Raw genomic sequence first — 57388 nt, 5'->3', positions numbered from 1 at the left:
CCCCACCCGACAACACGCGCATGGCGCACCTGTGCGGCCCCATGGACAGCCACATCCGCAGCATCGAGGCGGCGCTGCGCGTCAAAGTGGCGCACCGCTTCGAGCAGTTCCGCATCGAAGGGCCCAAGGCCAAGGCCAACCAGGCACTTGAGACGCTGCAGGCGCTCTATGAAATGGCGAAAAAACCGATACCGGCCGAGCAGGTGCAGCTCATGCTCAGCGGCGACACCGCGCTGGCCGAGCCCGGCGAAGGTGCCCTGGCCATGCAGACGCGGCGCGGCGAAGTGCGTGGGCGCACGCCGAATCAGGCGCGTTATCTGGAAAACATGGCCTCGCACGACATCACCTTCGGCATCGGCCCGGCGGGCACCGGCAAGACCTACCTGGCGGTGGCCTGCGCGGTGGATGCGCTGGAGCGCAGCGCGGTACAGCGCATCGTGCTCACCCGTCCGGCGGTGGAGGCGGGCGAAAAGCTGGGTTTCCTGCCCGGCGATCTGGGTCAGAAGGTGGACCCTTACCTGCGCCCGCTGTACGACGCGCTCCACGACCTGATGGGTGCCGACAAGGTGCAGAAGGCCTTTGAGCGCCAGCAGATCGAGATCGCGCCCCTGGCCTTCATGCGCGGGCGCACGCTCAACCACGCCTTTGTGATCCTGGACGAAGCCCAGAACACCACCGTGGAACAGATGAAGATGTTCCTCACGCGGATCGGCTTCGGCAGCAAGGCCGTGGTCACCGGCGACGTCAGCCAGATCGACCTGCCGCGCACGCAGCTCAGCGGCCTGATCGACGCCGAGCGCGTGTTGAAACGCGTGCAGGGCATCGCCATCACCCGCCTCTCCAGCGCCGACGTGGTGCGCCACCCGCTGGTGGCGCGCATTGTCGATGCCTACGAAGCGCGCACGCCTGCACCGGAAGACGCGCCCCCACCCAAGCGCGCCCGACGCAGCGCCAGCTGAACCAGCACGATGAAAACCACCCGACCCGCACTCACCCTTTTGGTCCTGACGATGGCGCTGGCCACCAACGCCTTTGCGCAGGGAAGCCCACCGCCACCGCCCGCGCAGCAGCCCCTGATGTTCAGCAGCCAGGCCGTGCAGTACCGTTGCGATGGCGGTACTGAAATCGAGCTGGTCTACCTGAACCTGGCCAACGGCAACGCGTTCGCCGCCCTGCACTTCGAGGGCCGCACATTGATGCTGCAAGGCCGCCGCGCCACCACCGGCGTGCGCTTCATCGCGCTCGACGAGCAGTACAGCCTGCGCTGGTACACGCAGGGCATGAAGGGCGAGCTGAGCTTCCTGGCGGCCGACCACACCGCACAGGAAAAGACCTTGCTGTCCAACTGTTTCGCCCAGCCGGCCAAAAAACGCTGATGGCGCTGCCTTCGCTCTCGCTGTCCCTGCAGTTCGGCGAACTCGCCGATGCGCCCACGCACCGCGCCGCGCTGCCGCGCCACCAGGTGGCGCGCTGCATCCGCCACGCTCTGGAGTCGGACGCCGAGATCACCGTGCGCATCGTCGACGCCGAAGAAGGCCAGGCGCTCAACCGCGACTACCGTGGCCGCGACTACGCCACCAACGTGCTCACCTTCGACTACACCACCGAACCCCTGGTCACAGCCGACCTCGTGTTGTGCGCGCCCGTGGTGGCGCGCGAAGCGGCGGAGCTGAAAAAGCCGTTGGCGCAGCACTACGCGCACCTGCTGGTGCACGGCACGCTGCACGCGCAAGGCTGGGACCACGAGACCAGCGACGCGGACGCCGAGGAAATGGAGGCCAGGGAAACCGAGATTCTTGCGGGCCTGGGCCAGCCCGATCCCTACGCCTGATTGGTGATCCGCAACGGAATCGTCACCGGCCCATCGTTGACCAGGTGCACCTTCATGTCGGCGCCGAAGCGGCCGGTGTGAACCACAGGGTGCTTCGCGCGCGCCAGCGTCACGAAGGCTTCGTACAAAGCCTCACCGAGTGCAGGTGGCGCAGCACCGGTGAAGCCGGGGCGGTTCCCGCTCTTTGTGTCGGCCGCCAGTGTGAACTGGCTGACGATCAACAAACCGCCAGCCACGTCCTGAACACTGCGGTTCATCTTGCCCGCTTCATCACTGAAGATCCTCAGCTTCAACACCTTGGCCAGCAGCTTCTCGCCCACGGCTTGCGTATCGTCCGGCTCGGCGCAGAGCAGCACCAGCAGGCCCGGGCCGATGGCGCCCACCGTCTGGCCATCGATGTCCACGCGCGCTTCACTCACCCGTTGCAGCAGCGAAATCAAATCAGGTCCTTTTCATCGTCGAAGTGCGCTTCCACATCGCTGGGCAGCAGCTGGATGGTTGCGCGCAGGCCGGGCACCGCGCTCATCAGCGCCTGCTCCACGCTCGTGCGCACCGCCGCGGCACGGCCGAGCGACCAGTGGGCGGGCATGTGCATGTGCAGGTCCACGAAACGGCGTTGCCCGGCCTTGCGCGTGCTCAGGTGATCGAAGCGGATGATGGCCGCTTCTCCCTTGGCGGAGGCGAACCCGTCCAGCGTCTGCTGAATGGCCGCCATCACCTCGGGCTCCACCGCCTCGTCCATCAGGCCCTGTGAAGAGCGCCACATGAGGTGAAAGCCTTCCTTGAGGATGTTGGCCGCCACGGCCATGGCCACCAACGGGTCGAGCCAGAGCCAGCCGCTGAAGTGCACCAGCGCGATGCCCAGCACCACGCCGGCCGACGTCCACACGTCGGTGACCAGATGCCTGGCATCGGCCTCCAGCGCAATGGACCGGTGTTCTTTGGCTGCGCGAAACATGACCCAGGCCAGCAGCCCGTTGAGCGCCGAGCTCACCACCGATAGCGCGAGGCCCCAGCCCACCTGCTCGATCGGCCGGGGATCGAACAGGCGGTGTCCCGCAGCCCAGATGATGCCGAGCGCGGCAGCAATGATGAGGATGCCCTCGAAGCCGGAAGAAAAGTACTCGGCCTTGTGGTGGCCATAGGGGTGTTCCTCGTCGGCGGGGCGTGCCGCGATCGTCACCATCACCAGCCCGAACACCGCACTGGCCAGGTTCACCAGCGATTCCATGGCGTCGGAGAGCAGGCCCACGGAATCGGTGATCACCCAGGCCAGCGTCTTGAGTGTGATGGTGACCACCGCCACCAGAATCGACGCCATGAGCAGTCGCTGGGGGGTGAAAAAGCGGGCTTGGGCGGGCGTCATGTCCGGATTGTCACGCAGCCACCTTGCCCAGGACTGAAGGGAATGCCAGATAAGGGCGCAAGCGGTGACAGAATGACCCGACCACACGCACCCATGACCTCCATTCCACCCCCATCCATCACCGCGCCCCCGCCCTCCAGCTTCTGGCTGGGAGAAACCGATGTCTGGCTGCTGGCCGAAGGCAAGCACCTGCGCCCCTGGCAGAAACTGGGCGCTCATGCGACCTCGCTGGACGGGCAGGAAGGCACGGCTTTTGCGGTGTGGGCGCCCCATGCCCGCCAGGTGGGGCTGGTGGGCGACTTCAACCAGTGGCGCGCGCAGCCCATGCGCCTGCGCCCACAGTGCGGTGTGTGGGAACTGTTCGTGCCCGGCGCGGCCGTGGGTGACTGGTACAAGTTCGAGGTGCAGGGCGCTGACGGACGCCACGTCTTCAAGACCGACCCCTACGCCCGCGAAACCGAGCTGCCACCCGGCAACGCGGCGCGTGTGTGCGAACCCTTGCGCCCCCCGGCAGAGCGTGGTGGCGCGGCCCACGAGCGGCCGGACCTGCCCATGGCGGTGTACGAGGTGCATGCGGGATCGTGGCGCCGCCCCGACGGACCGCACACGGTACCGACCTGGGACGATCTCACGACCCACCTGGTGCCCTACGCGGTGGACATGGGCTTCACCCACCTGGAACTCATGCCGGTGAGCGAGCACCCGTTCTACGCTTCGTGGGGCTACCAGCCCACCGGACTGTACGCGCCCACTGCCCGGCACGGCTCGCCGGCGTCGTTTCGCCGTTTCGTGGAGGCGGCACACGCGGCCGGGCTCAAGATCATTCTGGACTGGGTGCCCGCGCACTTCCCCACCGACGAACACGCCCTGGCCCGCTTCGACGGCACCGCGCTCTACGAACACGCCGACCCGCGCGAGGGTTTCCACCGCGACTGGAACACCCTCATCTACAACTTCGGGCGCTTCGAGGTGCGCAACTTCCTGGTGGGCAACGCGCTGTTCTGGGTCGAGCAGTACGGCATCGATGGCCTGCGGGTGGACGCGGTGGCCTCCATGCTCTACCGCGACTACAGCCGCCCCGCCGGTGAGTGGGTGCCGAATGAGCATGGCGGGCGCGAGAACTACGAGGCCATTGCTTTCCTGCGCGAAGTGCACGAGGTGCTGCACCGGGAAGCGCCGCGCGCGCTCACCTGCGCCGAAGAATCCACCGCCTTCCCACGCGTCACCGGCCCGGTGGCCGAGGGGGGGCTGGGCTTCGACCACAAATGGAACATGGGCTGGATGCACGACACGCTGTCGTACTTCGCGCTCGACCCGATCCACCGTCGCTGGCACCACCACAAGCTGACCTTCGCCATGATGTACGCGCACACCGAGGACTACGTGCTGCCGCTCTCGCACGACGAGGTGGTGCACGGCAAAGGCTCGCTGCTGAACAAGATGGCCGGCGACCGCTGGCAGCAACTCGCCAACCTGCGCGCGCTTTACGCCTGGATGTACGCCCACCCCGGCAAGAAGCTGCTCTTCATGGGGGCGGAACTGGCGCAGACCACCGAGTGGAACCACGACGCCGAACTGCCCTGGCACTTGCTGGCGGACTCGGCGCATGCCGGCGTGCAGCATCTGGTGCGCGACCTCAACCATGTCTACCGCAGCGCCCCGGCCCTGCACGCGCGCGACACCGATCCCTACAGCTTCCAATGGCTCGTGGTGGACGACGCCGACCACTCGGTGCTGGCCTTCGTGCGTTACGGCCACGCGCTCGAAGACACGGTGGTGGTCATCGCCAACCTCACGCCCATGGTCCGCCACGGGTACCGCGTGGGCCTGCCGCATGGCGGGCACTGGCAAGAGCGGCTCAACACCGACTCGTCGCATTACGGTGGCAGCAACGTGGGCAACCATGGCCGCGTACTGGCCGAAGACCACGCGCTTCATGGGCAGCGCTGGTCGGCCCACTTCACGCTGCCGCCACTCGGGGTGCTCTGGCTGCAGCCGGAGGTGGACGGATGACGGCAGGCGCTAGACCCGCACTCGGCGCGCAGCTCTGCCAACGTGAAGGCATCGACGGCGTGCACTTTTCGGTCTGGGCACCCGATGCCCACGGTGTGGACGTGTGCCTTTTCGACCCTGGCGCGCCGCTGGAACACCAGCGTGTGGCGATGCAGCCCACGGGCGACGGCATCTGGGCCACCTTCGTGCCCGGCCTCGCTGCCGGCCAGCTCTACGGCCTGCGCGCCAGCGGTCCGTGGCGCCCCGAAGCCGGCCACCGCTTCAACCCGGCGCGCCTGCTGCTCGACCCCTGGGCACTGGCGCTGGTGGGCAACACCGAACGCCTGGCCCTGCAGACCGGCCATGCCTGCGCCGACCCGCTGCACCCCACGCAGGCCTGGGACGAGCACCAGCCCGACCCGGCCGACAACGCCGCCCACATGCCGCGCTGCGCGGTGGTGGACGCGCAGGCCGAACTGAGTGCCGGGGCGCAAGTCGCACCGAGCCCGGCCATCGCCGGCGAGCGCGTGGTGATCTACGAGGCGCATGTGAAAGCCCTCACCCGCCTTCACCCCGAGGTGCCCGAACACCATCGCGGCACCTACGCCGGGCTGGCCCATCCGGCCGTGCTGCAGCACCTGCAGCGCATCGGCATCACCACGGTGTGTCTGCTCCCGGTGCACCAGCACATCAGCGAGCGCCACCTGATCGAACGGGCCTTGAGCAACCACTGGGGCTACAACACGCTCAACGCGTTTGCTCCCGAACCGGCCTACGCCGCCGCCACCGGCGGCCAGAACCCCGCGTTGGCCCAAGACGCCGCCGCCGTGCGCGCCGAATTCCGCCAGATGGTCGACACCCTGCACCGCGCCGGCATCGAGGTGGTGCTCGACGTGGTGTTCAACCACACGGCCGAAAGCGACCTGAACGGACCCACCCTGAGCTGGCGCGGCCTGGGGCAAGCCCGCTGGTACGCCATGGGTGAGCAAGGTGTGCCGCACAACTTCAGCGGCACCGGCAACAGCTTGGGATTCAGCGAACCGCGCGTGCTGCAGTGGGTGATGGACAGCCTGCGCTGGTGGGTGCAGGCCTTTGGCGTGGATGGATTCCGTTTTGACCTGGCCGTCTCGCTGGGGCGCGAGGCCGCGCTGGGCCACGCGTTCAACGCGCGCAGTGCCTTGCTCGGCGCTATGGCGCAAGACCCGGTGCTTCGAGGCACACGCCTGATTGCCGAGCCCTGGGACGTGGGCCCAAACGGGTACCACCTGGGCGGCTTTGAAGCCGGCTGGCTGGAATGGAACGACCGCTTCCGCGACGGCGTGCGCGCTTTCTGGCTTGGCCACCACGGCACGCGCGGTGAGCTCGCCACACGCACCTGTGCCAGCGGCGACCTGTTCCACCGCCACGGCCGCCTGCCCACCGCCAGCGTGAACATGCTCACCGCGCACGATGGCTTCAACCTCGCCGATGTCACGGCCTACCACCACAAGCACAACGCCGCCAACGGGGAAGACAACCGGGACGGCCACGGCCACAACCTGAGCGCCAACGGTGGCGTGGAAGGCGCCACCGACGACCCCGCCGTGCTGCACCGCCGCGCCCTGTGGCGCCGCGCGCTGCTGGCCACGCTGTTCTGCGCGCAGGGCACGCCCCAACTGCTCGCGGGCGACGAGCTCGGTCACAGCCAGCAGGGCAACAACAACGTCTATTGCCAGGACAACGCCATCACCTGGCTGGACTGGGCGCACGCCGACACGGCGCTGGCCGGCTACGTGGCCGGCCTGGCGGCGTTACGGCGCCAGCACCCTGGCCTGCGCCACGCGCGCTGGTTCAGCGGCGAGGGCCCGCAGGCCGACATCACCTGGCTCGACACCGACGGCCACGCCATGCGGCCCGAGGCCTGGCAGGCGCACGACCGCCACACCCTCACCGCCTTGATCACGGTGGGCGACCCAGGCGCCGCGTCCAAGGAGCGATTGCTGGTGATCTGGCACGCCGATGCCGGTGCGATCACCCTGCCGCTGCCCGGCGGCGACTGGGCCGTGGTGCTGGACAGCGCGCGCGCGGCGGTGAACCTCGGCAGCGAGGTCACCGTGGCGGGCACGCTCACTCTGGAGGAGACCGGCGTCTGGGTGCTGGTCCAAGGCTTGCATGCGCCCGATGGCCACCCGCCGGGCCGCCCATGAACACCACCATTCACCCCTTTCTTTCGCGCCGCACCAGCGGCGTGTTGCTGCACATCACCAGCCTGCCCGGCCCCAATGGTTCGGGCGATTTCGGCGTGGGCGCGCGCCATTTCGTGGACTGGCTGGTGTCCGCCGGCCAGTCGATGTGGCAGATCCTGCCGCTGTCGCCCGCCGGGCCGGGCAACTCGCCGTACCAGAGCGTCTCGGCCTTCGCCGGCAGCCCGCTGATGATCGACCTGGAAGACCTGGTGCAGATGGGCTGGCTGCCCTGGATGCCGACGCAGGGTTTCGACCACCACCGGTGCGATTTCGAGCGTGTTGCGCCCTGGCGCATGGCGAATCTGCGCAAGGCCTGGGACGGCTTCAACCTGCGCGCCAGCCCCGAGAGCCGCGAAGCGCTGGCCGATTTCTGCGCCGAACACGCCCACTGGCTCGACGACTACGCGCTCTTCATGGTGCTCAGCGAGAGGCACATCGGCAGCTGGCCGCAATGGCCCGCACCGCTGGCGCAGCGCGACCCGCAGGCGCTGGCCGAGGTGCGACTGCAATCTCCCAAAGCCCTGGGTTTCTGGCAGTTCGTGCAGTGGCGTTTCTGGGTGCAGTGGCAGGCGCTGCGCGACTACGCCCGCAGCCGGGGCGTGCAGATGGTGGGCGACGCGCCGATCTTTGTGGCGCACCACAGCGCGGATGTGTGGGCACATGCCAACCAGTTCCTGCTGGGTGACGACTTCGAGCCCCAGGTGGTGGCCGGTGTGCCGCCCGACTACTTCAGTGCCACCGGGCAGCGCTGGGGCAACCCGCTCTACAACTGGCCCGTGATGGCGCAGAACGGCTACCGCTGGTGGAAAGACCGCGTGGCCCACCTCTTCCAGCAGGTCGACGTGGTGCGGCTGGATCACTTCCGCGGCTTCGAGGCGCATTGGGAGATTCCGGCCAGCGAACCCACCGCCGTGGCCGGCCAGTGGCAAAGCGGACCGGGCGTGGCCCTGTTCACCGAGCTGCAGCAAGAGCTCGGCCCGCTGGCCATCATTGCCGAAGACCTGGGCCTGATCACGCCCGAGGTCACGGCACTGCGCCTGGCCTGCGGGTTCCCGGGCATGCGCATTCTTCAGTTTGCCTTTGGTGGCGGCCCGGGCAACCCCTATTTGCCACACAACCAGGAGCGCCACTGCGTGGCCTACACCGGCACGCACGACAACGACACCACGCTGGGCTGGTGGCGCGCCGCGTCCGCCCACGACAAGGCCGCCGCGCGCGCCTACCTCGGCCCGGCGGTGGACACCGAACCGCACTGGACGCTGATCAACGCGCTGTCACAAACGGTGGCCAACATCATGGTGCTGCCGTTCCAGGACGTGGTGGGTCTGGACGGCAAGCACCGCATGAACACGCCGGGGCAGGCCACCGGCTGCTGGGAATGGCGCTTCGACTGGCGCCAGATCGATCACCGCCCGGCCGAACGCCTGCTGGCCATGACCCGCGCACACGGCCGAATACCCTGAACTGCAACGGCCTGGCCAAATCCCGTTTCAATGTTCCAGTGCGCAGCAAGACGCACGTGCCCCAAAAACCACCGGAGACAAGCATGGAAAAGACTTCGCCCCAGCAACTGGCCAGACGCACCATTGCCCTGGTGCTGGCGGGCGGGCGCGGCTCGCGCCTGCATGCCCTGACCGACCGGCGCGCCAAGCCCGCCGTGTACTTCGGTGGCAAATTCCGCATCATCGACTTCGCGCTCTCCAACTGCCTGAACTCCGGCGTGCGCCGCATCGGCGTGCTCACGCAGTACAAATCGCACAGCCTGCTGCGCCACCTGCAGCGCGGCTGGAGCTTTTTGCGCAATGAGTTCAACGAGTTCATCGACCTGCTGCCGGCGCAACAGCGCATGGACGACGAGAGCTGGTACCTGGGCACCGCCGACGCGGTGTACCAGAACCTGGACATCCTGCGCGCCCACAAGCCCGACTACATCCTGGTGCTCGCCGGCGACCACATCTACAAGATGGACTACGCCGACCTGATCGCCGACCACGTGGCGATGGGCCGCAAGTGCACGGTGGCCTGCATCGAGGTGCCGCTGGCCGAGGCCACCGCCTTCGGCGTGATGGACATCGACGCCGACCGCAACATCGTGCGCTTCCTCGAGAAACCGGCCCAGCCGCCCCACATGCCGGGCAACCCCGACATGGCGCTCGCCAGCATGGGGGTGTACGTGTTCAACACCGAGCACCTGTTTGAAGCGCTGAAGCAGGACGCCACGACCGCAGGCTCCAGCCGCGATTTCGGCAAGGACATCATCCCGGCCATGGTGGCCGCAGGCGAAGCGGTGGCCCACCCGTTCGGCCTGTCGTGCGTGAAGAGCTCGCCCGAAGCGCCCGCCTACTGGCGCGACGTCGGCACCGTGGACGCCTACTGGGCCGCCAACCTCGACCTCACCAACACCGTTCCCGAGCTCGACATGTACGACCGCGAATGGCCGATCTGGACTTACCAGGAACAACTTCCCCCTGCCAAGTTCGTGTTCGACGATGACGACCGCCGGGGGTCGGCGGTGGACTCGCTGGTCTCGGGGGGCTGCATCATCTCGGGCGCGCTGGTGCGCCGCTCTGTGCTGTTTTCCAAGGTGCGTGTCCACTCCTTCGCCACGGTGGAAGAATCGGTGATCCTGCCCGAGGTCGACATCGGGCGGGGTTGTGAATTGCACAAGGTGGTGATCGACAACGGCTGCGTGATCCCGCCGGGCATGAAGATCGGCGTGGACGCGGCAGAAGACGCGAAGCGCTTCTTCCGCACGCCCAACGGCGTGGTGCTGGTCACCCGCGCCATGCTCGAAAAACTGGAATGAGCCTCAAAATCCTTTACGTCTGCTCCGAAGTTTTTCCGCTGCTCAAAACCGGCGGGCTGGCCGACGTCAGTGCCGGTCTGCCGCCGGCGCTCAATGCACTCGGCGCCGATGTGCGCCTTCTGTTGCCCGCCTTTCCCAGCGTGGTGGAGGGCGTGACGCCCGAGGGCCCCACCCTGCTGGTGCCGGCCGGGGGCAGCCCGGGCCTGCCTGCTGGCGTGGGCCCGCAGGCCACTTCGGCCCACGGCCCCACCCCCTGGTTGCGCGCCGGGCGCATCACCGAAGGTGGCATGCCAGTGTGGCTGCTGCACGCGCCTGGTCTGTACGAACGCAGAGGCAACCCTTACCTGGACGCTTCTGGCAACCCCTGGCCCGACAGCGCCGAGCAGTTTGCCTGGCTGGGCTGGGCCGCCGCCCTGCTCGGCACGGGGCTGAATGCCGCGTGGCGACCCGATGTGGTGCACGGGCACGACTGGCACACCGGCCTGGCCTTTGCGTACCTGCGCGAACTCGCCCGCACGGCCGAGCACCGGCCGGCGAGCGTGTTCACGGTGCACAACCTGGCCTACCAGGGCGTGTTCAACGTGGGGCTGCGAGCGCGCCTGGGCCTGCCCGACGGTCTCTTTCACCTGCAAGGGCTGGAGTTCCACGGGAACATCAGCTTCATGAAGGCGGGGCTGAAGTACAGCGACGCCATCACCACCGTGAGCCCGACCTACGCGCGCGAAATCACAGGAGCCGAACAAGGCTGCGGGCTCGACGGCGTGCTGCGCCAGCGCCAGGCGCAGCTGCACGGCATTCTGAACGGCGTGGACGACGCGGTGTGGAACCCGCAGACCGACCCGTTGGTGCAACCGGGCTTTGATGCCGATCACCTGCAGGGCAAGGCACAGGCCAAGGCCCGGCTGCAGCAGCGCATGGGGCTGGAAGCCCGGCCCGACGCGCTGCTGTTCTCGGTGGTGAGCCGCCTCACCGAGCAGAAAGGCCTGCACCTGCTGCCGGCGGTGGTGGACGAACTGGTGCAACGCGGCGGCCAGCTCGCGGTGCTGGGATCGGGCGACGCGGCCATCGAACACGCACTGCGCGCCTGCGCCGAGCGCCACCCCGGCCAGGTGGCGCTGACCGTGGGCTACGACGAAGCGCTGGCGCACAGCGTCATTGCCGGCGCCGATGTGATCCTGCTGCCCTCGCGCTTCGAGCCCTGCGGCCTGACCCAGCTCTACGGCCTGCGCTACGGCACGCTGCCGCTGGTGCGCGCGGTGGGCGGCCTGGCCGACACGGTGGTCGATTGCAGCCTGGAGAACCTGGACGACGGCAGCGCCAGCGGTTTCGTGTTTCACGACCTCGACGTGCAGGGCCTGCTCTCGGCCCTGAAGCGCGCCTTTGCGCTGCAGCGCCGCCCGGCCGAGTGGCGCGCCGTGCAGCGCCACGCCATGGCGCTGCGCTTTGGCTGGGAGCGCGCGGCTGCAGACTACCTGCGCGTCTACGCTTCCGTGTTGCCCTCAGCGGCTGGACACTGAGCCTGCACGTTTATTGCTTCTGCCCCCAGCACCACCACGCACACCCCACCGCCATGCCCGACACCACGCCCGCCATCGCGCCCGTCGCGTTCGAATACGACCATCTGGACAACGGCGTGGACGCCTTGCGAAAGTCGATCGCCAACTGCTTGATCTACTCGGTGGGCCGTGATCCGCGTTCGGCCACACGGCGCGACTGGCTCTTCGCCCTGTTCCACGCCGTGCGCGATCGCATGATGCACCGCTGGCGCGAGACGCTGGCCACCGCGCAGGACAGCGACGCCAAGCGCGTGTACTACCTCTCGATGGAGTTCCTCACCGGGCGCGCGCTCACCAACGCACTGCTCTCGGTGGGCATCCTGGACGAGGCGCGCACCGCCTGCACCCAGCTCGGCGTGGATTTCGACGCGCTGATCGACCTGGAAACCGATGCCGGCCTGGGCAATGGTGGCCTCGGGCGCCTCGCCGCGTGCTTCCTCGATTCCATGGCCACCGTGGGCTTGCCCGGCATGGGCTATGGCATCCGCTACGACTACGGCATGTTCGCGCAGCGCATCGTCGACGGCCGTCAGGTGGAAGAGCCCGACTACTGGCTGGTGAACGGCAACCCGTGGGAGCTCATGCGGCCCGAGTTCAGCTACACGGTGCAGTTCGGCGGGCGGCTGGTCCAGGCCGACGAGCAGGTGCGCTGGGTGGAAACCGACGACGTGATTGCCACCGCTTACGACACCGGCGTGCCCGGCCACGAACTCAGCAGCGTGGCCACCATGCGGCTGTGGACCGCGCGTGCTACCAGCGGCATCAACCTCGACGCGTTCAACAAGGGCGACTACATGCGTGCGGTGGAGGCCAAGAACGCATCGGAAAACGTCTCGCGGGTGCTCTACCCCGACGACAGCACCGACCATGGCAAGGAGTTGCGCCTTCGCCAGGAGTACTTCTTCGTCAGCGCCTCGCTGCAGGACATCGTGCGCCGCTTCAAGAAGCACCAGGGCGACTTCGCGATCTTTGCCGACCGCGTGGCAATTCACCTCAACGACACCCACCCCGCGCTCGCGGTGCCCGAGCTCATGCGCCTGCTGGTGGACGAACAAGGGCTGGAGTGGGACAACGCCTGGGGCATCTGCAAACGGGTGTTCAGCTACACCAACCACACTTTGATGCAGGAAGCGCTGGAAACCTGGCCGGTGGAGCTGATGGGCCGCCTGCTGCCCCGGCACCTGCGCATCATCTACGACCTGAACGCGATCTTCCTGGCCGAGGTGCACGAGCGCTTCCCCGGTGAAAACGACCTGCTGCGCCGCGTGTCGCTGATCGATGAACGCGGCCAGCGCCGCGTGCGCATGGCCTACCTCTCGGTGCTGGCCAGCCACAAGGTGAATGGCGTCTCGGCCCTGCACAGCCAGCTCATGGTGCAGACCATCTTTGCCGACTTCGCCCGGCTCTACCCCGAGCGCTTTTGCAACAAGACCAACGGCATCACGCCACGGCGCTGGCTCTCGCAGGCCAACCGGCCGCTGGCCAGCCTGATCGACGCGCGCATCGGCACCACCTGGCGGCGCAACCTTGACGAGCTGGAGCAGCTGCGCCCGCTGGCCGCTGACCCCGAATTCGTGAGCGCCTTCCAGGACGCCAAGGCGCAGAACAAACGCCGCCTGGCCGAGCGCATTGCCGCCGAAACCGGTGTGATCGTCAACCCGAACAGCCTGTTCGACGTGCAGATCAAGCGCATGCACGAGTACAAGCGCCAGCTGCTCAACGTGCTGCACGTGGTCACGCGCTACCAGCAGATCCTGGCGCACCCGCACGCCGACTGGGTGCCGCGCACAGTAGTTTTTGCGGGCAAGGCGGCCTCGGCCTATTTCATGGCCAAGCTGGTGATCAAGCTCATCAACGACGTGGCTCGCGTCGTCAACCACGACAAGCGCGTGGGCGACAAGCTCAAGGTGGTGTTCATCCCCAACTACCGGGTGTCGCTGGCCGAAATCATCATCCCTGCGGCCGATCTCTCGGAGCAGATTTCGACCGCCGGCACCGAAGCTTCGGGCACCGGCAACATGAAGTTCTCGCTCAATGGCGCGCTGACCATCGGCACCTGGGACGGCGCCAACATCGAGATCGCCGAGCATGTGGGTCTGGAGCACATCTTCATCTTCGGCCACCGCACCGAGCAGGTGGCCGCCCTGCGCGCCAGCGGCTACAACCCACGCCGCTACTACGACCACAACTACGACCTCAAGACCGCCATCGACCGCATCGCCGAGGGCGCCTTCAGCCCGGAAGAACCGGGGCGTTTCCACGACATCACGCGCACCCTGCTCGAATCCGATTACTACCTCTTGCTGGCCGACTACACCGACTACCTGGCCACGCAACACAAGGTGGACGCGCTCTACCGCAAGCCGGACGAATGGACCCGCCACGCTGTTCTGAACGTGGCCGGCATGGGCGCTTTTTCGTCAGACCGCACCATCCGCGAATACGCCAGCGAGATCTGGAACGTCAAGCCGCTGTTCCCCTGAGAACACGGCACGGCCAGAGCGCGTGCCAGAATCCGCCGCATGCGACGGCCCTGGCGACTCTCGGTGTGGTGGTTGGTCGGCGGGGTGGTGGTGGCCCTGGCCGGCGCGGCCGCGATCGCGCGCCAGTCGCTGGAACAGCAGCGCGCCTTGTTCGAGACCGACGCGCGCATCGTGCACCGTTTGCTGAGCCAGCAGGTGGTGCAGCACGACGCGATTCTGGCCACGCTGGCGCTGCTGCAACCCGACAGCGCAGGCCCGTCCGGCACGCCACCCGAGCAGCGCCTGCCGGCGCTCTACCCACAGATTCTGGCCGTGCAGCGGCGCGACGCCGACCAGGCCTGGCCTGATGCGGCGCTGACCGATGCGGAGGCGGCGTCCCGCACCGCCCGCCGCGCGGCGCTGGCTGTGCCCGACCTGCAAAGCGGGCGCTACCGCATGGTGCTCGCGGCCACGCCCACGAGCTACGCGCTCACCATCGACCTGCGCACCATGGTGCCGTGGCCGGAATGGCCGATGCAGCGCGAGAGCAGCCCGGTGCGCGTGTCGCTGGTGCACGCGGGCAGCGAGCACGTGATTCAGGCCGGCGATCTGTCGCCGGGCACACGACCCGGCTGGCGCTTCGAGTTCCACAAGGTCGTGGCCGCCGAAAGCCAGCCGTTCGACGTGGTGGCCGTGCGCCACCTGGGGTGGGGCCATCTGCCCTGGAGCCGCATGCTCGCCTGGGTGCTGGCGGTGGCGCTGGTGCTGGCCGCGCTGCGCCACCTGCAGCGCCAGCGCAGCGAGCGTCGGCGTGCCGAGGAACTGCTTCGGCTGGGCCAGGTGGGCAGGTTGAACACGCTGGGTGAGCTGGCGGCCGGCATGGCGCACGAGCTCAACCAGCCGCTCACGGCCGTGCTGGCCAACACCCAGGCCGCGCAGCGCCTGCTGGCCGACGATCCGCCCGACATGGACACCGCGCGCAGTGCGATGACCCAGGCCGTCGAACAGGCGCGCCGCGCGGCCGACGTGGTGGGCCGACTGCGCCGCGCGGTGGAGCGACCGGACGCCACCCAGCAGTCGCAGGCGATGGACCTGGTGGAAGCGGTGCGCCGCGCGCTGTACCTGCTGGAGCCCGAAAGTCAGCGGCGTGGGGTCAGCCCACAGCTCGAAGGCCCGCCGCGCCTGCTGGTGCAGGCGGACCCGGTGGCGCTCGACCAGATCGTGCACAACCTGATCCTCAACGCGCTGCAGGCGATGGAGCCGGTCGATGCGTCGAAACGCCACCTCTTGCTGACAATGACCGTGCAGGGCGGCCAGGCCCAGCTGGCGGTGGCCGACAGCGGCCCCGGCATCGCACTGGACGTGCTGCCGCGGCTTTTTGAGCCCTTCTTCTCCACGCGCGAAGGTGGGCTCGGGCTGGGCCTGAGCCTGTGCGAGTCGCTCGCCCAGGGCATGGGTGGCTCGATCACGGCGGCCAATGGGACCACGGGTGGTGCGGTCTTCCAGCTGAGGCTGCCGCTGAAGGAAGACCGAGCATGAGCACCGACACCCTGTCGCCCACCGTGCACCTGATCGACGACGACCAGGCCGTGCGCGAAAGCCTGGCCCTGCTGATCGGCACGGTGGGCCTGCGGGTGCAGGCGTGGAGCGATCCGCAAGCCTTCCTGAACACCTTCGACCGCGAGGGCATCGGTGCCATCGTGCTCGACGTGCGCATGCCTGGCATCAGCGGCCTGAGTGTGCTCGACACCCTGGTGGCGCAAGGCGTGGATCAGCCGGTAATCATGCTCACAGGGCACGGCACGGTGGACATGTGCCGCCGCGCCTTCAAGGCCGGTGCGGCGGAGTTTCTGGAAAAGCCGGTGAACGACGAGGCCTTGCTGGAAGCCCTGCAGAACGCCGTGCGACAACACGTGCGTTCGCGCCAGCGAAACGAGGGCGACCGCGCCGCCCGCGAGCGCTATGCACAACTCTCCGAGCGTGAACGCGAGGTGCTGGGCCTGATCGTCGAGGGGTTGACCAACAAGGAGATCGGCCGCTCGCTGGGCCTCTCGCCGCGCACGGTGGAAACGCACCGGGCCAACCTCTTTGCCAAACTGCAGGTGGCGTCGCTGGCGCACCTGATCCGGCACTATGCGGCGCTGGTGGATGCCGGTGATGCGGGCACTGCGTAGTTCTACGGAGGCTTGCGCGTAGCCGCCCGAATGGCGATTCACGGCGCGAGTTTTTACAGTTCTCCCACGGTTGATCGAACCGTTCAACACCACCAGAGAACACCATGAAATTCGCAGCAAAGACTTCCCTCCTCGCCCTGTCCCTCATCGCCACCGCAGCCAGCGCGCAGGCCGTGCGCACGGAGAAGAACATGTCGCTGGACCTGGCGAACCAGATCGCCGCGGCCACCGTCGCGTCGTGCAGCGCGAGCGGCTACAACGTAACGGCCGCCGTGGTGGACCGCGCCGGCAGCTTGCGCGCTCTGCAGCGCGCCGACAACGCCGGCCCGCACACGGTGGGCGCCGCTCAAGGCAAGGCCTACACCTCGGCCTCGGCGCGCAACACCACCGCCGCGATGCTGGAGAACGTACAGAAGAACCCCGGCGCCGCGACGCTCGTGGACATTCCGGGTTTCCTGGTGCTGGGCGGCGGCGTGCCGGTGAAGGTGGGCAACGAGGTCATCGGTGCCGTGGGCGTGGGCGGCGCACCCGGTGGTCATCTGGACGAGCAGTGCGCGAACGCGGGCATTGCCAAGGTCGCAGAGCTGCTGAAATGAAAGCCCTGCTCTTGACGCTGTCGCTGGTTTTCACCGCTGCAAGCGCTCAGGCGCAGGTTGGGCCCAGCGCGGCCGAAGCGGCAGCCTACACGGGGCTGCACGCAGCGGCCCACAAAGGCGATACAGCGAAGCTGGCGCGCCTGGTGGCCGCAGGTACCCCGCTGAACGCCACCGACGCCCATGGCCGCACGCCACTGCACGTGGCGACCTTCGCGCGACAACGCGAGGCCATCCGCGTGCTGGCCAAGGCCGGCGCCGACCTGAACCGGCTGGAGAACGACCGCTACGACGGCGTGACCATCGCTTCGGTAGTGGACGACGAGGAAACCCTGCGCGTGCTGCTGCAACTGGGCGCCAGCGCGAAGCAGACCACCAGCCGCTACGACGGCACGGCCCTGATTGCGGCGGCGCACCTGGGACACGATGGCGTGGTGCGCCAGCTCATCGCTGCGGGCGCGCCGCTGGACCACGTGAACAACCTGCACTGGACAGCGGTGATCGAGTCCATCGTGCTGGGTGATGGCGGGCCGCGCCATCAGGCGACGTTAAGAGCCTTGATCGATGCAGGGGCCAGCTTGCATTTGACGGACCGTCAGGGACAGACGCCTTTGCAACTCGCTCGTTCGCGCGGGTATGCGGTGATGGTCGGGATGCTGGAGAAAGCTGGGGGGCGGTGAGCTTGTTCGCTGGCTGAGGCGGTGCGCCGACGATCTCGTCAGATCGAAGCACCAGGGCGCTCTGCGCAGCGAAATAAAGGCGGAGGCGGCCTCCCGCCGCCGGGGGACATTCGCGGAGCAGAGCGCCCTGGTGCTTCGATCCCGCGCGGTCGAAGAGCGAAAAAATCAACCCAAAGAAACCCGGGCAAACTTCCGCTTACCCACCTGCACCACATAACTCCCAGCTGGCAGTTTCAACCCCTTGTCGCTGACCACCGCGCCATCCACACGCACACCACCTCCGTCGACAAGCCGGTTGGCTTCGCTCGACGAAGGTGCCAGGCCGGCCGACTTGAGCAGCGACCCAATCCCCAACGGCGCGCCCGACAAAGACACCTCGGGAATCTCGTCCGGCACACCGCCCTTGCTGCGGTTGATGAAATCCTGCTCCGCCGCGTCCGCCGCCGCCGCGCTGTGGAAACGCGCCGTGATCTCCTTGGCCAGCGCCACCTTCGCGTCCTTGGGGTTAGCCCCCTCTGCAATGGCCTGCTTCAAAGACTCGATGTGCGCGAGCGACTTGAACGACAACAGCGTGTACCAGCGCCACATCAGCGTGTCCGAGATGCTCAGCACCTTGGCGAACATCGAGTTCGCTTCCTCGGCAATGCCGATGTAGTTGTTCTTGCTCTTGGACATCTTGTCCACGCCGTCCAGCCCCTCCAGCAGCGGCATGGTCAGGATGCATTGCGGTTCCTGGCCGTACTCGGACTGCAGGTGCCGGCCCATGAGCAGGTTGAACTTCTGGTCCGTTCCGCCCAGCTCCAGGTCGCTTTTGAGCGCCACCGAATCGTAGCCCTGCATCAACGGGTACAGAAACTCGTGCACGCTGATCGGCGTGCCCGCCTTGAAACGGTCGTGGAAATCGTTGCGCTCCATCATGCGGGCCACGGTGTATTTGGCCGCGAGCTGGATCATGCCCATCGATCCCAGCGGCAGGCTCCATTCGCTGTTGTAGCGAATCTCCGTGCGCGCCGGGTCGAGCACCAGGCTGGCCTGCTTGTAGTAAGTCTCGGCATTGGCCTTGATCTGCTCGCTCGTCAGCGGCGGGCGGGTGTTGTTGCGACCCGAGGGGTCACCGATCAGGCTGGTGAAGTCGCCGATCAGAAAAATCACCTGGTGTCCCAGGTCCTGCAGCTGGCGCATCTTGTTGAGCACCACCGTGTGGCCGATGTGGATGTCGGGGGCGGTCGGGTCCAGCCCCAGTTTGATGCGCAGCGGCCGTCCCGTGCTTTCAGACTGTGACAATTTTTTGACCCAGTCCGCTTGAGGAATCAATTCTTCGCACCCCCGCAGCGTCACGCTCAACGCCTCCCGAACACCGTCTGTCAGTGCAAGGCCTTGAGGCACTTCGTTCGGAATACTTTTGGGTTCGTTCTGCATGGGGTTCATACGCGTTATCTCGAATGCGGAGGAGGCTGCGGTGGCTATACTGCCCGGCCAGGGTGACAGATTTTAGTTGGCGCGCTTTTTGCACGATAACAAGGGCGTCTCGTCACCCACCGAGCGATCGAGTGAACTTGTTCCGAATCGACCGCTCTTTTTTGTGTGCCATTGCCCCACAGACCGTGGGCAAGCCCCTGCCGGGAACCCCGATTTTGATCCGTCCGCTACTTCACACGCTGGCACAGCTTCTTGATGCCACCAGCCAGAGCCTCTCCAGGCATCCCCGCCGCATCATGGGCGGCTTGGGTGTTCTGCTGCTGGGCACGGGCGTTACCGCCTTTGGCATCGCGCCGCTGGCCCCCGACGCCTCCGACCTGCCTGTTCGCCAAGTCATTGAGGCTCTCGACACCAACGCCCTCATTCAAAGCCACGCCGCAAGCCTTGAGGCAGCGCCCGCTTTGGTGCTGTTCCGCAGCGAGTCCACCCGCCGCGACGACACCGCCCAGAGCCTTCTGCAGCGCTTGGGCGTAAACGACACCCAGGCCCAGGCTTTTCTGCGCAACGATCCGGTTGCACGCCAGCTCATCAACGGGCGTGCAGGTCGCCTGGTCAGCGTGGAAACCTCTGATCGGCAGGCGCTGTTGCGCCTGACCGCGCGTTGGCTGGCCTCAGACGAAGGTTCCTTCGCGCGCCTCGTCGTCGAGCAAACGCCCTCCGGCTTCACCTCGCGCCTGGAACAGGCACCGCTCACCGCCTCGCCCAGGCTGGCCAGCGGCGTCATCCGCAGTTCGCTGTTCGCCGCCACCGACGAGGCCGGCATTCCCGACCCGGTGGCCATCCAGCTGGCCGAAATGTTCGCCAGCAACATCGATTTCCGCCGCGATCTGCGCCAGGGTGACCGCTTCAGTGTGGTGTACGAGAGCCTCGAAGCCGACGGCGAGAGTCTGCGCACCGGCCGCGTGCTGAGCGCCGAATTTGTCAACAACAGCCGCGAGCACGAAGCCGTGTGGTTCGAGGACGCAGGCCACAAGGGTGGCTATTACGATTTCAACGGCCAGAGCGCTCGCCGTTACTATTTGTCTTCCCCACTCGAATTCTCACGCGTGAGCAGCGGCTACGGCATGCGCTTCCACCCGATCTCTGGTGCACGCAAGGCCCACATGGGTGTGGACTACGCCGCCCCCACCGGCACCCCCGTGCGAACCATTGGCGATGGCGTGGTGGAGTTTGCAGGCGTGCAGCGCGGGTATGGCAATGTGATCTACGTGCGCCACCGCAACAACCAGATGACGGTGTACGCGCACCTCAGCCGCATCGCCGTGCGCGACGGTCAGCGCGTGAGCCAGGGCGACTTCATCGGCAACGTCGGCTCCACCGGCGCGTCCACCGGACCTCACCTGCATCTGGAATTCCGCGACAACGGTGTGCATGTGGACCCGCTGGAGATTGCGCGTCAAAGCGAATCAATCCCCGTGCCCGCCGAATTGCGCCAGCGATTCGAGGCTGTTGCCCAGATGCAGCGCGTGCAACTCGACGCGGCGGCCAGCGTGCAGCAGGCAAGTGCTGAATAGGTAACACCCCCTGCGCCGCTGACGCGGCTTCCCCCCTCTCTGGCGCGCCTTTGGCGCTTGGAAGGGGGACGACAGCTGGGGCCGGCGGAGCCGGACCCTCGCTGTCCCTCGATCAGCCCGCACCTCTCCGGAGCGGGTGTCCCCGTCCAGAGATGCCGTGGAACCGGCTCCGCCGGGCCACAGGCATCGTCCCCCTTCCAAGCGCCAAAGTCGCGCCAGAGAGGGGGGAAGCCGCGTCAGCGGCGCAGGGGGGAGTACCGATCTAAACGCTGAAGCTGGATCCGCAACCGCAGGTGGTGGACGCGTTCGGGTTCTTGATCACGAACTGTGCGCCTTCCAGATCTTCCTTGTAGTCGATCTCGGCACCCACGAGGTACTGGTAGCTCATGGCGTCGATGAGCAAGGACACGCCGTTCTTGCTCATGGTGGTGTCGTCTTCGTTGACGACTTCATCAAAGGTGAAGCCGTACTGAAAGCCGGAGCAACCTCCACCCTGGACGAACACGCGCAGTTTCAGTTCAGGATTGCCTTCTTCGGCCACCAGTTCGGCGACTTTCGCCGCCGCGCTGTCGGTGAAGATCAGCGGCGCTGGCATTTCAGTCTGGATGTTTTCGGCCACGGCACTCATGGATCACCTCTCGGGATGGGGTGTGGCCGCAAGATGGGCCACGGAATCAAGGTGGGTGCAATTCACCCACGGGCAAGGAGCCATGCTAAAGCAAATCGACCCGCAGCGGGTTCAACCGTTGTTTGCCGCCAGTTTCAGTGTGGGTTTGTCCTCGACGCCCCCGGCCATGGGTTTGAGCTGACCGCTGATGGTGGCGCCCTGGTGCATTTCCAGTGCCTTGTAAGACACATCGCCTTCGATCCGCGCTTTGGGCTGCAGTTCGAGCAGGTCGAAAGCCAGCACCGGGCCCTTGACGTGCCCGTTGATGATGACGTGATCGGCGTGGATCTGTCCGATCACCGTGGCCACCTCGCTCACCACCAGAATGCTCGGTTTCTCGTCGCTGGCGCGAATGTCGCCCACCACCTCGCCATCGATGCGCAAGCCGTCGTGAAACAGCACATGCCCTTCGATGCGCGTGCCTTGAGCGATGAGGCTTTTGATGGGCGGCTGCCTTTTTTTGTTGAACATGAATGACTCCTGACGAGGGTTACAGGTTGAAGCTTTGCATGGACCTCACCGAACTGCCTTGCAGGATCTTGGCGGTCACATTTTTTACCACGGCCTGGGCCGGCACGTCCACCAACCCCTCCATGCGCAGATAGCCCTTGATCAGCACAGGTTGCGGCGCGGGCGCCTGCGTGGCGGTCCAGGGTTTGCCCGCGAGCGTGCCGACAAAGGTGATCTCCAGCGCACCCTTGAAGTCGGGCGCATTCTTACTCGCCTGCATCATGAGCACCTGCCAGCGCAACTGCGTGTCAGACACGCGTTCGGCCTGCAACCCGCGGATGCTCAAGGCATCGGTACCAGAACCCGGAATCAGCCGCTCGAAGAAACCCAGGTCGCTGCGAAGTGCCTGGTTGTCGGTCTGCAGCTGGCGAATCTGCATCATGAGCTGCTCTTGCGCACTGCGCTCCGCAATCAACAGGCTTTCGGATGTGTTGGACACGGACTGCGCCTCGTTCAGGTTGGCGCGCAGCACCTGAACCTCGCGGCGCAGCTGCTGCAACTCCTGCGCGGCATGGCGGTCGAGCCCCGCGATGTCCTTGCCGAACTCGAAGGCCCACACCGCCAGTGCACCCGAAAACCCCAGCACGATCGCACCCAGCAACCAGCGCAGGGGCAAGGGCAGCCTGCTGCGCACGGACACCATCGGTGCGCTCACCGTGAGTCTTCTACGCAACAGGCGAAAACGCATTCAAACCTTTCAAGTGCAAGCAAAAGAAACCCGGACCCAGAAAGCAAAAACCGCCCCAAGTTTGACTTGAAGGCGGTTTCTGCTGGGTTTCAGGGCGCTTAGCGCTTGCTGAACTGCTTGCGACGGCGAGCCGAACGCAAACCCACTTTTTTCCGTTCCACTTCGCGGGCATCGCGCGTGACGAAACCGGCTTGCGACAGTTCCGGCTTGAGCGTTGCGTCGTAATCGATCAGCGCGCGGGTGATGCCATGACGCACCGCACCGGCCTGGCCAGATTCACCGCCACCGTGCACGTTGACCTGGATGTCAAAGGTTTCAGCATGGTTGGTCAGCAGCAGGGGCTGCTTGGCGATCATGATGGAGGTCTCGCGGCCGAAGTAGGCCTGGATGTCCTTGCCATTGACCGTGATGTGGCCACTGCCTTTTTTCAGAAACACACGGGCGACGCTGGATTTGCGACGGCCGGTGCCATTGTTCCATTCACCAATCATCTCAAGGCTCCTTTAGAGTTCCAGCACTTGCGGCTGTTGGGCGGTGTGCGGGTGCTCTGCACCGCCATACACCTTGAGCTTCTTGATCATGGCGTAACCGAGCGGGCCTTTGGGCAGCATGCCCTTGACAGCCTTTTCGAGTGCGCGGCCAGGGTGCTTGGCCTGCATGTCGCGGAAGTTGGTGCCGTAGATACCGCCGGGGTAACCCGAGTGGCGGTAGTACACCTTGTCGAGGGCTTTGTTGCCCGTGACGCGGATCTTGGCTGCGTTGATGATGACGATGAAGTCACCGGTATCGACGTGAGGCGTGTAAATGGCCTTGTGTTTGCCGCGCAAACGGAGAGCAACTTCACTGGCTACTCGTCCGAGGACCTTGTCGGTCGCGTCAATCACAAACCACTCGTGCGTCACGTCAGCGGGTTTGGCGCTGAACGTTTTGGTCATGAGTTTTCTCTGGGAAGAGGTGGTCTGGCGGCTCTTTTCCACGGTCGGTCGTTCTCTGACGGAACGCTCTTAGGTGGGGTTTGGATACTTCGCCGCGGAGCCAGCAAATCGCTGCGAAGCCCTCGATTGTACGAAATATCGGGGCTTGATGGCAACCACAGCCACCTGAACGGTCAGATCGGGCGGCCAAACCGCTACCATCGGGCGATGTTCAGCTACCGCCACGCCTTCCACGCCGGCAACCATGCCGACGTGCTCAAGCACCTCACCCTGATCGCCACGTTGCGCCATCTGATGCAGAAGGACGCCGGTATCACGCTGATCGACACCCACGCCGGCGCCGGTCTGTACCGGCTGGATGGCGACTACACCGAAACCGGCGGCGAGGCGAAAGATGGCGTGGTCAAACTCATGGCCGCCCTGCGCGCTGCTGGGAAGGAACCCGCCGCGGCCGCGCCGGCCATCGACGACTACCTCGACGTGATCGCCAGCTACAACCCTTCTGGCACGCTGCGTGTCTACCCGGGGTCGCCCTTCGTCATTCACCAGCTCATGCGCGTTGAGTCGCGCGATCGACTCAAGCTGTTCGAGCTGCACCCCACCGACAGCCGCACGCTCTCGGCCAACATTGCCCAACTTGAAGCCGGGCGCCAGATCGCCGTGGCGCGCGAAGATGGTTTTGAGGGTGTCAAGCCCCTGCTGCCGCCGCCTCCGTCCGCCACCGGGTCCAAGCGGGCGCTTGTGCTCATCGACCCGAGCTACGAAATCAAAAGCGACTACGGGAAAGTAAGTGCCTGCATACAAGAATGCATTCGGCGCTTTCCCACCGGCACTTTTCTGGTCTGGTACCCGGTGATCCCGCGGCCGGAGGCACACGATCTCCCACGCCGCCTGAAAACGCTGTGCAACCAGGCGCAACGACCCTGGCTTCATGCCACGCTGGCGATCGGCCAGGATCCCACCCACGGACCGGATGATCGGCCGGGCCTCACGGCCAGCGGCATGTTTGTGGTGAACCCGCCGCACACGCTCAAGGCGGTGCTGGCCGAAGCCCTGCCGCAGCTGCTGATCCACCTTGGGCGCGGTCGGGGCAAGTCGCAGGCGCTCGAGTCGGGCGGCGGCTGAGCTCACGGCTTACTGGGGCCGGGCCAGCGCCATGGTCCAGTATTTGCCGTAGGTGCTGCCGTTCTGCTGAACGCAGCTCACACCCACATCGCGGTACTCGGCCCGCATGATGTTGGCGCAATGCCCCGGGCTGGCCAGCCAGCCGTTCATGACGGCCGTCGCGGTCTGCTGGCCCGCGGCGATGTTCTCCCCGGCCCAGGACCAGGCGTAGCCCTCGGCGGCGATGCGCTGCGCAGGCGTGCTGCCGCTCAAGCCGGTGTGGGAGAAATAATTGTTGGTGGCCATGTCGCCAGAGTGGCGCGCCGCGGCGGAAAAAAGCCGGTTGTTCCACGCCAGCGGTGGCACAGCCGGCATTGCAGTGCTGCCACAGGTGCGGGCCGTGGCGCGGGCGGCATTGATCTGCTGCATCAGGCTGTTCTGGAAGTCGGGCAGGCCGCAGCTGGTTCCCGAGTCCAGCGCCAGCAATCCCGGCGTCCCGGTGGCGCCCGAGGATCCCGTGACGCTGCTGGGCGCGCCGCTCACGCCGCTGGACGCTGGGGCCGCGGTGTCCGACCCACCGCCCCCGCAAGCGGCCAAGGCCAGAAAGGTCGCACCAGTGGCAATGCAGCGGAGGAAGCGAATGAAAGGTGTGGGCGGTGCGTGCATGCGACCACTCTACGGGCGTCATGCGCGGTCCCGGTAAGCGAATGTGCGAACGGTTGCCAGCTCCGGACAAACCCCCATTCAGGCCATAGAAATTACCCGACCGCTCGGTCGGGTAACTGGCTATACTGCCGGAAAGCGCACCGATGCCGCGCAGGAGACGCCCCATGTACACCCAGTCGTTCAACGTGCCGGACCAGACGGACGGCAAGTCCACCGCTCTCAAGACAGTGCCGCTCGATGACGCCAGCGCCGCGCTGCAAGCCCATTTCGACGCGGTCGTCGATGCGGACGGCAAGATCGAACCGCGCGACTGGATGCCCGAGGCCTACCGCAAGACGCTGGTGCGCCAGATCAGCCAGCACGCGCACAGTGAGATCGTGGGCATGCTGCCCGAAGGCAACTGGATCTCGCGCGCGCCCAGCCTCAAGCGCAAGGCCATCCTGGTGGCAAAGGTGCAGGACGAAGGCGGCCACGGCCTCTACCTTTACAGCGCCGCCGAAACGCTGGGCACCAGCCGCGACCAGATGTTCGACGCACTGCACAGCGGCCGCGCCAAATACAGCTCCATCTTCAACTACCCCACCCTGACTTGGGCCGACGTGGGTGTGGTGGGCTGGCTGGTGGACGGCGCGGCGATCATGAACCAGATTCCGCTGTGCCGTTGCAGCTTCGGCCCTTACGCGCGCGCAATGATCCGCGTGTGCAAGGAAGAGAGCTTTCACCAGCGACAGGGCTACGAAGCCCTTCTGGTGATGATGCAGGGCACCGACGAGCAGAAGGCCATGGTGCAGGACGCAGTGAACCGCTGGTGGTGGAAGTGTCTGGCGATGTTCGGCCCGCCCGATGCGGACAGTCCCAACAGCGTGCAGGGCATGCGCTGGGGCATCAAGCGCATCAGCAACGACGACCTGCGGCAGAAATTCGTGGATGCAACCGTGCCGCAGGCTGAAGTGCTCGGCGTCACGCTGCCCGATCCCGACCTGAAGTGGAATGAAGAACGCGGCCACCACGACTACGGTCCGATCGACTGGGACGAGTTCTGGGCCGTGGTGAACGGCGACGGCCCGTGCAACAAGGAGCGCCTGGCCACGCGCGTGAAGGCATGGGACGACGGCGCCTGGGTGCGCGAGGCTGCCCTGGCGCATGCGCGCAAGCAACAGGAACGCGCCATGAAGGAGGCAGCATGAACACCGTCAACAGCGCTCTCAAGGAATGGCCGCTCTGGGAAGTGTTCGTGCGCAGCAAGCAGGGCCTGGAACACAAGCACTGCGGCAGCCTGCACGCCAGCGACGCGCAGCATGCGCTGCACCTCGCACGCGATGTGTACACGCGCCGCCAGGAAGGCGTGAGCATCTGGGTGGTGCAGTCCAGCAGCATCACCGCCAGCGAGCCCGACAGCAAGGACAGCTTTTTCGATCCCGCTGCCGACAAGGTGTATCGGCACCCCACCTTCTACGAGATCCCGGACAAAGTGGGGCACATGTGATGGTCGCAGCTCCGACACACGCTCCGATCGACTACTTGCTGCACCTGGCCGACAACGCGCTGGTGCTGGGTCAGCGCAACGCCGAATGGTGCGGTCACGGCCCGATCCTCGAAGAAGATCTGGCGCTGGCGAACAACAGCCTGGACCTGCTGGGCCAGGCGCGGCTGCTCTACCAGCACGCGGCCGCACTGATCAACGACGACGCAGACCAGGCCCGGCGTTTCGCGCACCTGCAGGGCGCACGTCAGGACGGCCGCATCACCGAAGACACGCTGGCCTACTTTCGCGATGTGGCCGAGTTCCGCAACCACACGCTGCTTGAACTGCCGCACAGCGGACCACTCGCTGGCACCGCAACGGGTGACCGCGACTACGCAACCACCATCACCCGCAACTTTCTCTACAGCGCGCTGATGGTGCTGGTGTGGGACCGGCTGCAGTCGTCTGCCGACGCGCAGCTCGCCGCCATCGCCGCACGATCCATCAAGGAGACGCGCTACCACCTGCGCCATGCCAGCGACTGGCTGGTGCGCTTCGGCGACGGCACCGCGGAATCGCGCGCGCGCGCGCAGGCTTCCCTTGAACACCTGCTTCCCTATACCCAGGAATTCTGGATCGGCAGCGAAGCCGAAACGCTCGCGGTAAAGACCGGCACTGGCGTTGACGTGGCCAGCCTCCAGGCCAGCTGGAATGCGCTGCTGGACGACACACTGAACGAAGCCACCCTGCAACGCCCCGCCGGGCGGGGCTACGTGCCCCAGGGCAAGCTCGGCGTGCACTCCGAGCACATGGGTTTCCTGCTCGCGGAGATGCAGAGTCTGGCGCGCGCGCACCCCCACGCTGTCTGGTGAACCCCGTCATGCACGCCGAGATCTGGGATGCACTCGCCGACCTGGCCGATCCGGAGATTCCGGTGATCAGCCTGCGCGAGCTCGGCATCCTGCGCGATGTGCGCACTGGCGCCGATGGCACACCCGAGGTGGTGATCACGCCGACCTACAGCGGCTGCCCGGCCATGGGCCAGATCGAAGACGACGTGCGTGCGGCCCTCACCAACGCCGGCCACTCGGCGCGAGTGATCACGCAGCTGGCACCTGCGTGGACCACCGACTGGATGAGCGAGAGTGCGCGGGAGAAGCTGCGCGCCTACGGTATCGCACCACCGCAGTGCGGCAGCAACGCCCAGGCGGGCACCAACGTACTGAAGTTTTCGCGCCAGGCCCTGTCGCGCGACGCCGTGCCCTGCCCGCAATGCGGCTCGACCCACACCACCGAGACATCGCCTTTTGGCTCCACCGCCTGCAAGTCCATGTACCGCTGCCTCGCCTGCCTCGAACCCTTCGACTACTTCAAACCGTATTGACGCCATGAGCACCGCCGCCCGTTTCCACGAACTGCCGATCGCTCGCGTCACGCCCGAGGCCGCCGGCGCGGTGGCCGTGACGCTCGCGGTCCCTCCCGACCAACGCGCCGCTTTCGCCTTCGAGCCCGGTCAGTTTCTCACTGTGCGCGCCACCATCGGTGGGCAAGATGTGCGGCGCAGCTATTCCATCAGCAGCCCGCGCAGCGCGTACACCCGGCAAGGCGAACTCACGCTGGGCATTCGGCCGGTGGAAGGCGGGGTGTTCTCCAACTGGGCGGCGTCCGCGCTCAAGGTGGGCGACACACTCAAGGCCATGCCGCCGGATGGCCGATTCACCGTGCACAAGACTCGGGCGCTCCACCGCGTGGGCTTTGCGGCGGGCTCGGGCATCACGCCGATCCTCTCGCTCATGGCGAGCACGCTGGAAGAATCGCCCGACAGCAAATTCACCCTGGTGTATGGCAACCGCCGCATGGGCAGCGTGATGTTCAACGAAGCGCTGCAGGACCTGAAAGATCGCTACGCCAGCCGGCTCACGCTGATTCACATTCTTTCGCGCCAGGCGCAGGAAGTGCCGTTGCTCGAAGGGCGAATCGACGGCAACAAGGTGCGCGAACTCATCGCCACGCTGCTGCCTGTGGGCAGCATGGACGAGGTCTTTGTGTGCGGCCCGGAAGCCATGATCGAGGCCACCGAGAAGGCATTGCTCGATGCGGGCGTGCGACCCGACCGCGTGCACACAGAACGGTTCACCTCGCCCACGCTGGAAGCCCTGTCACCAGACCAGCGGCAGGCCGTGGTGCTGGGACACCCGGCGGTGCGAACCGAGGGCGACGTTTCACTGACTGTGGTGCTCGACGGCAAGCCCCACGAGCTGCGCATGAACCGCGATGAGCGCGTGCTCGATGTCGCCCTCAATGCCGGTCTGGACCTGCCATGGTCGTGCCGCGGCGGCGTGTGCTGCACCTGCCGCGCCAAGGTGCTCGAAGGTGCTGTGGCGATGGAGAAAAACTTCACCCTGGAGCCTTGGGAAACCGACAAAGGCTTCGTGCTGAGCTGCCAGGCCAGGCCCACCACCGATCGCGTGGTGGTGAGCTACGACGAACGCTAGTCTTTGAGCACGACAACTGGCGCAACGCCGGTCTGCACCAGGCCGATCGCGGCTGCAGCGGCGCGGCTCAGATCGATGATGCGTCCCCGCACGTGCGGGCCACGGTCGTTGATGCGCACCAGAACTTCCTGCCCCGTCCGCGCGTGACGCACTCGCACGCGGGTGCCGAACGGCAGGCTCTTGTGCGCAGCCGTCAGGTCATTCATGTCGAAAGGCTCACCGCTCGCGGTGCGCCGGCCATGGAACTTTTCGCCGTACCACGAAGCCAGACCGCGTTCGATCTCACCCTGAACCTGGGCATCACCCGGCAGCGCATCGGGCATGCCAGGCATGCCAGGCATGTCGGGCGCGGACGGCGCACGCGTGGCGCAACCTCCCAGCCACAGCACAGTGGCGAGCAGGGCGGCGAGCGCAGGCTTGAAGGTCATGCCAGGGCCAGCCGACGCACGATCTCGCTGGTCGCGCCGCTCTGGTTCATGGTGTAGAAGTGCAGGCCGGGCACACCGGCGTTGCGCAACTGGTCGCACAGGTCGGTCACCACATCGAGACCGAAGGCCTTGATGGATGCCGTGTCGTCGCCAAACGCTTGAAGCCGCATGCGTATCCAGCGCGGAATCTCGGCGCCGCAGGCGTCGGAAAATCGCATGAGCTGCGTGGAGCTGGTGATGGGCATGATGCCCGGCACCACCGGCACGTCCACGCCCATGGCATGCAGGTCGTCCACGTAGCGAAAGTACGCGTCGCTGTTGAAGAAATACTGCGTGATGCCCGAGTTCGCGCCGGCTTTCACCTTGGCCGCGAAAGCATCCAGATCGCTGAGCGGCGATTTCGCTTGCGGATGGGTCTCCGGGTAGGCCGCCACTTCAATGTGGAAACGGTCGCCGGTCTCGGACCGCACGAACGCCACGAGGTCGCTGGCGTAACGGAATTCACCTCCCGTGCCGTAGCCACTGGGGAGGTCGCCGCGCAATGCCACGATGCGGCGAATACCGGCGGCCGAATAGGCCGCCAGCCGCTCGCGGATGCTCTCGCGCGACTGTCCAATGCAGCTCAGGTGCGGCGCGGCAGGGCAGCCCTCGGCCATGATCTCGCTCACCGCCTGCAGGGTACCGTCCTGAGTGGAGCCACCGGCGCCAAAGGTGACCGAGCAGAACTCGGGCTTGAGCGCATACAACTGCTGGCGCACCGCGCGCAGCTTGACCGCGCCTTCGGCCGTCTTGGTCGGAAAAAATTCGAGGCTGATCGGAAGACTCACGGTCCTCTCCTTGACTCATGGATTGCACAGACAAAAAACTCGCGGTTCCCGTCACCCCCGGTGATCGGGCTCTCGAAGTAATCGCGCATCAGCAGACCCGTGGCGGCACAGGTTTGTTCGATGCGTTCGCGGACGATGGCGTAACTCGCCACGTCCTTTACCAGCCCACCCTTGCCGATCTGTTCTGGCTGCAACTCGAACTGCGGCTTCACCAGCATCAGCAGGTGTGCGCGATCCGCGAGCAGCGGCACGAGCGCGGGCCACACCAGCGTTTGCGAAATGAACGACAGGTCGCCCACGATCAGGTCGAAGGAAGGCGGTCCACCGGCAGCGCGCAACACGTCGGTCGACAGCTCGCGCGCATTGCATTTCTCAATGCAGATCACGCGCGAATCGCTTCGCAGCGAGGGATGTAACTGACCCTGGCCCACATCCACGCCCACCACCTGTTTGGCGCCGTGCTGCAACAGGCAGTCGGTGAAACCACCGCTGCTCTGCCCCACGTCGAGACAGCGAAGCCCGTTCACGTCGAGCCCGGTGTGCCGCAAGGCACCTTCGAGCTTCAGACCTCCGCGCGAGACATAGCGTGTTTCAGCTGTGTCCAGCAGGCGCAGCTCGGCCGCATCGCGCAGTTCCTCGCCGTTCTTGGCCACCGCTTTCCAGTCACCACCCGGCAGCCGCCACTGCACGCCCGAAGCGATGAGCCGCTGGGCCTGCGATCGGGTGGCTGCCAGGCCGCGCTCGACCATCAACTGGTCGACCCGCATGCGGATCAATACCGGTAGGTGTCGGGCTTGTACGGGCCTTGCTTGGGCACGCCGATGTAGGCGGCCTGCTCGTCGGTCAGTTCGGTCAGCATCGCGCCGACCTTTTTCAGGTGCAGGCGTGCCACCTTTTCGTCCAGGTGCTTGGGCAACACGTAGACCTTGCCGATGTCGTAGCTGTCCGGGTGCGAGAACAGTTCGATCTGCGCGATGGTCTGGTTCGCGAACGAGCTCGACATCACGAAGCTGGGGTGGCCGGTGCCGCAGCCCAGGTTCACCAGGCGGCCTTTGGCCAGCATGATGATCTTCTTGCCGTCGGGGAAAGTCACGTGATCCACCTGCGGCTTGATCTCGTCCCAGGTGTACTTCTCGATCGAGGCGATATCGATCTCGTTGTCGAAGTGGCCGATGTTGCAGACGATGGCCTGGTCCTTCATGGCGGCCATGTGGTCGTGCGTGATGATCGACTTGTTGCCGGTGGTGGTCACGAAAATGTCGGCCTTGTCGGCCGCGTATTCCATGGTCACGACCTTGTAGCCCTCCATCGCGGCCTGCAGGGCGTTGATGGGGTCGATCTCGGTCACCCACACCTGCGCGGACAACGCACGAAGCGCCTGGGCCGAGCCCTTGCCCACGTCACCATAGCCGGCCACGCAAGCGACCTTGCCGGCGATCATCACGTCGGTGGCGCGCTTGATGCCGTCGACCAGGCTTTCACGGCAGCCGTACAGGTTGTCGAACTTGCTCTTGGTCACCGAGTCGTTGACGTTGATGGCGCGGAACGGCAGTGTGCCCTTCGCGCTCATTTCCTTCAGGCGGTGCACGCCGGTGGTGGTCTCTTCGGTCACGCCGATGATCTGCGCGGCCTTGCGGCTGTACCAGGTCGGGTCCTGCGCGAGCTTGGCCTTGATGGCGGCGTAAAGGCAGGTTTCTTCCTCGCTGGTCGGCTTGCTGATGACGGACGCATCCTTCTCGGCCTTCTGGCCCAGGATCATCAGGAGCGTGGCGTCGCCGCCATCGTCCAGGATCATGTTGGGGCCTTCGCCCTCGGTGCCAGCCGCGCCGAATTCAAAGATGCGGTGCGTGAAGTCCCAGTATTCGGTCAGGGTTTCGCCCTTGTGCGCGAACACCGGGGTGCCATTGGCCACCAGCGCGGCGGCAGCGTGGTCTTGCGTGGAGAAAATGTTGCACGAGGCCCAGCGCACGCTGGCGCCCAGGGCTTGCAGCGTTTCGACCAGCACCGCGGTCTGAATCGTCATGTGGATGCTGCCGGTGATGCGCGCGCCCTTCAAGGGCTGCTTGGCGGCGAATTCCTCGCGGATGGCCATCAGACCGGGCATTTCGGTCTCGGCAATCTTGATCTCTTTGCGGCCCCAATCGGCCAGGGCGATATCGGCGATCGCGCAATCGGTGAAGGTGGGGTTGTTCAGACGGGCATTCATGGTTCGCTCCAGTAAGGATGGACAAACCACATCTCGCTAGGGGAGTCGAAATGAACTCATCACACGGGATGTGGATGAGCGTCGTTGCATGGATGGTCCGAGCCTCACGCCCCGCTGCCGAACAAGTCGGTGGGACGCTGCAACGCTCCTCGGATCCAGGGATTCTAGCCGATACAGGGGTTTCAGCGGCTGTGAGAAACTGCCCGCCTTCCATGGATAAACCTCCACTCCACCGCTGGCCCGCGTCGGCCCGTGCCGGGATTCACGGCGTGCTGACCGACATCGACGATACCCTCACGACCGACGGAGCCATCACGCCCGATGCCCTGCTAGCACTGCACCGCCTGCGCGCAGCCGGCTTGCCGGTGCTGGCCATCACCGGGCGGCCGGCGGGCTGGAGCGAGGCCTTTGCGCTGGACTGGCCGGTGGGCGCAATCGTGGCGGAAAACGGCGCCGTGGCCCTGTGGCGCGGGGACGATGGCGAACTCTGCCGCGCCTACCTGCAGGACACGAAAACCCGCGCGGCCAACTTCCAGCGGCTGCAAGCGGTGGCGCAGCTCGTGCTGGCCGAGTTGCCGCAGGCGCGGCTGGCCGAGGACAGCCCAGGGCGCGAGACCGACATCGCGATCGACCACAGCGAGTTCGCCCACCTGAGTGAAGGGGAGATCGCGCAGGTGGTGCGCATCATGCAGGCGGAAGGCCTGAATGCCACCGTGAGTTCGATCCACATCAACGGCTGGATCGGAGACCACGACAAGCTGGCCGGCGCGCGCTGGATCGTGCGTGAACGCCTGGGCCGCGTGCTGGATGACGAACTGGACCGATGGGTCTACGTGGGCGATTCCACCAACGACGCGCGCATGTTCGCCCACTTTCCGCACAGCGTGGGTGTGGCCAACGTGGCGCGATTCTGGGGCGCGCTTTCGCACCACCCGAGCTACGTGGCGCAAGGCGAACGCGGCGCCGGTTTCGCCGAGGTGGCAGCGGCCGTGCTGGACGCGCCGGGCCGATGAGCGAGCACCCGCTGCCACCGCAGCACACGGGTATGGGCCCTGCACCAGCCCGTCCGATCGAAAACGCACCGCTGGGCCTGTTCGCCATCTTCGGCTCCACCTTCTTCCAGCTGGTGGGCTACTTCATGCTCATGCCGCTGCTGTTGTTGCGCCTGAAGGGAGACGGTGTGTCCACCGCGCTCGCTGGCGTGTTCGTGGCCACGGGCTGGCTCGGCATCTTTGCCATGACGCCGTTTGCCTCGGCGATCACGCAGCGCCTGGGTCGGCGTCCATCGCTGTGGCTCGCGGCCTTCGTGCCGGTGCTCGCCATTGGCGGCTTCATCTTCAGCGATTCGCTGGTAGTGTGGTTCGTCTGCATCTTCATCGAAGGCATGGCCGCCGGCCTGCGCTGGGTGCTGGCCGAAGCCGTGGTGGCCGAGTTCTCGCCCTCACACCAGCGCGGGCGCAACGTGGGCATCTTCGAGACCATGGTGGGCACCACCTTCGTGCTCGGGCCGCTGGTACTGGCCTGGGCCGGCGCGCAGAGCAACGCTGCGCTGTGGATCGCCCTGGGATTCACGGTGCTGGGCCTGTGCTGGAGCCTGCTGATTCCGCGCGTGCCGGCCGCGGCCGATGCGCACAGCGCGCACGTGGGACTCTCTGGCGTGTGGCATGCGCTGCGCGCGCACCCGCTGATCATGACGGTGGGTTTCGTCGGCGGCTTCTTCGAAAGCGGCCTCACCTCCATCCTGCCGCTGTACGGGTTGGCGCTGGGGCTGGGCGCCACGCTGGCCGCGCTGCTGGTGTCCGCCAGCGGCCTGGGCAGCGCCATCATGATGCTGCCCGCCGGTGTGCTGGCCGACCGCATGTCACACCACCCCACACGGCGCTGGGGCGATGAGCGCGCTGCGCGCCTCACACTCATGCGCGCCTGTGCCCTCGTGACGCTGGCCGCGACGCTCGTCATTCCCTTTGTCGCCAGCAAGCCCTGGCTGGCAGCCCCGGTGGCCTTCCTCTGGGGTGGCGCAGGCGGTTGCCTGTACACGCTGGCCATGATCGACATCGGTTCGCGCGAAGAAGGCATCACGCTGGTCAACAGCACCGCCGTGCTGGTGCTGTCTTACACGCTGGGCGGCGTGCTGGCGCCTGCTCTGGGAGCCGCCGCGCTTCAGTGGGCGCCCACCCTCGGCTTTCCGGCGCTGCTGCTGGCAGTGGCGGGCGGGGGCTGGTGGCTGTTGAGACGGGCCGGGCCATCCCCATCTGTGGGAACCCACCCGGGTTAAGCTGCATCCCACTGGGTGCCCACCGACACACAGAGAGGAATTCCCATGGCCCTTCCCTGGCTGCTGGCCCTGAAAGTGATTCCCTGGGGCGACGTGATCGAACACGCGCCCAAGGTGCTGAACGCCGCCCGCAAACTGATGGACCGGCAGAAGACGCCGCTGCCCCCGGTACCCCGCGCCGACCCGCTGGACCTGGGCCAGGCGCCGCCGAGCCTGGGTGAACTGAAAAACCGGCTGGTGGAAGCGCGTCAGCTGATCGACCAGCAGTCCGTGGTTCAGGAGCAGATGGCGCAGACCCTGACCGAGCTGGCCGAACAGAACGCGCGGCTGGTCAGCGCCGTGGAACTGCTGCGTGTGCGCACTCGCCTGCTGCTGTGGGTAGCCGTGGCACTGGCCGCGGGTGTGATCTGGGCGATGCTGCGTTAGAGCCGACGGGCTTCCAGCGTGGCGTCGCAGCCCACACCAGCGGCGATCCAGCGCCGGGCCAGCCGCCGCACCACGGGCGCCGCCCAGCGCCAGCGCGGGCCCAGCACCGCTTCGGTGTCCACGAGTGCGCCGCAGCGGTAGATCTTTCCTTCACCATCCCACCGCAACGCATCGCAGGCCCCCAGGCGCCTGCGCGAGATCACCCGACCCAATGGGCAAGGCTCCGAGAGGCAGCACACGCCGCATCCGTTGCACGGGGTACCCAGCGCCGGCTTGGCCGGCGCCTCGGCCTGAATGTGGATGACCTGGTGCTGGGTCAAGCGATCACACCCGCGCCAGCACCGGCCCCAGCACACGCCCCGTATGCGTGTCCAGCCGCACCACTTCATCGGGCGGTGCAGCGGCCACGATGCGGCCACCGCCCGCCCCGCCTTCTGGACCCAGGTCGATGATCCAGTCGGCCTCGGCCATCACGTCCAGGTCGTGCTCGATCACCACCACGCTGTGGCCGCCATCCACCAGGCGGTGCAGCACGCGGATGAGTTTTTCCACGTCGGCCATGTGCAGGCCCACCGTGGGTTCGTCCAGCACATACAGCGTGTGCGGGGCCTTCTGCCCGCGACGCGTCACGTCGTCACGCACCTTGCTGAGTTCGGTCACCAGTTTGATGCGCTGCGCTTCGCCGCCCGACAGCGTGGGGCTGGGCTGGCCCAGCGTGAGGTAGCCCAGCCCCACATCCTTCAGCAGTTGCAAGGGGTGCGCGATGTTGGGCATGGAAGCGAAGAACTCGACCGCCTCGTCCACCTCCATTCGCAGCACATCCCCGATGCTCTTGCCCTTCCACGTCACGGCCAGCGTCTCGGGGTTGAAGCGCGCGCCGTGGCAGACCTCGCACGGCACCTTCACGTCGGGCAGGAAGCTCATCTCGATCGTGCGCATGCCCTGCCCTTCGCAGCCGGGGCAACGACCTTCGCCGGTATTGAAGCTGAAACGCCCCGGGGCGTAGCCGCGCGCCTTGGCTTCGAGCGTGTCGGCAAACAGCTTGCGCACCGTGTCCCAGAAGCCGATGTAGGTGGCTGGGCAGCTGCGCGGCGTCTTGCCTATGGGCGTCTGATCGACTTCGAGCACGCGGTCCACCACTTCGGTGCCCAGCAGCTTTTCGCAACCGGTCCACGTGGGGCGCTGCCCTTTGTCCCAGGCAGTGCGCCCGGCAAAGGTGCTTCGCTGGCTCACGGCGGTGGCCACGTTGGTCAGCAACACGTCGCGCGCCAGCGTGGACTTTCCCGATCCCGAGACGCCGGTGATGACGACCAGGCGCTGCAGTGGCACGGACGCGTCGAGCTGGTTCAGGTTGTGCAGCTGGGCTGCTTTCACCTGGAGCCAGTGATCGGTGGCACTCGCTGGCAAGACCGGGCGCCTCGCCTGCAGCGGGTGCTTCATCGCATGCAGCAGATAGCGCCCTGTCACCGACTCCGAGTTCGCCGACAGATCGGCCACCGAGCCCTGCGCCACCACACGCCCACCGCGTTTGCCCGCGCTGGGGCCAATGTCGATGATGTGGTCGGCGCGGCGGATGGTGTCTTCGTCGTGCTCGACCACCACCAGCGTGTTGCCTTGCTCGCCGAGTTTGTGCAGCGCATTGAGCAAGATGGCGTTGTCGCGCGCGTGCAGGCCGATGGTGGGTTCGTCCAGCACGTAGCACACCCCTTGCAGGTTGCTGCCGAGCTGCGCGGCCAGGCGGATGCGCTGGGCTTCGCCGCCGGACAGCGTGGGCGCGCCCCGGTCCAGCGTGAGGTAGTTCAGGCCCACTTCTTCAAGAAACGCGAGGCGGCTTTCGATTTCGGGCAGCAGGTCGCGGGCGATGTCGGATTCGCGCTGACTCATGCCTGTGTCCTTCAGCAACCCTTTCACCCAAAGGCGCACATCACCCACCGCGAGCCGCGCCACGTCGGTGATGCCCACCCCAGCGAATCGAACCGCGCGCGCCTGTGCGTTCAGTCGCGTGCCCTCGCAGGTGGGGCAGGCCTGGTCCACGATGTCTTCCACCTCGGGTTCGGCAAAACTCTGTTCTCGTCCGCGTTCCTTGTCGTCGCGCACCGAGTCGTCGAGCACCTTGCGCTGGTCGCGCGAGAGCGCCACGCCGGTGCCCACGCAATCGGGGCACCAGCCATGCTTGCTGTTGTAGGAGAAAAGGCGCGGGTCAAGTTCGGGGTAGCTGGTGGCGCAGACCGGGCAGGCGCGTGTGGTGGAGAACACCTCCAGCTTGCCGAGCTCGCGCGTGGACGCGCCTTCAGCCAGCGCCTGCGCCAGGCCGTCCAGCGGCGTGAGCACATGCACCACGCCCTTGCCGATCTCCAACGCTTTGTTGAGTTGCTGGCGCAGCGCGGCCTCGTGGTCGGCGCTGACCACGAAGTCGGCCACCGGCAGCTCGATGGTGTGTTCCTTGAAACGGTCGATGCGCGGGAAGCCGGTGGTGGGCAGGAACTCGCCGTCCACGCGCAGATGGGTGTGCCCTCGCGGACGCGCCCAGTCGGCCAGCTCGGTGTAGACCCCTTTGCGGTTGACCACCAGCGGCGCCAGCAGGCCAATGTGCTTGCCCTTGTAGCGCGAAAGGATGGCCGCCGCGATGCTGTCGGCGCTTTGCGGCATCACCGCCGCCCCGTCGTGCACGCAGTGCTGCGTGCCGAGCTTCACGTAGAGCAGGCGCAGGAAATGCCACACCTCGGTGGTGGTGCCCACCGTGCTCTTGCGCCCGCCGCGCGAGAGCCGCTGCTCGATCGCCACGGTGGGCGGAATGCCATACACCGCGTCCACCTCAGGCCGCCCGGCCGGCTGCACGATGCTGCGCGCGTAGGCGTTCAGGCTTTCCAGGTAGCGGCGCTGGCCTTCGTTGAAGAGGATGTCGAACGCCAGCGTGCTCTTGCCCGAACCGGAGACACCGGAGATCACATTGAACTTGCCGCGCGGGATGTCCACGCTCAGGTTCTTCAGGTTGTGTTCCTTGGCGTTGACGATCTGAATTGCGTTGGAATGGCGCGGCTTGCGACGGGGTCGAACTGCGGCGCGGTATCGATGCCCGACACCGGGTTCGTTGACCTCGTGCACCTCGCCCATGGAGAGTGCGTAATCGCGCAGGGCCTTCGCGGTGTGGCTGGTGGGGTGCTCGCGCATGACCTCAGGCGGGCCTTCGGCCACCACCAGGCCGCCTGCGTCGCCGCCCTCCGGGCCGAGGTCGATCAGCCAGTCGGCCGCGCGGATCACGTCCAGGTTGTGCTCGATCACCACCAGCGAATGGCCGGCATCGAGCAGTTTGCGCAGCGAGCGCATGAGCTTGGCGATGTCGTCGAAGTGCAGGCCGGTGGTGGGTTCGTCGAACAGGAACAGCGTGCCCTTGCGCGAGAGCGGCTGGCGGCTCGCGCTGGCAGACTTCGCGGCTTCGGCCAGGAAACCGGCGAGCTTCAGGCGCTGCGCTTCGCCGCCCGAGAGCGTGGGCACGGGCTGGCCGAGCTTCACGTATTCCAGGCCCACGTCCACGATGGGCTGCAACGCGCGGATGACTTCGCGGTCACTGGCGAACAGGGCGGCGGCTTCGCTCACGGTGCGGTCCAGCACGTCGGCCACATTGAAATGCCGCCCTGCGCGTTCGATCTTCACTTCCAGAATCTCGGGCCGGTAGCGCTTGCCGTCGCAGTCCGGGCAACGCAGGTACACGTCGCTCAGAAACTGCATTTCCACATGCTCGAAGCCCGAGCCGCCGCAGGTGGGGCAGCGCCCGTCGCCGCTGTTGAAGCTGAACTTGGCCGGTGTGTAGCTGCGCTGGCGCGCGAGCGGCGCGTCGGCGAACAGCGCGCGGATGGCGTCCCACGCGCCCACGTAGCTCACCGGGTTGGAGCGCGCCGTCTTGCCGATGGGCGACTGATCGACGAACACAACCTCTGAGAGATGGTCGGCACCCAGCAGACGGTCGTGTGCGCCGGGGCTGTCGGTGGACTTGCCGAAGTGGCGCAGCAGCGCGGGTGCGAGCACATCTTGAATGAGGCTGGACTTGCCCGAGCCCGACACGCCGGTGACCACCACCATGCGCTGCAGCGGAAACTCGACCGACACATTCTTCAGGTTGTGTTCGCGCGCACCTTCCAGGATGAGGCGCGGCGTGTTGTCGGTGACCATGCGCTTGAAGCCCATGCCCACAGTCTTGCGTGAGCCCAGGTAGGCGCCGGTGAGCGTGTCGGCCGTGCGAATCGCTTCGGGCGTGCCGTCGAACACGATCTCGCCGCCGCGCTCACCGGGGCCCGGGCCCATGTCGATCAGCCGGTCGGCCGCGAGCATGACCGCCGGGTCGTGCTCCACCACCACCAGCGTGTTGCCCGCGTCGCGCAGGCGCAGCATGGCGTCGACGATGCGCGCCATGTCGCGCGGGTGCAGGCCGATGCTGGGTTCATCGAGCACAAACAGCGTGTTCACCAGCGAAGTGCCCAGCGCGGTGGTGAGGTTGATGCGCTGCACCTCCCCGCCAGACAGCGTGCGGCTCTGGCGGTCGAGCGTGAGGTAACCGATGCCGACCTCGCAGAGGTAGCGCACGCGGGTGTTGATCTCGTCGAGCAGCAGGCGCAATGCCTGGGCCTGGCCGGAGGCGTCTGAGCCAGCGGGCGGCAGCGCCTCGTCGAGCGTGCTGAAGAAGGTGCGCAGCCGGTCCAGTGGCATCAGCATCAGGTCGTGCAGGCACAGACCCGGCAACGCTTCCAGCTGCGCCCGGCTCCACTTCACGCCCTGCGGCATGTAACGCTTGTCTGCAGGCAGCACCGCATCGGCCTGCGCCCTGGTGCCGATGCGCCAGAGCAGGCTGTCGTTTTTCAGGCGCGCGCCGCGGCAGCTGGGGCACTCGGTGTAGCTTCGGTATTTGGAGAGCAGCACCCTGATGTGCATCTTGTAGGCCTTGCTCTCCAGGTACACGAAGAACCGGTCCACGCCATACCACTGCTGGTTCCACTTGCCGTTCCACTGCGGTGAGCCGCCCTTCACCCACTGCTGCTGCTCGGGTGTGAGCTTGGCCCAGGGCGTGTCGCGCGGAATGCCGGCCGCCTCGGCGTGCCGCATCATGTCGTCCTGGCACTCCTTCCAGGCCGGCGTCTGGAACACCTTGATGGCGCCAGCGCGCAGCGTGAGCTTGTCGTTCGGAATGACCAGCCCGTAGTCCACCCCGATCACCCGCCCGAACCCCCGGCAGGCCTCGCAGGCGCCCACGGCGGAATTGAAAGAAAACATGGAAGGCGTGGGCTCGGCGTAGCGAATGTCGCTCTCCGGGCAATGCAGGCCCGTCGAAAACCGCCAGATGTCGGGCTCCCCGGAATGGGGGTCAGATTCCAATTTCAGCGCATAGACCATCAGCTTGCCGCCGCCGCGCTTCAAGCCCACCTCGATGGCCTCCATCACGCGTACGGGCTCGGTGGTGCTCATGCGAAAACGGTCGGCCACCACGTCGAGCAGTTTCACCGCTTCAATGACCGGCTTTGCCTTCTTCTTGCCCTTGGCCTCAGGCTCGGCTGCAGCTTCACGCTGCACCGTGCGCTCGGCCTGCACACGCGTGTAGCCACTGGCCGAAAGCCACTGTTCGACCTCTTCGGGCGTGGTGCTGACCGGCAGCTCAACCGGAAAGGTGACCACCAGCCGCGGATCCCCCGCTGCAGCGGCGCGCGCCTGCAGCTCAGCGAAGATGGATTCGGGCGAGTCGTGGCGCACGGGCGCACCGGTTTCGCGGTCGAACAGGTCGGCGCCGCGCGCAAACAGCAGCTTCAGGTGGTCGTTGAGCTCGGTCATGGTGCCGACCGTGGAGCGCGAGCTGCGCACCGGGTTGGTCTGGTCGATGGCGATGGCCGGGGGGACGCCTTCCACCCGGTCCACCGCCGGCTTGTCCATGCGGTCCAGGAACTGCCGCGCGTAGGCGCTGAAGGTCTCCACGTACCGCCGCTGGCCCTCGGCGAAAAGGGTGTCGAACACGAGACTGGACTTGCCCGAACCGCTCGGCCCGGTGACCACGGTGAGTTCGCCGGTGCGGATGTCCAGATCGAGGTTTTTCAGGTTGTGCTGGCGCGCGCCGCGGATGCGGATCAGCCCGGAACCGCCTTCCATCGATTGCTCGATCCCGTCGGCGGGAGAAGCGGTTGAAATCGCGGCCGCAGACAGCTCAGCGGGCAGGAAGGCGTCGGACATGCAGGGGCTCCAGATGGGGAGCCGAACATTCTACGGAGGGGTGTGACAAAGCCGCGTCGCGGTACGTCATATCCACAATTTCTTACCTCGGGGCGCTGCCTAGACTCAGGCCACCTCCGGAGACCTCCCCCTATGAAAAAGAACCATATGCACCTCAAGAAGACCTTCGCCCTCCTCGGCCTCGCCGGCCTGATCACCTTTACCGCCCCCGCCTGGGCCCAGCTGCGCATCGGCATGCCTTCAGGCTTCACCGGCTCGGTGGCGGCCGGCGTGAAGGAAAACCACGAGGGTGCGAAGTTGTACTTCGACACCATCAATGCGCGCGGTGGCGTGAACGGCCAGAAGATCGAGCTCATCACTGTGGACGACAAGTTCGACCCCAAGGTGACGGTAGAGGTGGCGCGCGAACTGGTCACCAGGCAACGCGTGCTGGCGCTGTTCCTGAACCGGGGTACACCGCATTCGCAGGCGCTGCTGCCAGTGCTGACCGAGCTGAAGGTACCGCTGGTGGGCCCGAGCACGGGCGCCATGGTGCTGCACGAGCCGGTGCATCCGTGGGTGTTCAACGTGCGGGCCACCTACCAGCGCGAGGCCGCCAAAGCGGTGGAGCACCTGGCGAGCATCGGCATCACACGCATTGCCATGATCGAGACCGACGATTCGTTTGGCGCCGACTCCGCCGCCGGCGCGCTCAAGGGCTTTGCCAAGGTCAACCAGAAGCCGGTGGTGCACGAGAAGTCGCCTCGCGACAAACCAGACTTCACCGATCTGGCCAAGCGCGTCAACGAGAGCAATGCGCAGGCGGTGCTGGTGATCGCTTCGGCCGGCAACACCGCCAATGCGGTGAAGGCGATCCGCTCCGCCGGTTCGCGGGCGCAGGTGGTCACGCTGTCGAACAATGCGTCCGACGGGTTCATCAAGCTGCTGGGCGAGCACGCTCGCGGCGTGATCGTGACGCAGGTGTTTCCGAACGAGCGCTCGGTGGCTTACCCGCTCATCAAGGAAGCGCAGGAGTTCGCCAAAGCCAAGGGGTTGCCCGGGGTGTCTCCCGCGATGATGGAGGGCTATGCAGCCGCCAAGGTGTTGACCGAGGGGCTGAAGCGCGCAGGTCCCGGCGCCACCCCAGGCAGCTTGCGCGATGCGCTGGAAGGCCTGCGCAACTACGACCTGGGGGGCCTTACCGTGAGCTACGGCCCGAACAGCCACACGGGCCTGGATTTCGCCGACCTGTCGATCATCGACGCCAGCGGAAAATTCCGCCGGTGACCGCTACGACTTGACGATCAACACGGGCATCTTCGAGTGCGTGAGCACTTTCTGCGCGACGCTGCCCAGGATCAGCGCCTTGACGCCCTGGCGGCCGTGCGAGCCCATGACGATGAGATCGCAGCCTTCGGCGTCGGCCGTTTCGATGATGCCTTCGTAGACCACATTGCGCTCGATCGTGTCACCCGCGAAGGACACGCCCTCGGCGGCGCAGGCCAGCTTGACGGCGTCGAGTGCCTGGCCGGCCGCGCTCTTGGCTTCGGTCAGGTAGGCCTGAAGGCCCACGGCCGATGCGTCGCCGATGCCGATGTAGGGGAACGGGTCGATCACGTACACACCCACAATCTGCGCGTTCTGGCTTTTGGCCAATTGCACTGCGGTGCGCGTGGCCAGCGCGGCGAGGCTGGAGCCGTCGGTGGGCAGAAGGATTTTCTTGAACATGGCAAATCTCCTTGAGTCTGGTTGTCTTCAGGAACTTCGCACCCGATAAGGTGCGAGTCCATCTTAACGACCCAAGTTCAAGCGGGCTTGCGCCACCTCAAACCAATGCCTTGTCGGCACTCACCTCAACGGCGCAGTACTTCAGTTCGGCGATTTTTCCCACCGGGTCCAGCGCCGGGTTGGTGAGCAGGTTGGCGGCGGCTTCGGCGTAGGCGAAGGGAATGAAGGCGGCATTCAGCGGCATCGCGTCGTCAACCCGCACCGCCAGCGCCACCTGCCCTCTTCGCGACCGCACCCGCGCCAGCGCGCCAGCGCTCAGGCCCAGGCGCTGGGCGGTGGCGGGATTCAGGCTGACCACCGGGCCAGGTTCCAGCGCATCGAGCACCTCGCTGCGCCGCGTCATGCTGCCGGTGTGCCAGTGTTCGAGCTGGCGACCCGTGATGAGCACCATGGGGAACTCGGCATCGGGCACCTCGGCTGGCGGTGTGACACCCGCACCCACCAGGCGCGCGCGGCCGCTGTCGGTGGGGAATCCGTCGGTGAACACCACCGAACGCCCTGGCTCGTCTTCGCTGGTTACCGGATACGTCACCGCACCTTCGCGCCGCAACCTGGCCCAGGACAGGCCCGCGATGCTGGGCATGAGCGCGCGCATTTCCTCGAACACGGCACCAATGCCCAAGCCGGCATGGTCGTCGGCGGTGCCGTCGGGCGCCACGTCGTACGCCCATGCGAGGCCGAGGCGGCGCGCAAGCTGCTCGGTGATCCACGCGTCGGCACGGGCCTCGCCCGGCGCAGGCACTGCCTTGCGGCCGAGCTGCACGCAGCGGTCGGTGTTGGTGACGCTGCCGGTCTTCTCGGGCCAGGCGGTGGCGGGCAACACCACGTCGGCCAGGCTGGCGGTTTCAGTCAGGAAGATGTCCTGCACCACCAGGTGGTCCAGCCCCGCCAGCGCTTCGCGGGCGTGCGCTGCATCGGGGTCGCTCATGGCCGGGTTTTCACCCTGGATCAGCATGGCGCGGATCTCTCGGCGGTGCGCTGCGTCGATGATCTCCACCACCGTGAGGCCGGCCTCGCCGATCAGCGTGCCGGGAGCCAGGTTCCACAACCGTTCGGCGTTCGCGCGTGCCTGCGGGTCGCCCACCTTCTGGTAGTCGGGCAGCACCATGGGGATCAGGCCCGCGTCGCTCGCACCCTGCACGTTGTTCTGCCCGCGCAGCGGGTGCAGGCCGGTGCCCGGGCGGCCGATCTGGCCGGTGATGAGCGAGAGGGCAATGAGGCAGCGCGCGTTGTCGGTGCCGTGCGTGTGCTGGCTGATGCCCATGCCCCAGAGGATCATGCTGTTCTTGGCCGTGGCGTAGGCGCGCGCCACCTCGCGCAGCGTGGGCGCGTCGATGCCGCAGACCGGTGCCATCGCTTCGGGCGAAAAATCAATCAGGTGCGCCTTCAGTTGCGCGAAATCCAGTGTGTGCGCCTCGATGTAGGCCGGATCGGTGAGGCCTTCAAACACGATGGTGTGCAGCAGCGCGTTGAGCAGAGCCACATCGCTGCCGGGCTGGAAGCCCAGGTGCTTCCATGCATGGCGCGCCAGCTCGGTGCGGCGCGGATCGGCCAGCACCAGCTTCATGCCACGCCGCGTGGCGTTCTTGATCCAGCTCGCGCCCACCGGGTGGTTCTGGGCCGGGTTGGCGCCGATCAGCAGCACGAAGTCGGCGTGCTGCACGTCGCGCAGCGGGTTGGTGACCACAGCTGAGCCCAGGCCCTCCATGAGCGCGGCCACGCTCGATGCATGGCACAGGCGCGTGCAGTGGTCGACGTTGTGCGTGGCGAAAGCGGTGCGGATCAGCTTCTGGAACAGGTAGGCCTCTTCGTTCGTGCCCTTGGCCGAGCCGAAGCCCGCCACCGGGCCCTGGCGCCCGCGCGCTGGGGTGCTGGCCATGGCGCGCTGAAAGCCCGCTGCGGCGGCGTCCAGCGCTTCGTCCCAGCTGGCTTCGCGGAACAGCTCGCGCCAGTTGCGGCGCTCGATCGAGAGCGGGTCTTTCGGCGCATCGGCGCGGCGGATCAACGGGCGTGTGAGCCGCTCGGGGCTGTGTGCGTAATCGAAGCCAAAGCGACCCTTCACGCACAGGCGCCCCTCGTTGGCTGGCCCGGCGATGCCCTCGACGTGCTGGATCTTTCCGTCGCTCACGTGGTAGGTGAGCTGGCAGCCCACGCCGCAATACGGACACACCGAGTCCACCTGTTGCTGCGAAGGCTTCTGGTAGGCACCATTGGCCGGCGCGATCGCCCCCGTGGGGCAAGCCTGCACGCACTCACCGCAGGCCACGCAGGTGCTCTCACCGAGCGCATCGTTCTGGTCGAAAACGATCTGCGCGTGACCACCGCGAAACGCAAGCCCCAGCACGTCGTTGCCCTGCGTCTCGCGGCAGGCGCGGATGCAGCGAGTGCACTGGATGCAGGCGTCGAGGTTCACCGCCATGGCCGGATGACTCAAGTCCTGCGTGGCTGGCAGGCGCTGCGGGAAACGCCCGGACTGCGCGCCCACGCTGTCGGCCCATTGCGTCAGCTCGCTGTCGAACTTGAGTTCGCTGGTGCCCGGTGCGTCGGCCAGCAACAACTCCAGCACCGTCTTGCGCGCCACCGTGGCGCGTGTGCTCGCCACCTGCACCACCATGCCCGGCGTGGGCGCGCGGCAGCACGAAGGCGCCAGCACGCGCTCGCCTTCGATCTCCACCACGCAGGCGCGGCAGTTGCCAGGGCTGCGCAGGCCGTCCATATGGCACAGGTGAGGAATTTCCACGCCCATGCGCTGCGCGGCTTTCAGGATGGTCTCGCCCGGTGCGGCTTCCACCAAGCGGCCATCGAGCGTGAAGGCAATCGGAGTCGCGTCTTTGGGCAGGTCATTGGTTTTCATGCCGCATTCTCTCCATTCACTTCGTGCGCAAAGAACCGCAGCACGCTGTCCACCGGGTTGGGTGCCGCCTGGCCAAGGCCGCAGATGCTGGCGTCGCGCATCACCTGCGAGAGTTCGCCGAGCAGGGGCGCGTCCCATACAGGGGCCTGCATGAGTTGTACCGCCTTGCTGGTGCCCGAGCGGCACGGCGTGCACTGGCCGCAGGATTCGTGCTCGAAAAACTGCATCAGGTTCTGCGCGGCATCGCGCGCCCTGTCCTGCTGGCTCAACACCACCACGGCCATCGAGCCGATGAAGCTGCCGTGCTCGAACAGCGTGTCGAAATCGAGCGGCACATCGGCCAGCGACGCAGGCAGGATGCCGCCCGATGCGCCGCCAGGCAGGTACGCGTACAGCTCGTGGCCTTCGGCCATGCCGCCCGCAAACTCCTCCACCAGCTCGCGCAAGGTGATGCCGGCGGGCGCCAGGTGAACGCCGGGTTTCTTCACACGGCCCGACACCGAGAAACGTCGCAGCCCGTTGCGCTCGCGCCGCCCCTGGCCGGCCAGCCAGGCGCCACCCTTCTCCACAATCGTCGAAATCCACCACAGCGTCTCGGGGTTGTGGGCCAGCGTGGGCCGGCCGAAGACGCCGTGCATCGCGACGATGGGCGGCTTCAGGCGCGGCAGCCCGCGCTTGCCCTCCACCGATTCAATCAGCGCCGATTCTTCGCCGCAGATGTAGGCACCCGCGCCGCGCCGCAGTTCGATGACCGGGGGCGTGTAGCCGGGGTGCTCGGCCGCCAGCATGAGCAGGGTGGCGTCGAGCCGGCGCAGTTCGCGCGTGAGCAGTTCGCGCACGTCGTGGTACTCGTCCCGCAGGTAGATCCACACGCGATCCACGCCAACCACCTGTGCGGCAATCAGCAGGCCTTCGAGCATCTGCGGTGCGCCGGCCTGCGTGCTGCTCAGCACCTGCCAGTCCTTGAACGTGCCGACCTCGCCTTCGTCGATGTTCACCACCATGTTGCGCGGGCCGGGTTGTGCACGCACCGTTTCCCACTTTCGCCAGGCCGGAAAACCGGCGCCACCCAGGCCACGCAGGTTCGACGCCTTGAGTTCGGCAAGCACCTGGTCACCAACGATCTCGCCAGCGAGTAAGCGCCGCAGTTGCGGGAAGCCGGAAGGCGCTGGGTCGGTCAGCTCACGCGGCCGGGTCTCGCCACGCGCAAGCAGCTGTTGAACGCCGGCCACACTGGCCTGGGGCAACTGCCGCTGTCCCACACAGGCCGCTGGCGCCACATGGCACTGGCCGATGCAGGGGGCCTCCTGCACCCGCAGGCTGGCATCGCCCGCCAAAGCCGTGCGCAGATCGGCCAGCAAGGTTTCACCACCGGCCATGGCGCAAGACAGACTGGTGCACACCCGCACCACGGTGTCGGGCACGGCGGTGTCGTCGTCCACGATCTCGAAGTGGTGGTAGAAGCTCGCCACTTCGAACACCTCCACCTGGCTCAGGCGCAGCCGTTCGGCCAGCGCGGCCAGGTGACCGTGGCGCAAGGCGCCCTCGCCGTCCTGCAGGCGGTGCAGGTGTTCGATCAGCAGGTCGGCACGTGGTGACAACCCCATGCACAGGGCCTCGACCCGCGCCAGTGCAAGGGGTTGCACCTGGCGTCCCTTGGGGGTGTGGCGTGGGCGACCTCGGCCCTGAGGTGCGTTGAGCGAGCGAATGGGGATCACGGCGTTCATGGGTTCGGCGAAGTGGCGTACGGGGGTATTGAACAGGCTCGAGTTTGCATGAACTCGGCCTCCCCAGCCCCTCCGCCCAATCGGTGACCCGGCTCTGGCCGCCGACACTGCCCCGGCTGCTTGCCAGCGTGGAGAGTTTGGGCAGCCGCGGGCGGCTGCCCAAATTCTCACATGACCACGCCTGTTCGGGTGATGTCCACATCCACCAGCATCTGCGCCAGCGTGCCTGCCGTGCTGTTGTAAACCGCATAGGTTTGCCCGTCGCTGCTCACGGTGACGAGACCGAATAACCGCTGCGATCAAGCGATGCCTGGCCATTGATCACAAAGCCTCCCACGCCAGCGTCAATGTTCGAGAGTTCCACCGCCGTGCCGTCGGTCTTGCCGAACACCACGTAGCTGCGCCCGGCAGCTGAACCCGCTGCCGGGTCACTTTCGTGCGCCCCCACGATCAGATCGGCCAGACCGTCTCCGTTGACATCGCCCGCTGAAGAGACTGAAATGCCGCTGCGGTCATTCAAATCCTGGCCGTTGATCACAAAGCCGCCCGAGCCAGCGTCAATGTCCGACAACTCCACCGCCGTGCCGTCGGCCTTGCCGAACACCACGTAGCTGCGCCCAGCGAGTTCTCCCGTGTTGCTGCCTGCCGCTTCAAGGCTGCTCACCACATCGCCCGCATCGCCATCGACCACCAGCTGGTGGCGCTGCACGCTGGCGCCCAGCGCACTGCCCGTGATGTTGCTCCAGCCGTTGCCGGTGTTGAACAGGTTCATGCCGGCCATGTCGAGCACGTCGCCCACCGTCAGGATCAGCGTGTTGTTGCCGCTGCCGGTGAGGTCGATTTTTTCGATGCTGGCAATGCGGCTGCCGGTATGGAGGTCGCCTGCGGCCTGGTTGGCGATGACGCTCAGGTCCAGCGTCACGCTGTCGCCATCGATGGCCAGCGTGTCGATGCCCCCACCGCCGTCCACCCGTGACAACCGCCCATCAGTCAGGCCCAGGGAGAGTCTGGCGATGTTGTCGGCGTTGAGCACCAGCGTGTCGCGGCCTGCGCCGCCGTACAGCACATCGGCGCCGCCGTTGCCCACCAGCGTGTCGTCACCTTGGCCGCCCAGAGCAATTTCGCTGGCAGCGGTGCCGGCCCAGCTGTTCGGATCGCTGTCACCGGTGAAGTCAATCGCCAGAGCGGCATCACCACCCACAGCCACGTCGCCCAGGTTCACGGGCGTGCCGTCGGCCTTGCCGAACACCACGTAGCTGCGCCCGGCCTCGGACCCGGATGCCGGATCGGCGTCGGACGCGCCCACGATCAGATCGGCCAGACCGTCTGCGTTGACGTCTCCCGCTGCGGAGACTGAAATGCCACTGCCGTCTTCCCCTGCCTGGCCGTCGATCACGAAGCCGCCCGAGCCGCTGGCAATGTCCGACAGCTCCACCGCCATGCCGCCGGCCTTGCCAAACACCACGTAGCTGCGCCCGGCCTGGTCCCCCGTCGCCGGATCGCCGTCGGACGCGCCCACGATCAGATCAGCCAGACCGTCGCCGTTGACGTCGCCGGCTGAAGAGACTGAAATGCCGCTGTGGTCGTACTCTGCCTGACCATTGATGACGAAGCCACCCAGGCCAGCGTCAATATCCGACAGCTCCACCGCCGTGCCGCCGGCCTTGCCGAACACCACATAGCTGCGCCCAGCCTGGTCCCCCGTCGCCGGGTCGCCCTCGGACGCGCCCACGATCAGGTCGGCCAGACCGTCTCCGTTGACGTCGCCGGCAGAAGAGACTGAAATGCCGCTGTAGTCGTACTCTGCCTGGCCGTTGATCACGAAGCCGCCCGAGCCGCTGGCAATGTCCGACAGCTCCACCGCCGTGCCGTCGGCCTTGCCGAACACCACATAGCTGCGCCCTGCATTTGCGCCCGCAGCCGTGTCACTTTCGTGCGCGCCCACGACCACATCGGCCAGGCCGTCTCCGTTGACGTCGCCCGCTGCGGAAACTGAATAGCCGCTGTGGTCGTCGTCTGCCTCACCGTTGATCACGAAGCCGCCCAACCCGCTGGCAATGTCCGACAGATCCACCGCCGTGCCACCGGCCTTGCCGAACACCACGTAGCTGCGACCGGCCTGATCCCCCGTTGCGGGATCGCTTTTGTGCGCGCCCACGATCAGATCGGCCAGACCGTCTCCGTTGACGTCGCCCGCTGCCGAGACGGAAAAGCCGTTGTAGTCGTCCTCTGCCTCACCGTTGATCACAAAACCGCCCGAGCCAGCGTCAATGTCCGACAACTCCACCGCTGTGCCGTCGGCCTTGCCGAACACCACGTAGCTGCGCCCGGCCTGGTCCCCCGTCGCGGGATCGCTGTCGGGCGCGCCCACGATCAGATCGGCCAGACCGTCTCCGTTGACGTCGCCTGCGGCAGAGACTGAATAGCCGCTGTAGTCTTCCCCTGCCTGACCGTTGATCACGAAACCGCCCACGCCGTTGGCAATGTCCGACAGCTCCACCGCCACGCCGCCGGCCTTGCCAAACACCACGTAGCTGCGCCCCGCCTCGTCCCCCATCGCTGGATCGCCATCGGCCGCGCCCACGATCAGATCCGCCAGACCGTCTCCGTTGACGTCGCCCGCTGCAGAGACCGAATAGCCGCTGTAGTCGCCCGCTGCCTGACCGTTGATCACAAAACCCAGCGCCACCGCAGGCAGTTCAGGTGCGCTGGGTGGGGGGGGAGCTGTACCCCCGCCAGTGCTCCCACCGCCACCTCCTGCCGATGCAACCAGTCCAACACCCATCACGCCCAAGCCCAGGCCCAGGCCCCAATGCGAACCCCACAGCAACAGGCATGCGTCGTCGTCTTCTTCTTCGTCAACACCACCATCGGAGGCTTTCTTGTCGTCCTTGTCTTTGCAGTTCTGCTCCTCGGACGGCTTTTCGGACGGTGCGCCCTCCGCGGGCGCCTGTGCCAGCTGGACTTCCGCCACAGTGGCGGAAACATCGCTTGCGCTGACCACGATCACTTGACCATCTTCCGATGTGGACTCTGGCAGCTCGTGGTCCGACAGTTCGTCTTCTTCGTCCAAGGCGGCCTCAGGGTCTGACGCAGAGACGTTTGCCTCAAATTCCTTGACGATGTATTGGGTGCCTTGCGCATCCACCACGATCAAGGTGGCGCCCTGCCGGATCGATTTCGCGCCCGGCATGCGGAGCAGTTTTTGAGCGTCTCTGGCAGACACCACGGTCTGCGTGCTGTTCAAGCCCTGTTCGGTGGCGTGCTCCGGCGGCAAGCCAGCGTCGATAGATTGAAAGCGCATCTAGTTTCCTTTTGAGTGTCGACGATCCGCCACCAGAACCTGACTTCGGCGCTTGCCTTTCGGCAATGCCTTCGAGAGGCGAGGCGTCCCTGCATTAGCTGGACTTAAGGATAGGAAGACAGATCGATTCAGGTGAGCTAAGTCACCAGACATCAAGAAACAGCCACGAGCCGACGCATGAAGACGCCAGGCAGATGGCGCCTGACTACGTGCGTCGCACGCCTTCAGGCCGTTGCGCCACGGCATCCCAGCTCTCATCGAACCAGGTGTTGCCGTCCAGACAGGAGCGCAGGATCGGCAGCGCGTCCTGACCCCAGAACACTCGGCCATTCACCACCATGGATGGCACGCCGAAGAGACCGAGCGCGAGCGCTTCGTCGGTGCTGGCACGCAGCCGCTGCTTGACGACTTCACTGTCGGGCGCGTGCCAGGGTTTCTGGCGCTGGGCCATGTGATCCTGCAGCAGGGCCTGCAAGTTGGCCAGGCGTTGCGGGTCCGATGCGTCGAGACCGCCATGCCACACGTGGTGAAACAGTTGTTCAGCGACATAGCGGCTGGTTTCACCCGGCGCCTCGTCGCTGGCGCAAGCCAGACCCAGGCGCAGCAAGGGCAGCGGGTTGAAGGGGTGTACCGACGGCAGTTCCAGCGGCACGCCGTGATGATGGCCAAGCCAGCTCACCTGCCGGTAGGTCCAGTCTCGCTTGGCCGGAATTTCTGCGGGACCCAGCTGGCCATGCGCCTTCAGCAGCGCAGCGAACAGCACCGGCTTGTAACGCACCAGTACGCTGTGACCCATGAGCGCCTCGGGCAGCCGCTCGAAAGCCAGGTAGGCGTAGGGCGAGATCGGGTCGTAGTAAAAGCTGATGTCTCGCAGAGGGAAGGCCATGGTGTGCTCCAGGACTCAGGGTGCGAGGCCCTGCCGCGCTTCGATGCGCTGCCACACCACGAGTTTGTCGGCGTCGGCCGCGCGGCTCCACGCGGCAATTTCATCGAGCGTGCGAAAGCAGCCCTGGCACCAGCCGTTGTCGGGGTCCAACTTGCAGATCGAGATGCAGGGCGAAGGCACCCCAGGCGCCAGGCCGGAGCGACGGCGCGCGGCCTTGAGGGAGACGACCGGCGTGGGAATCATGTACTCAGCACCGTGACGTCGCACACGGGTGCGGCAGTGAGCAACTGCAGGGCCTGGGGCGTCAGACGAAACACCGCGTGCGGATGGCCCGCAGCGGCCCAGATCTCGGTGAAGCGAAAGAGCTGTTGGTCGATCAGGGTCACCGGTGGGATCAGATGACCCAGGGGCGAGACGCCACCAATGGAGAAGCCGGTACGGTCCTTGACAAAATCGGCGTCGGCCCGACCGAGCTTGCTGCCATCGGCGCACACCAGCGCCTGCACCTTCTTCTCGTCCACGCGCAGATCGCCCGAGGTGACCACCAGCACCGCGGCGTCGTCGCCCTTGCGGCGGAACACGATGCTCTTGGCAATCTGACCCACCGCCACACCCAGCGCATCGGCCGCCTGCTGCGCGGTGCGCGCGGCGTCGTCGAGCATCACGGGCGCATGCGGATGGTTGGCGTCCTGCAGCGCGCGGGCCACGCGTTGCACGGATTCGGGCAGGGAATGGAGTTCGGCGCCGCACATGGTCAGGCCGCTCGCTTGACCAGGAGCAGGCTGGCGCCCATGGCCATGAGCACACCGCCGAACACGCGGTTCTGCGCCCGGCGTGCGCGAGCGGTAGCCAGCCAGCGCTGCATGCGCGAGGCCAGAAAGGCGTAACCGTGCATCACCACCAGGTCCACCACGATGGTGGTCAGCAGCAGGATCAGCAGCTGCAGCCAGAGTGCTCGCGCTGGATCGAGAAACTGCGGCAGCACCGCCACCATGAAGACGATGCCCTTGGGGTTGGTGACGTTGGTGAAGAAGCCGGTGACGAAACGCTGGCGCGCCGAAGGCAACCCGACCGGGGCAGCCGGGGCGGCCCCTTGTTCCACGGCAGCGCCCACGGGGGAGCGCCATTGTTTCCAGCCCAGCCACAGCAGGTAGCCCGCGCCCGCGAACTTCACCACCGTGAACGCGGTGGCCGACGCCAGCAGCAGCGCACCCACGCCCACACCGGCCACCAGCAGGATCACACTCAGACCCAGTTGCAGCCCGGCAATGGTGGCGCCGGTCTTCTTCACGCCGTAGGCGAGGCCGTGCGTCATCGACAACACCGCACCCGAGCCGGGCGAGAGCGCGATGGCCCATGAAGCCACGAAGTACGCCATCCAGACTTGCAGGTCCATGGGGTTCTTTCCTTCAGCCGGCGCGCTTGGCCAGCAGGGCGCGCGCCACCCGCGAACCGCTCGGGCGGCCCAGTTGTTCGCTGATGTACGCACCTGCGTCCACCAGCGCATCGAGGTCGATACCGGTGTCGATGTTCATGCCGTGCAGCAGATAGACCACGTCTTCGGTGGCCACGTTGCCGGTGGCGCCCTTGGCGTACGGGCAACCGCCCAGACCGGCCACGGAAGACTGGAAATTCCAGATGCCCATCTCCAGCGCTGCCAGGGTGTTGGAGAGCGCCTGGCCGTAGGTGTCGTGGAAATGGCCCGACACGTCGTCAATGCCGAAATGCTGGAGCGTGACCTCCAGCGCGGCCTGCACCTTGCGTGGCGTGCCCACGCCGATGGTGTCGGCCACGTCCACGCGCTGAACGCCGATGCCCTTCATGAGACCGGCGAGGTAGCCCACGCGCTCCGGCGCAATTTCGCCTTCATACGGGCAGCCCACGGTGCAGCTCATGGCGCCCCGCACCGCAATGCCGGCGGCAAGCGCGGCCTGCACCACCGGCGCGAATCGCTCGATGCTCTCGGCGATGGAGCAGTTGATGTTCTTCTGGCTGAAGGCTTCGCTGGCCGCGCCGAACACCACGATCTCGTCGGGCTTGTCGAGCACCGCGGCTTCAAAACCCTTGAGGTTGGGCGTGAGCACCGAATAGCGAATGCCGCTCTGGCGCTGGATGCCGCCCATGACCTCGTGGTTGTCGGCCATCTGCGGCACCCATTTCGGGCTCACGTAACTGGTGACTTCGATCTCTTTCAGACCGGCGGCCTGTAGGCGGTGCACCAGCTCGATCTTGATGGCCGCGGGCACCGGCTGCTTCTCGTTCTGCAGGCCATCGCGCGGGCCGACTTCGACGAGTTTGACGCGGGAGGGGAGCTTCATGGAATTCTCTTGGAAAGGGATCAATAGCCGCGCACAGGATCCACGACGCCGGCCACCGGTTCGCCCCGCTCCAAGGCGAGGATCTTGCCGGCGATCTGCGCGATGCTTTCATCGCGCAGCGTGCGCGCCGAAGTGTGCGGCGTGAGCGTGATTTTCGGGTGTTTCCAGAAACCATGCTCGGCGGGCAGTGGCTCGGTGCGGAACACGTCGAGTGTGGCGCCGGCCAGATGGCCCTCGTCCAGCAGGGCAATGAGGTCTTCGTCCACCAGGTGGGCGCCGCGCGCCACGTTGATGAGGTAGCCGCCCGGTTGAAGGCGCGAAAGGGTGCGGCGGTTGAGGATGTCGCGCGTGTCGGGGGTGAGCGGCAGCAGGTTCACCAGCACACGGCAGGCGCTCAGGAAGCCGTCGAACTGATCGGCGCCCGCATGGCAATGCACACCTTCCACCGCTTTCGCGCTGCGGCTCCAGCCGTGCACCGGGAACTCGAAATGCCGCAGCGCCTTCGCCACGCGCTGGCCAAGAACCCCCAGGCCCATCACGCCTACAGCGAAGTCGGCGCGCGTCCTCGGTTTGCGAAACGACCAGCGGCCTGCGCCCATATCGGCTTCGTAACCGTCGAACTCGCGGAAGTGGCGAATCACCGCATGGCACACGTACTCGGCCATCTGCACCGACATGCCGGCGTCGTCCAGCCGCACGACCTTCGCCGCTGGCGGCAGCTTCAGCTTGAGCAGTGCGTCAACACCGGCACCGATGTTGAAGAGACCTTTGAGGCCGGGTTGCTCGTCCAGAAATTGTTGGGGGGGCGACCACACCACGGCGTGGTCTGCCTGCGCAGCACCCGGCCGCCACTCGCTCACGGTAGCGCCAGGCAGCGCCGCACGCAGGCCCTCCAGCCAGGGCTCGGGGCGGGTGTCGGCGCAACAAAAGGTGATGTGCATGCGGCGAGCTTACCGAAGCAGGCGCGGACGCACTGTCACGCGGTGGCCAGCTTCAGCAGCTCGGCGCCTTCGTTCACCTGGTCGCCCGGCGCGTAGAGCAGCTCGGCTACGGTGCCGTCGACCGGCGCAGCGATGGTGTGCTCCATCTTCATCGCCTCCATCACCGCCAGCGCCTGGCCCTTCTTCACCACGTCGCCCGCCTTGACCGAGAACGACACCACCTTGCCGGGCATGGGTGCGGTGAGGCGCCCGCCTTCGGCAGCGGCCTCGCCCGCATGGGCCAGCGCGTCGATCTCCACGATCTGCGTGGCGCCGAGTGCGCAGAAAACGTGCACGTTCTCGTCCACCTGCCAGGTCTGCACGGTCTGGCGCTGGCCGTTGAAGCGCAGGTCCATGCGGGTGCCGGTTTCGGTCGGCAATGCGTCGAAGGCCAGCAGGCCACTCACCTCTCCCACCACGAGTTGCAACGCCCCGTCGTGCAGGTAGCTCAGGTGCGCCAGCAGGGATTCTCCCTGGTACTCGAAGTCGAAGCGGCGCACGGTGATGCCGTGGGGCCGCCAGCCGTCGCGGCGAGAAAACGGGTCAACCGTTTCGTTCGCGCGCTCGGCCAGCAGGGTCTGCGCCACTGCAGCGGCCACGGCCAGCGGTCGGCCTACCTTGTCCTGGTGGAACAGCACCGCAGCTTCGCGCGGGATCAGTGCGGTGTCGAGCTCGGCCTGCGCAAACGCGCGGCTGCCCACCACGTGGCGCAGGAACTGCACATTGGTGGACAGGCCAACGATGCGGGTTTCGGCCAGGGCGGCGTCCATGCGCGCCAGCGCTTCTTCGCGCGTGGCACCGTGCACGATCAGTTTGGCCACCATGGAGTCGTAAAACGGGCTGATGGTGTCGCCCTCGCGCACGCCATCGTCGACCCGCACCACACCACGTTCGAAGGCGGTGCAGGCCGGCTTGCGATAGACCGTGAGGGTGCCGGTGGCGGGAAGAAAGTTGTTGTCTGGTGTCTCGGCGCAGATGCGCGCCTCGATCGCGTGGCCCTGAATGCGCAGTTCATCCTGCCGCAACGGCAACGGCTCGCCGCTGGCCACGCGCAGTTGCCACTCCACGAGGTCCAGGCCGGTGATGGCTTCGGTCACCGGGTGCTCCACCTGCAGGCGCGTGTTCATTTCCATGAAATAGAAGCGCATGGCTTCAGGGTGGGCGTAACCCTCGGGCTGCTCCACGATGAACTCCACCGTGCCGGCGCCCACATAGTTCACCGCCTGCGCGGCCGCCACGGCTGCGGCGCCCATGCGCGCGCGCAGTTCGGGTGTCATGCCGGGCGCGGGGGCTTCTTCCAGCACCTTCTGGTGGCGCCGCTGCACCGAGCAATCGCGCTCGAACAAGTACACGCAGTTCCCCTGCGTGTCGCCAAACACCTGGATCTCAATGTGGCGCGGACGCTGCACGTACTTCTCGATCAGCACCGCGTCACTGCCGAAGCTGTTGCGCGCCTCGCGCTGGCAGCTGGCGAGCGCAGCGGCGAAATCCTCGCTCTTTTCCACCACGCGCATGCCCTTGCCACCACCGCCCGCACTGGCCTTGATGAGCGCCGGATAGCCGATGCCATCGGCCTCGCGTTGCAGCAAGGCCGGGTCCTGGTCGGCGCCGTGGTAGCCCGGCACCAGTGGCACGCCCGCCTTCTCCATCAGGCGTTTCGATTCGGCCTTCAGGCCCATCGCCTCGATGGCCGAAGAAGGCGGGCCAATGAAGACCAGGCCCACCTTCACGCAGGCGTCGGCAAAGGCCTGGTTCTCGCTCAGGAAGCCATACCCGGGGTGGATGGCCTGGGCACCCGTGGCCTGCGCGGCGGCGATGATGCGCTCCCACTGCAGGTAACTGTCCTTGGGCGCGGAGCCCCCGATGTGCACGGATTCATCGCAGGCGGCCACGTGTTTGGCGCTGGCGTCGGCATCGGAATACACGGCCACGGTTTTCACGCCCAGGCGGCGCGCACTGGCGGCGACACGGC

The 57388-nt window shown here is 66.5% G+C and carries 50 protein-coding genes and 1 riboswitch (2 of these 51 cut by a window edge); of the genes, 24 read left to right on the top strand and 26 right to left on the bottom strand.

The window, feature by feature from the left end:
- The 3 genes in view from CAP37_RS01070 to ybeY are tightly spaced (at most 9 nt apart) and all read left to right on the top strand, a layout consistent with a single transcriptional unit that may run on beyond the window.
- Positions 1-959 carry the 3' portion of a PhoH family protein gene (locus CAP37_RS01070; protein WP_086122456.1) on the top strand. It extends 22 nt beyond the left edge of the window, so the window shows 959 of its 981 coding nt (coding positions 23-981); its start codon lies off the left edge, out of view; its stop codon occupies positions 957-959.
- A gap of 9 nt (positions 960-968) precedes the next feature.
- On the top strand, positions 969-1376 hold the full coding sequence (locus tag CAP37_RS01065) for an MliC family protein (protein ID WP_086122455.1): 408 nt from the start codon (positions 969-971) through the stop codon (positions 1374-1376).
- Positions 1376-1831: an rRNA maturation RNase YbeY gene (ybeY, locus tag CAP37_RS01060; RefSeq protein WP_086122454.1), complete on the top strand. Its 456-nt coding sequence runs from the start codon at positions 1376-1378 to the stop codon at positions 1829-1831. The genes CAP37_RS01065 and ybeY overlap by 1 nt, the downstream gene beginning before the upstream one ends.
- On the opposite strand, the gene dtd is transcribed toward ybeY, so the two are convergent.
- Both dtd and CAP37_RS01050 read right to left on the bottom strand, forming a co-directional pair.
- A complete protein-coding gene (gene dtd / locus CAP37_RS01055; protein ID WP_086122453.1) occupies positions 1822-2271 on the bottom strand; it encodes a D-aminoacyl-tRNA deacylase in 450 nt (149 codons plus the stop codon). The two genes, ybeY and dtd, sit on opposite strands and share 10 nt — an antisense overlap.
- A complete protein-coding gene (locus tag CAP37_RS01050; RefSeq protein ID WP_086122452.1) occupies positions 2268-3197 on the bottom strand; it encodes a cation diffusion facilitator family transporter in 930 nt (309 codons plus the stop codon). Before CAP37_RS01050 ends, dtd begins: the two co-directional genes overlap by 4 nt.
- 93 nt (positions 3198-3290) lie before the next feature.
- On the opposite strand from CAP37_RS01050, the gene glgB reads away from it, so the two are divergent.
- The 10 genes from glgB (at position 3291) to CAP37_RS01000 (ending at position 17685) form a co-directional block, all read left to right on the top strand.
- Positions 3291-5210, top strand: coding sequence for a 1,4-alpha-glucan branching protein GlgB (gene glgB / locus CAP37_RS01045; protein ID WP_256926845.1), 1920 nt, complete (start codon positions 3291-3293; stop codon positions 5208-5210).
- On the top strand, positions 5207-7375 hold the full coding sequence (gene glgX, locus CAP37_RS01040) for a glycogen debranching protein GlgX (protein WP_086122450.1): 2169 nt from the start codon (positions 5207-5209) through the stop codon (positions 7373-7375). The genes glgB and glgX overlap by 4 nt, the downstream gene beginning before the upstream one ends.
- Positions 7372-8877, top strand: coding sequence for a 4-alpha-glucanotransferase (gene malQ / locus CAP37_RS01035; RefSeq protein ID WP_086122449.1), 1506 nt, complete (start codon positions 7372-7374; stop codon positions 8875-8877). The genes glgX and malQ overlap by 4 nt, the downstream gene beginning before the upstream one ends.
- 83 nt (positions 8878-8960) lie before the next feature.
- Entirely contained in the window at positions 8961-10220 is a 1260-nt protein-coding gene (glgC, locus tag CAP37_RS01030; RefSeq protein ID WP_086122448.1) for a glucose-1-phosphate adenylyltransferase, read from the top strand.
- On the top strand, positions 10217-11737 hold the full coding sequence (glgA, locus tag CAP37_RS01025) for a glycogen synthase GlgA (RefSeq protein WP_086122447.1): 1521 nt from the start codon (positions 10217-10219) through the stop codon (positions 11735-11737). The genes glgC and glgA overlap by 4 nt, the downstream gene beginning before the upstream one ends.
- Before the next feature lie 53 nt (positions 11738-11790).
- Positions 11791-14259 carry a glycogen/starch/alpha-glucan phosphorylase gene (locus CAP37_RS01020; RefSeq protein WP_086122446.1) on the top strand — a complete coding sequence of 823 codons (2469 nt, stop codon included), beginning with the start codon at positions 11791-11793 and terminating at the stop codon, positions 14257-14259.
- A gap of 39 nt (positions 14260-14298) precedes the next feature.
- Positions 14299-15777 carry a sensor histidine kinase gene (locus CAP37_RS01015; RefSeq protein WP_086122445.1) on the top strand — a complete coding sequence of 493 codons (1479 nt, stop codon included), beginning with the start codon at positions 14299-14301 and terminating at the stop codon, positions 15775-15777.
- Positions 15774-16412, top strand: a complete 639-nt coding sequence (locus CAP37_RS01010; RefSeq protein ID WP_086122444.1) for a response regulator transcription factor — start codon at positions 15774-15776, stop codon at positions 16410-16412. Before CAP37_RS01015 ends, CAP37_RS01010 begins: the two co-directional genes overlap by 4 nt.
- Before the next feature lie 104 nt (positions 16413-16516).
- Positions 16517-17008 (top strand): heme-binding protein, encoded by a 492-nt coding sequence (locus CAP37_RS01005; RefSeq protein ID WP_086122443.1) that lies wholly within the window; start codon positions 16517-16519, stop codon positions 17006-17008.
- Complete coding sequence (locus tag CAP37_RS01000; RefSeq protein WP_086122442.1) at positions 17005-17685, top strand: ankyrin repeat domain-containing protein; 681 nt, start codon at positions 17005-17007, stop codon at positions 17683-17685. The genes CAP37_RS01005 and CAP37_RS01000 overlap by 4 nt, the downstream gene beginning before the upstream one ends.
- A gap of 165 nt (positions 17686-17850) precedes the next feature.
- On the opposite strand, the gene tyrS is transcribed toward CAP37_RS01000, so the two are convergent.
- A complete protein-coding gene (gene tyrS, locus CAP37_RS00995; RefSeq protein ID WP_373271029.1) occupies positions 17851-19113 on the bottom strand; it encodes a tyrosine--tRNA ligase in 1263 nt (420 codons plus the stop codon).
- A 206-nt stretch (positions 19114-19319) separates the two neighbouring features.
- On the opposite strand from tyrS, the gene CAP37_RS00990 reads away from it, so the two are divergent.
- Positions 19320-20678 (top strand): M23 family metallopeptidase, encoded by a 1359-nt coding sequence (locus CAP37_RS00990; protein WP_256926975.1) that lies wholly within the window; start codon positions 19320-19322, stop codon positions 20676-20678.
- 262 nt (positions 20679-20940) lie between these two features.
- Here CAP37_RS00990 and erpA read toward each other — a convergent pair whose 3' ends face one another.
- From erpA to rplM, 5 genes are all read right to left on the bottom strand, one after another.
- Positions 20941-21306, bottom strand: coding sequence for an iron-sulfur cluster insertion protein ErpA (gene erpA / locus CAP37_RS00985; protein ID WP_086122439.1), 366 nt, complete (start codon positions 21304-21306; stop codon positions 20941-20943).
- Between the two features lie 111 nt (positions 21307-21417).
- Positions 21418-21816, bottom strand: a complete 399-nt coding sequence (locus CAP37_RS00980; protein ID WP_086122438.1) for a polymer-forming cytoskeletal protein — start codon at positions 21814-21816, stop codon at positions 21418-21420.
- Positions 21817-21835: 19 nt separating this feature from the next.
- Positions 21836-22510 (bottom strand): DUF6776 family protein, encoded by a 675-nt coding sequence (locus tag CAP37_RS00975; protein WP_306297819.1) that lies wholly within the window; start codon positions 22508-22510, stop codon positions 21836-21838.
- 131 nt (positions 22511-22641) lie between these two features.
- Positions 22642-23034 (bottom strand): 30S ribosomal protein S9, encoded by a 393-nt coding sequence (gene rpsI / locus CAP37_RS00970; protein WP_086122436.1) that lies wholly within the window; start codon positions 23032-23034, stop codon positions 22642-22644.
- 12 nt (positions 23035-23046) lie between these two features.
- Complete coding sequence (gene rplM / locus CAP37_RS00965) at positions 23047-23478, bottom strand: 50S ribosomal protein L13 (RefSeq protein WP_056267763.1); 432 nt, start codon at positions 23476-23478, stop codon at positions 23047-23049.
- A 207-nt stretch (positions 23479-23685) separates the two neighbouring features.
- Here rplM and CAP37_RS00960 point away from each other — a divergent pair, with 207 nt between their 5' ends.
- Positions 23686-24603: a 23S rRNA (adenine(2030)-N(6))-methyltransferase RlmJ gene (locus CAP37_RS00960; protein WP_086124758.1), complete on the top strand. Its 918-nt coding sequence runs from the start codon at positions 23686-23688 to the stop codon at positions 24601-24603.
- A gap of 9 nt (positions 24604-24612) precedes the next feature.
- On the opposite strand, the gene CAP37_RS21860 is transcribed toward CAP37_RS00960, so the two are convergent.
- A complete protein-coding gene (locus CAP37_RS21860) occupies positions 24613-25248 on the bottom strand; it encodes a CAP domain-containing protein (protein WP_086122435.1) in 636 nt (211 codons plus the stop codon).
- A gap of 164 nt (positions 25249-25412) precedes the next feature.
- Here CAP37_RS21860 and paaA point away from each other — a divergent pair, with 164 nt between their 5' ends.
- The 5 genes from paaA to CAP37_RS00930 are packed head-to-tail and all read left to right on the top strand — an operon-like array spanning position 25413 to position 29208.
- The gene (paaA, locus tag CAP37_RS00950) at positions 25413-26435 is read left to right on the top strand and encodes a 1,2-phenylacetyl-CoA epoxidase subunit PaaA (protein ID WP_086122434.1); all 1023 of its coding nucleotides are present in this window, start codon (positions 25413-25415) and stop codon (positions 26433-26435) included.
- Positions 26432-26734 (top strand): 1,2-phenylacetyl-CoA epoxidase subunit PaaB, encoded by a 303-nt coding sequence (paaB, locus tag CAP37_RS00945; RefSeq protein ID WP_086122433.1) that lies wholly within the window; start codon positions 26432-26434, stop codon positions 26732-26734. Before paaA ends, paaB begins: the two co-directional genes overlap by 4 nt.
- On the top strand, positions 26734-27585 hold the full coding sequence (paaC, locus tag CAP37_RS00940) for a 1,2-phenylacetyl-CoA epoxidase subunit PaaC (protein ID WP_086122432.1): 852 nt from the start codon (positions 26734-26736) through the stop codon (positions 27583-27585). The genes paaB and paaC overlap by 1 nt, the downstream gene beginning before the upstream one ends.
- Positions 27586-27593: 8 nt before the next feature.
- Positions 27594-28097, top strand: coding sequence for a 1,2-phenylacetyl-CoA epoxidase subunit PaaD (paaD, locus tag CAP37_RS00935; protein ID WP_086124757.1), 504 nt, complete (start codon positions 27594-27596; stop codon positions 28095-28097).
- Positions 28098-28101: 4 nt separating this feature from the next.
- On the top strand, positions 28102-29208 hold the full coding sequence (locus CAP37_RS00930) for a 2Fe-2S iron-sulfur cluster-binding protein (RefSeq protein ID WP_086122431.1): 1107 nt from the start codon (positions 28102-28104) through the stop codon (positions 29206-29208).
- Here the strand turns inward: CAP37_RS00930 and CAP37_RS00925 are convergent.
- The 4 genes from CAP37_RS00925 to ahcY are packed head-to-tail and all read right to left on the bottom strand — an operon-like array spanning position 29205 to position 32669.
- The gene (locus CAP37_RS00925; RefSeq protein WP_086122430.1) at positions 29205-29636 is read right to left on the bottom strand and encodes a septal ring lytic transglycosylase RlpA family protein; all 432 of its coding nucleotides are present in this window, start codon (positions 29634-29636) and stop codon (positions 29205-29207) included. The genes CAP37_RS00930 and CAP37_RS00925 overlap by 4 nt on opposite strands.
- Positions 29633-30463 (bottom strand): methylenetetrahydrofolate reductase [NAD(P)H], encoded by an 831-nt coding sequence (gene metF, locus CAP37_RS00920; protein ID WP_086122429.1) that lies wholly within the window; start codon positions 30461-30463, stop codon positions 29633-29635. Before metF ends, CAP37_RS00925 begins: the two co-directional genes overlap by 4 nt.
- Positions 30460-31230, bottom strand: coding sequence for a TlyA family RNA methyltransferase (locus CAP37_RS00915; protein WP_086122428.1), 771 nt, complete (start codon positions 31228-31230; stop codon positions 30460-30462). The genes metF and CAP37_RS00915 overlap by 4 nt, the downstream gene beginning before the upstream one ends.
- Positions 31231-31235: 5 nt before the next feature.
- Entirely contained in the window at positions 31236-32669 is a 1434-nt protein-coding gene (ahcY, locus tag CAP37_RS00910; protein WP_086122427.1) for an adenosylhomocysteinase, read from the bottom strand.
- Between the two features lie 69 nt (positions 32670-32738).
- A riboswitch (S-adenosyl-L-homocysteine riboswitch) is annotated at positions 32739-32826 on the bottom strand.
- Positions 32827-32881: 55 nt separating this feature from the next.
- Here ahcY and CAP37_RS00905 point away from each other — a divergent pair.
- Genes CAP37_RS00905 through CAP37_RS00895 form a run of 3 tightly spaced genes read left to right on the top strand, consistent with a single transcriptional unit; the run spans position 32882 to position 35370 of the window.
- Positions 32882-33682 carry an HAD-IIB family hydrolase gene (locus CAP37_RS00905; RefSeq protein WP_086122426.1) on the top strand — a complete coding sequence of 267 codons (801 nt, stop codon included), beginning with the start codon at positions 32882-32884 and terminating at the stop codon, positions 33680-33682.
- The gene (locus CAP37_RS00900; protein ID WP_086122425.1) at positions 33679-34944 is read left to right on the top strand and encodes an MFS transporter; all 1266 of its coding nucleotides are present in this window, start codon (positions 33679-33681) and stop codon (positions 34942-34944) included. The genes CAP37_RS00905 and CAP37_RS00900 overlap by 4 nt, the downstream gene beginning before the upstream one ends.
- 45 nt (positions 34945-34989) lie before the next feature.
- Positions 34990-35370, top strand: a complete 381-nt coding sequence (locus tag CAP37_RS00895; RefSeq protein WP_086122424.1) for a hypothetical protein — start codon at positions 34990-34992, stop codon at positions 35368-35370.
- Here CAP37_RS00895 and CAP37_RS00890 read toward each other — a convergent pair.
- Both CAP37_RS00890 and uvrA read right to left on the bottom strand, forming a co-directional pair.
- On the bottom strand, positions 35367-35690 hold the full coding sequence (locus CAP37_RS00890; protein WP_086122423.1) for a hypothetical protein: 324 nt from the start codon (positions 35688-35690) through the stop codon (positions 35367-35369). The genes CAP37_RS00895 and CAP37_RS00890 overlap by 4 nt on opposite strands.
- Before the next feature lie 4 nt (positions 35691-35694).
- Positions 35695-41499, bottom strand: coding sequence for an excinuclease ABC subunit UvrA (gene uvrA / locus CAP37_RS00885; RefSeq protein WP_086124756.1), 5805 nt, complete (start codon positions 41497-41499; stop codon positions 35695-35697).
- 213 nt (positions 41500-41712) lie between these two features.
- Here uvrA and CAP37_RS00880 point away from each other — a divergent pair, with 213 nt between their 5' ends.
- Positions 41713-42846 carry an ABC transporter substrate-binding protein gene (locus tag CAP37_RS00880; protein WP_256926844.1) on the top strand — a complete coding sequence of 378 codons (1134 nt, stop codon included), beginning with the start codon at positions 41713-41715 and terminating at the stop codon, positions 42844-42846.
- 3 nt (positions 42847-42849) lie between these two features.
- Here CAP37_RS00880 and CAP37_RS00875 read toward each other — a convergent pair whose 3' ends face one another.
- The 11 genes from CAP37_RS00875 to CAP37_RS00825 form a co-directional block, all read right to left on the bottom strand.
- The gene (locus CAP37_RS00875) at positions 42850-43287 is read right to left on the bottom strand and encodes a universal stress protein (protein WP_086122421.1); all 438 of its coding nucleotides are present in this window, start codon (positions 43285-43287) and stop codon (positions 42850-42852) included.
- A 97-nt stretch (positions 43288-43384) separates the two neighbouring features.
- Positions 43385-46201, bottom strand: a complete 2817-nt coding sequence (locus tag CAP37_RS00870; RefSeq protein WP_086122420.1) for a molybdopterin-dependent oxidoreductase — start codon at positions 46199-46201, stop codon at positions 43385-43387.
- Positions 46198-47928: an NADH-ubiquinone oxidoreductase-F iron-sulfur binding region domain-containing protein gene (locus CAP37_RS00865; protein ID WP_086122419.1), complete on the bottom strand. Its 1731-nt coding sequence runs from the start codon at positions 47926-47928 to the stop codon at positions 46198-46200. The genes CAP37_RS00870 and CAP37_RS00865 overlap by 4 nt, the downstream gene beginning before the upstream one ends.
- A 268-nt stretch (positions 47929-48196) precedes the next feature.
- A complete protein-coding gene (locus tag CAP37_RS21635; RefSeq protein ID WP_086122418.1) occupies positions 48197-51232 on the bottom strand; it encodes an S-layer family protein in 3036 nt (1011 codons plus the stop codon).
- A 205-nt stretch (positions 51233-51437) separates the two neighbouring features.
- Positions 51438-52106 carry a 2-hydroxychromene-2-carboxylate isomerase gene (locus CAP37_RS00855; protein ID WP_086124755.1) on the bottom strand — a complete coding sequence of 223 codons (669 nt, stop codon included), beginning with the start codon at positions 52104-52106 and terminating at the stop codon, positions 51438-51440.
- 27 nt (positions 52107-52133) lie between these two features.
- Complete coding sequence (locus CAP37_RS00850; RefSeq protein WP_086122417.1) at positions 52134-52361, bottom strand: DUF1289 domain-containing protein; 228 nt, start codon at positions 52359-52361, stop codon at positions 52134-52136.
- Positions 52358-52870: a YbaK/EbsC family protein gene (locus CAP37_RS00845; protein WP_086122416.1), complete on the bottom strand. Its 513-nt coding sequence runs from the start codon at positions 52868-52870 to the stop codon at positions 52358-52360. The genes CAP37_RS00850 and CAP37_RS00845 overlap by 4 nt, the downstream gene beginning before the upstream one ends.
- 2 nt (positions 52871-52872) lie before the next feature.
- Positions 52873-53514: a LysE family transporter gene (locus CAP37_RS00840; protein WP_086122415.1), complete on the bottom strand. Its 642-nt coding sequence runs from the start codon at positions 53512-53514 to the stop codon at positions 52873-52875.
- A 13-nt stretch (positions 53515-53527) separates the two neighbouring features.
- Positions 53528-54436, bottom strand: coding sequence for a hydroxymethylglutaryl-CoA lyase (locus CAP37_RS00835; RefSeq protein ID WP_086122414.1), 909 nt, complete (start codon positions 54434-54436; stop codon positions 53528-53530).
- 20 nt (positions 54437-54456) lie between these two features.
- Positions 54457-55377 (bottom strand): glyoxylate/hydroxypyruvate reductase A, encoded by a 921-nt coding sequence (locus CAP37_RS00830; protein ID WP_086122413.1) that lies wholly within the window; start codon positions 55375-55377, stop codon positions 54457-54459.
- A gap of 35 nt (positions 55378-55412) precedes the next feature.
- A protein-coding gene (locus tag CAP37_RS00825; protein ID WP_086122412.1) for an acetyl/propionyl/methylcrotonyl-CoA carboxylase subunit alpha crosses the window boundary here: on the bottom strand, positions 55413-57388 show its 3' portion. The gene runs 43 nt beyond the window's last position; only the last 1976 of its 2019 coding nucleotides appear in the window; its start codon lies beyond the right edge, outside the window; its stop codon occupies positions 55413-55415.

Origin of the sequence: Hydrogenophaga sp. IBVHS1, assembly GCF_002127265.1 — a bacterium.
Taxonomy (GTDB): domain Bacteria; phylum Pseudomonadota; class Gammaproteobacteria; order Burkholderiales; family Burkholderiaceae_C; genus Hydrogenophaga.
The sequence above is the reverse complement of the archived record's forward strand: the minus strand, read 5'-3'. Positions and strand labels throughout refer to the sequence as shown.

Bases quoted from the DNA above. Each gene is read 5' to 3' on its own strand.
- CAP37_RS01065 (WP_086122455.1), top strand. From the start codon at position 969: ATGAAAACCACCCGACCCGCACTCACCCTTTTGGTCCTGACGATGGCG.
- ybeY (WP_086122454.1), top strand. From the start codon at position 1,376: ATGGCGCTGCCTTCGCTCTCGCTGTCCCTGCAGTTCGGCGAACTCGCC.
- CAP37_RS01050 (WP_086122452.1), bottom strand. From the start codon at position 3,197: ATGACGCCCGCCCAAGCCCGCTTTTTCACCCCCCAGCGACTGCTCATG.
- glgB (WP_256926845.1), top strand. From the start codon at position 3,291: ATGACCTCCATTCCACCCCCATCCATCACCGCGCCCCCGCCCTCCAGC.
- glgX (WP_086122450.1), top strand. From the start codon at position 5,207: ATGACGGCAGGCGCTAGACCCGCACTCGGCGCGCAGCTCTGCCAACGT.
- malQ (WP_086122449.1), top strand. From the start codon at position 7,372: ATGAACACCACCATTCACCCCTTTCTTTCGCGCCGCACCAGCGGCGTG.
- glgC (WP_086122448.1), top strand. From the start codon at position 8,961: ATGGAAAAGACTTCGCCCCAGCAACTGGCCAGACGCACCATTGCCCTG.
- glgA (WP_086122447.1), top strand. From the start codon at position 10,217: ATGAGCCTCAAAATCCTTTACGTCTGCTCCGAAGTTTTTCCGCTGCTC.
- CAP37_RS01020 (WP_086122446.1), top strand. From the start codon at position 11,791: ATGCCCGACACCACGCCCGCCATCGCGCCCGTCGCGTTCGAATACGAC.
- CAP37_RS01015 (WP_086122445.1), top strand. From the start codon at position 14,299: ATGCGACGGCCCTGGCGACTCTCGGTGTGGTGGTTGGTCGGCGGGGTG.
- CAP37_RS01010 (WP_086122444.1), top strand. From the start codon at position 15,774: ATGAGCACCGACACCCTGTCGCCCACCGTGCACCTGATCGACGACGAC.
- CAP37_RS01005 (WP_086122443.1), top strand. From the start codon at position 16,517: ATGAAATTCGCAGCAAAGACTTCCCTCCTCGCCCTGTCCCTCATCGCC.
- CAP37_RS01000 (WP_086122442.1), top strand. From the start codon at position 17,005: ATGAAAGCCCTGCTCTTGACGCTGTCGCTGGTTTTCACCGCTGCAAGC.
- tyrS (WP_373271029.1), bottom strand. From the start codon at position 19,113: ATGAACCCCATGCAGAACGAACCCAAAAGTATTCCGAACGAAGTGCCT.
- erpA (WP_086122439.1), bottom strand. From the start codon at position 21,306: ATGAGTGCCGTGGCCGAAAACATCCAGACTGAAATGCCAGCGCCGCTG.
- CAP37_RS00980 (WP_086122438.1), bottom strand. From the start codon at position 21,816: ATGTTCAACAAAAAAAGGCAGCCGCCCATCAAAAGCCTCATCGCTCAA.
- rpsI (WP_086122436.1), bottom strand. From the start codon at position 23,034: ATGATTGGTGAATGGAACAATGGCACCGGCCGTCGCAAATCCAGCGTC.
- rplM (WP_056267763.1), bottom strand. From the start codon at position 23,478: ATGACCAAAACGTTCAGCGCCAAACCCGCTGACGTGACGCACGAGTGG.
- CAP37_RS00960 (WP_086124758.1), top strand. From the start codon at position 23,686: ATGTTCAGCTACCGCCACGCCTTCCACGCCGGCAACCATGCCGACGTG.
- CAP37_RS21860 (WP_086122435.1), bottom strand. From the start codon at position 25,248: ATGCACGCACCGCCCACACCTTTCATTCGCTTCCTCCGCTGCATTGCC.
- paaA (WP_086122434.1), top strand. From the start codon at position 25,413: ATGTACACCCAGTCGTTCAACGTGCCGGACCAGACGGACGGCAAGTCC.
- paaB (WP_086122433.1), top strand. From the start codon at position 26,432: ATGAACACCGTCAACAGCGCTCTCAAGGAATGGCCGCTCTGGGAAGTG.
- paaC (WP_086122432.1), top strand. From the start codon at position 26,734: ATGGTCGCAGCTCCGACACACGCTCCGATCGACTACTTGCTGCACCTG.
- paaD (WP_086124757.1), top strand. From the start codon at position 27,594: ATGCACGCCGAGATCTGGGATGCACTCGCCGACCTGGCCGATCCGGAG.
- CAP37_RS00930 (WP_086122431.1), top strand. From the start codon at position 28,102: ATGAGCACCGCCGCCCGTTTCCACGAACTGCCGATCGCTCGCGTCACG.
- CAP37_RS00925 (WP_086122430.1), bottom strand. From the start codon at position 29,636: ATGACCTTCAAGCCTGCGCTCGCCGCCCTGCTCGCCACTGTGCTGTGG.
- CAP37_RS00915 (WP_086122428.1), bottom strand. From the start codon at position 31,230: ATGCGGGTCGACCAGTTGATGGTCGAGCGCGGCCTGGCAGCCACCCGA.
- ahcY (WP_086122427.1), bottom strand. From the start codon at position 32,669: ATGAATGCCCGTCTGAACAACCCCACCTTCACCGATTGCGCGATCGCC.
- CAP37_RS00905 (WP_086122426.1), top strand. From the start codon at position 32,882: ATGGATAAACCTCCACTCCACCGCTGGCCCGCGTCGGCCCGTGCCGGG.
- CAP37_RS00900 (WP_086122425.1), top strand. From the start codon at position 33,679: ATGAGCGAGCACCCGCTGCCACCGCAGCACACGGGTATGGGCCCTGCA.
- CAP37_RS00895 (WP_086122424.1), top strand. From the start codon at position 34,990: ATGGCCCTTCCCTGGCTGCTGGCCCTGAAAGTGATTCCCTGGGGCGAC.
- uvrA (WP_086124756.1), bottom strand. From the start codon at position 41,499: ATGGAAGGCGGTTCCGGGCTGATCCGCATCCGCGGCGCGCGCCAGCAC.
- CAP37_RS00880 (WP_256926844.1), top strand. From the start codon at position 41,713: ATGAAAAAGAACCATATGCACCTCAAGAAGACCTTCGCCCTCCTCGGC.
- CAP37_RS00875 (WP_086122421.1), bottom strand. From the start codon at position 43,287: ATGTTCAAGAAAATCCTTCTGCCCACCGACGGCTCCAGCCTCGCCGCG.
- CAP37_RS00870 (WP_086122420.1), bottom strand. From the start codon at position 46,201: ATGAAAACCAATGACCTGCCCAAAGACGCGACTCCGATTGCCTTCACG.
- CAP37_RS00865 (WP_086122419.1), bottom strand. From the start codon at position 47,928: ATGAACGCCGTGATCCCCATTCGCTCGCTCAACGCACCTCAGGGCCGA.
- CAP37_RS21635 (WP_086122418.1), bottom strand. From the start codon at position 51,232: ATGCGCTTTCAATCTATCGACGCTGGCTTGCCGCCGGAGCACGCCACC.
- CAP37_RS00850 (WP_086122417.1), bottom strand. From the start codon at position 52,361: ATGATTCCCACGCCGGTCGTCTCCCTCAAGGCCGCGCGCCGTCGCTCC.
- CAP37_RS00845 (WP_086122416.1), bottom strand. From the start codon at position 52,870: ATGTGCGGCGCCGAACTCCATTCCCTGCCCGAATCCGTGCAACGCGTG.
- CAP37_RS00840 (WP_086122415.1), bottom strand. From the start codon at position 53,514: ATGGACCTGCAAGTCTGGATGGCGTACTTCGTGGCTTCATGGGCCATC.
- CAP37_RS00835 (WP_086122414.1), bottom strand. From the start codon at position 54,436: ATGAAGCTCCCCTCCCGCGTCAAACTCGTCGAAGTCGGCCCGCGCGAT.
- CAP37_RS00830 (WP_086122413.1), bottom strand. From the start codon at position 55,377: ATGCACATCACCTTTTGTTGCGCCGACACCCGCCCCGAGCCCTGGCTG.